This is a genomic window from Rubrobacter taiwanensis (assembly GCF_004337705.1).
Classification (GTDB): domain Bacteria; phylum Actinomycetota; class Rubrobacteria; order Rubrobacterales; family Rubrobacteraceae; genus Rubrobacter_C; species Rubrobacter_C taiwanensis.
This window is the reverse complement of record NZ_SKBU01000015.1, coordinates 194,195-238,675: the sequence shown is the minus strand read 5'-3', so window position 1 is coordinate 238,675 and position 44,481 is coordinate 194,195. Positions and strand designations below refer to the sequence as shown.

Here is a 44,481-nt window from a genome sequence, read left to right as displayed (position 1 = left end):
CGTTCTACTTCAAGAGCCCCATGACTGCTCCTGGGCTCTATCCTGAGCACGATCTCTTCATACAGCTGATGAAGCTCAAGAACACCCTTAGGGAGCTGCGCGGGGAGGAACTCATCACGCACCTTGGCCTCGATTATTACGAATAACCTGTTTGACATGAGGCTGAAAGTGGGATAACTGTTGATCAAGGGCCCTTAAGGAATTCGGTCTAAGGGATGAGGAGGTGAGTCGTTCGGGCGGTCTTCTGACATTTCCGCGGAAGACGTAGAAACCTCGAGAGTATGGGGAAAGTGATGAGGAAGCTGATGATTCTGGGGGCGATGACGGCCATGCTGCTGCTGGCGGCCTCTCCCGCCTTCGCGCACAGCGCGAACGTGCAGAGCAGCCTGGCGGTCTTCGGTGACCAGACGGCCGTGCAGGCGCAGGTTGCGTGTGTCGGCTGCGTGCAGGAAGCCTTCCAGGGACAGATCGCCTGGCAGTCTCAGGCCATCTACAATGCCGGCTGGGGTGCCCTGAACTACCAGTCCGCCGGGGCGTACTTCGGCGATCAGAACCTGGCGCAGGTGCAAATCTTGTCCGTTGCCAGCCAGCAGTCCGCCTTCCAGGGGCAGGCGGCGCTGCAGCAGCAGGCGATCTGGAACTACTAGACCTCCCTCCGGGAGAGGTCGAGAGGGGGGCGGGGCCCGAGGAGGCTCCGCCCTCCTTCCGTTTCTGGAAAAGCTCCCCGGGTAAACTACAATAAGGTTTTACCATGCCGGAGAAGCTAGCGAAGAGGTGAGAAGGATGGTTACCGAGGAGCGCGTTCGGGACCAGCTCAGAAACGTCATAGACCCTGAGATCGGGATGGATCTCGTGGAGTTGGGTCTCATCTACGATGTGGAGGTACACGACGGCGGGAGGCACGTGGACGTCACCTTCTCCCTGACCAGCCCGATGTGTCCGGTCGGGGACATGATTCAGGAGCAGGTGGAGACCGAGGTGCTCTCCATAGAGGGCGTCGAGACGGTGAACGCCCAGCTGACCTTCGATCCGATGTGGAACCCGGACATGATGAGCCCGGCCGCCAAGCTCTTCTTCGGCCGGTAGCGGGGCCGGTCCCCTGCGGCCTCCCCGGTGTCACACCGGGGAGGCCGTGTTATGTACTGCGGTGCATGCGGGGTACGTGGGGGAAGGTCCTGCGCTACCATGATCCCGACCACCATCTCAGGAGGGAGTTATGAAGGTTCAGGAGATACCGGTCCGCACCGGCGAGCGTTACCAGTTCGTCTCCATCACGGAGGAGGTGCGGCGGGCCGTGCGCGAGTCCGGGGTTGAGGAAGGCTTCTGTATCGTCTCCTCTACGCACACGACCGCTGCCATCACCGTCAACGAGGACTACGACCCGGACGTGGGGAGGGATCTCGCAGCCGCCTGCAGGGCGCTCGTGCCGGAGGTAGAGTGGCAACACGCGGAGGGGAACAGCGACTCGCATCTGCTCACCAGCCTCTTCGGGCAGTCGCACTACCTGATAATCCGGGACGGCCGGCCCGACCTCGGGCGCTGGCAGGGCATCTTCCTGGCCGAGTTCGACGGTCCGCGCACCCGCACCGTCCGGGTGGCGGTGTTCGGAGGCTAGCCTCTCTCCAGCATGCGGCGGCCGTCCAGCACGCGCTGGGCGGCCGAGACGAAGACCATCGTCGCGAACACCCACGCTATGAGCGAGACGTGCGCCGGGAAGATGAGGAAGAGCGAGCCGGCCACGATCGTCTCGAACCCCTCGGTCAGCGAGCGTCGGAAGTGCAGGCCGCGCTCCGTTCGCCGCTCGGCCCTCAGGCGCTCCAGGATGCTGGAGAGTGCCAGGAACACGCAGCCGTTCAGGTAGTAGGCCAGGAAGAGCACGAGCAGTGCCAGCCGGGCGTCGGGGTGCTGGATCGCGAGCGCGACCAGAAATCCTCCGTATATCAGGAAATCCGCCACGATATCCATAAACGTCCCGAACTCCCGGCTCTCCTTGCGCAGCCGGGCCACCTCTCCGTCGAGCCCGTCCAGCAGACGGTTCAGGAGCCAGAGAACGAGGGCGGGGAGGTTGTGTCCGGCGGCGATGGCTCCGAGGCAGAGGAGTCCTATCCCCAGGCCCGCTAGGGTCAGGGCGTCGGCCGTTACGCCCCGGTCCGCCAGCGCGCGGGCGAGGGGGCGGTACAGGGGCTTCGCCGCTCGCCGCAGCTCCTCGTCTACCATGCGCCGATGATAGACGCTCTCCGGGGAGCCCGCTATGGACACGGGGCGGCGGGTTCCGTATGCTTTTACGCGGCATAAGGCCAGGCGCGCTCTCTCCTGTGGCGGAAGGCGCGTGGGGAACCTGAGTGTGGAGGGAGGTTAGCTGAGTGGAGGAGTTCTTTACCACCCTGTCAGGCTACGTGTGGGGCGTGCCCATGATCGTGCTGCTCCTGCTCACGGGGCTCTTCTTCACCATCATCCTGAAGGGGTTGCAGTTCCGGCATCTCGGACCCGCGCTGCATCTGGCCCTCATCCAGCGCAAAGACCCCGTAGGCGACGGCGACGTCTCGCACTATCAGGCGCTCACGACGGCACTGGCCGCCACCGTCGGGACGGGGAACATAGTCGGTGTCGCCTCGGCGATCGCGGTCGGCGGTCCGGGGGCGCTCTTCTGGATGTGGATGACGGGCCTTGTGGGCATGGCGACCAAGTATGCCGAGGCGGTGCTCGGCGTGAAGTACCGCCACACGGACGCGGCGGGTGAGAAGAGCGGCGGGCCGGCCTTCTACCTGACCAACGGCGTGGGGGGCACGTTCGGGCGCGTGCTGGGCATCTTCTTCGCCATCGCCACGGCGATAGCGGCCTTCGGCATCGGCAACATGGTCCAGTCCAACGCCACGACCACCAACCTGGAGTTCGCCTTCGGGATTCCGACCATCATCTCTGCCGCGATCCTCACGGTCCTGGCGGGAGTGGTTATCCTCGGCGGGATCCGCTCGATCGGGCTCGTGACCTCGGTCCTCATCCCGGTCATGGCGCTCTTCTACATCGCGTGCGCCACGGTCGTGCTGCTCGTGAACGTGACGGCCATCCCCGGCGCCATAGCCACCATCGTCTCCTCGGCCTTCACCGGAACGGCCGCTACCGGAGGCTTCCTGGGGGCCGGGCTGATGCTGGTCATCCGGCAGGGGGTTGCCCGGGGCATCTTCTCCAACGAGTCCGGGCTCGGCACCGGCGGCATCGCGGCGGCGGCGGCTCAGACCCGGGAGCCGGTGCGGCAGGCGCTGGTCTCCATGACCCAGACCTTCATCGACACGCTGGTCATCTGCACGTTCACCGGGCTCGCCATCGTGGTGACCGGCGTCTGGACCGAGGGCGGCGACGGCGGCAACTTCACCCAGCTCGCCTTCGCCACGGCGCTGGGCAATATCGGGCCGATAGTGGTCGCGGTCGGGCTGGCGCTCTTCGCCTTCTCCACCCTGCTCGGCTGGGCCTACTACGGCGAGCGCAACATGGAGTACCTCTTCGGACGGCGGGTCGTCGTCCCGTACCGGCTGCTGTTTATCGCAGGGATCTTCATCGGTTCGCTCGCGACGCTGGATGCGGTCTTCGCCTTCTCCGACGTGATGAACGGCCTGATGGCCTTCCCGAATCTGGTCGGGCTGCTCCTGCTCTCGGGTGTGGTCCTGAGGGAGACCCGCAGCTACTTCCAGCGGCAGGGAATGGAGCGGGCCGGAATCCGGTAGGCAGCCTACGGCTGCAGGGCGAACGCTGCACCGCAGCGTTCGCCCTGCACCTCGCACACGGCCGCGACCACGGTGCCGGGATCTCCGAGGTCCGCGAGGGAGATCACGGCCCCCGTCTCCCCGGAGATCGCGTAGCTCCGGTAGATGATCTTTTCTCCGGCTCCCCAGATGTGGAGCCGGAGAGGGTACTTCTGAGGCCGGAACTCCAGCGCCCTTCCGGAGTGCCGCACCCAAAGAGCGGCCGGCGCGCTCCCCTCCCCGGTGCTCCGGAGCGTGACCTCTTCTCCCGGCCCCAGCCGGACGCGGTTTGCGGGCGCGAGGTAGAGCTCTGCGCCCTGCGGTGCCTCAAGTGTATAGAGCAGCTCCCGGGAGCCGGCCGAGGCTTCCAGCTCGTCCTCGGGGCCGTACAGGTAGAGATCGGGGGAGGGCTCCAGATCCGCGAGAGCCAGCAGGGTGGAGACGTAGATCGCTGTCCGCTCCGTCGTGCTCGGGACGGGCAGCAGGACCGTTCCCGGGCTCCACTCCTCCAGTCGGCGGCGCAGCTCCGCGACCGGCGGCTGCCGATCCCGCCCGACGGCGAGCTCCTCCAGGGGGTGGTGCGGCAGATTCGCGGCCCGCTCGAAGCGCTCCGGAGCGGCGCTCCGGCCGCCCGGCGTTAGGGCGTAGACCGGTTCCGGAGCGCCGGGGGCCGGGAGCGGGCTGGCCTCGACATCCTGCGGCATCCCGACGGTGACCACGGGGGTCTCGAGCTCTGGGAGGGGGCGCGGGTCTCCGGGCAGGCTCGTCAGGTAGACGGGCAGGGCGGCGACCGTGCAGAGCGCGGCGAGAAAGATCAGGAGCGGCGCCGCGCGCCTGCGGCGGCGGAACCGGCGCATCCCTCTGCCCTCCGTCCTCGGCACGGAGAAGATCATAGCCGATTAAAGAGCCGGCCGACGTGTCGGGGTTGACGCGCCGGGGTATTTGTTCCTTACTACGGTTATTCCGGAGACACTGGAGGAGGCTATGGGCAAGCTGTTAAAGGCAGGGCTGGCCGCGGGCGGCACGGTGGCGGCTGCCAGACTGCTGCGCAGGGCATTCAGGAGCGAACCCCGGTACGCTCCGTGGGAGAAGCCCCCGTACCGGGACTTCCCGAACAAGGTCCTGATAGCGGGGGGAGGCTTCGCCGGCTACACCGTGGCCAGGGATCTCTGCGAGCTCACCCGCGACCGGGAGGATGTGGGTGTCATGGTGATCTCCCGGGAGAACTTCCTGACCTTCTGGCCCATGGTGCCGGAGGTTATAGCCAACGACATAGACGCGCAGAACATCGCCCAGCCCCTGCGCCGGTCGCTTATCCGGGCGGGGGCCAGCTTCCGCCGGGCGGAGGTGGAGAGCGTGGACTTCGACCGGCGGTGCGTGAGGGCCGGGGGACAGGAGTTCCCGTACGACCATCTGGTGCTGGCTCTCGGCGGGCAGCCCAATTTCTTCGGCATCCCGGGCGTCGAGGAGCACAGCCTGACGATGAAGGGGCTCTCGGATGCCATGCGCATCCGCAACCGGATGATCGAGCGTTTCGAGGAGGCCACCCTCGCGCGCGGCGACGTCCCGGACTCCCGGCTGACGTTCGTCATCATCGGGGGTGGTGCGACGGGCGTGGAGACCGCCGCGCAGCTCCACTCGCTCGTGCACCACGCCCTCGCTCCGGACTACCCGAACATCAATCCGCACCGGGTCAGGATCATCCTCATCGAAGCCGCAGACGAGATCCTGCAAGAGCTGGACCCGGCGCTGCGGCGGGTGGCGCGGGCTAAGCTGGTCGAGCGCCGGATAGAGGTGCTGACCAAGACGGCCGCCCAGGAGGTTACCGGAGACCGCGTGATCCTGAACAACGGGGATGTGATCCGCTCGGAGAACGTGATCTGGACGGCCGGCGGGCGGCCCAACGCCAAGCTGCGGGATCTGGACCTGCCGCTCACCAAACTGGACGGCGTGATCGTGGACCGCTACCTCAGGGTGCAGGACCGGGAGAACGTGTGGGCGTTGGGCGACTGCGCCGCCATCCCGGGGAGGGATGGGAAGTACGTCCCGCCCACGGCCCAGGCTGCGACTCAGGAGGGGCACGTGCTGGCCCGCAATATCCTGGCGGCCATAGACGGTGCCGGCGAGCTGGAGGAGTTCGAGTACCGGCCGTTGGGGCAGCTCGTAGAGCTCGGGGCCAATTTCGCCGTCAACGAGGTGATGGGGGTGAAGTTCAGCGGTCTGCTCGCCGCACTCTTCTGGCGGGCCGTCTACCTGACCAAGCTCAAGAGCCCGCAGAACCGGCTGCGGGTCGTGCTGGACTGGGTGCTGCACGCCTTCTACCGCCCGGCGACGACCCAGATCCGGGGCCTCGGGTAGCGGCGGGCGTTGGAGCTGCTGGTCCCTCTGATAGTGGCGGGGTACCTGCTCGGCTCCGTTCCGACCGGGGGTCTGGTGGCCCGCAGGCTCCTGCGCCGGCCTCCGCCGGGCAATCCGGCCCCGCTGGAGCTCTACGAACGCGCCGGCCGGCTGACCGGCGCGCTGGCGGCCCTGCTGGAGGTGGCCAAGGGAGGCGTCCCGGCGCTCGCCGGCTACCTCGCTCTGGGGATGTCCGGAGCGGTGTGGGCCGGATCGGCGGCCGTCTTCGGTCACGCGGTCTCGATCTTCATGCGCGGGGGCGGAGGGAAGGGGGTCTCCCCGGTCGTGGGGGTGCTCCTGATAGTTCACCCGCTGGTCGTTATAATTCTTGCCATGGTGTGGACCGCCGCGCTCTCCGCCTGGCGCTACGCCTCGCTGGCGGCGCTGGTGGCGGCGGCGGTCACGCCGCTCGCTCTGGCGGCGGTCGATGCCGGGAACGAGGACGAAGGCACCGTGCTGGCGGGGGCCGTGTTCTGGGCCCTGCTGGTGTTCTTTGAGCACCGGGAGAACATCCGGCGGCTGATAAACGGGCGGGAGGTCCGGTTCCGGGCCTCGCCGAGAAGGAGATTGAGATGACGTTCGCGAACCAGCTCACCATAGCCCGCCTCGTAGCCGTGGTGCCGGTCATGGCGGCTCTGTACATACAGTTCCCCTACAACCGGACGGTGGCGGTCACGCTGTACGTGGGCGCGATCCTGACGGATTACCTGGACGGCGTGCTCGCCCGCCGCAGCGGGAAGGTCACGAACTTCGGCAAGCTGATGGACTCCATCGCGGATAAGGCCATCATAGTAAGCCTCTTCTTCGCGCTGGTCGGGATGGGGCTGATGCCGTCCTGGATGGCGGCGATCATGGTCGTGCGCGAGTTCGCCGTGACGGGCCTTAGGATGGTGGCTCTGGAGAGCGGGCTCGTGATCGCGGCCAACCGCTGGGGTAAGGCGAAGATGGTCTCTCAGAGCCTCGCCATCCTGCTGCTGCTTCTGGAGCTGGAGACGGTCGGGCTGTGGGCCATGGCGGTGGCCACCGTGCTCACGCTCATCTCCGGCTGGTCGTATCTGAAGGACGCGCCGCGTATCCTCTCCGCCGCGGCGGGCGGGCAGCGTTAAAAGAGCGTTAAGAAAAGTAGTAAAATTCTGCAGATTTCTATGGAGCAGAGGTCCAGAGAGCGACTGACTTCGGCCGAGGTGGATCTGGTACTGCGCCGGGCCGCCGAGCTGAGCGCCCGCCGCAAGGACCAGGAGTACACCGTCTCGGCGGATGTGCTGGTGCAGGTGGCCGCAGCTGCGGGGATCAGGGAGAGCGACGTCCGGCGGGCTCTGGCCGAGCTCCGCTCGGACCGCGCCGAGGAGCCGGAGAGCCTGGCCGGGCGGCTGTACGGCCCCTCCCGCTTCCGGGCGGTGCGCGAGATAGAGCGCCCCGCCGACGCCGTGCGGGAGCATCTGGAGGCGCTCCTGCGCCAGGAGCAGGGACTCAAGCTGCGGCGCAAGACCGCGGCCGGGTCCTTCTGGGACGCGGGGGATCTGCTCGGGATGGTGCGCCGGGCGCTGGACTTCTCCGGCCACCGCCCGCTCCTGAAGGCGCACTCGGTGGAGCTCAGGATCGAGGAGGTCGAGGACGGACGCTGCCGGGCCGGCCTGACCGCCGACGTCTCCAACCTCCGCTCGGAGAACCTGCAGGCCGGGGGCATCCTGGGAGCTACCTTCGCCTCGCTCTTCGCCATCGCGGGCTTTGCCGATGCGCTCTTCTTCCTGGGCGTGCTGCCGGCGCTGGCGGCCCCGGCTGTAGGGTTCAGGTTCGCCTACCACAGGGCGAGCACCGAGATTCGCCGCGCGCTGGACGCGCTGCTGGACGCGGCCGAGGAGGGCCCGCCGCCGGAGGAGGGCGAAGAGCGGCGGGAGAACCGGGGGCCGATCCGGGCGCCAAACCCCATCCCGCGCTTCTCTCCCGGCGACCGCTCGGCGGAATCCTAGAGAGGAAGGAGAAGATGCAGCCATGAGACTCTCCGGCAAGAAGGTGGCCGTTCTGGTCGCCGAGGGCTTCGAGGATCTGGAGTACTGGGTCACCCTGATGCGTCTGCAGGAGGAAGGCGCCGAGGTTGTCAGCGTCGGCCCCACGACCGAGCCCGTCTCCGGCAAGAACGCGCTAACCGCGCGGGCCGATACCACCCCCGGCGGGGTGAACGCCGAGGAACTGGACGGGATCGTGATCCCGGGCGGCTGGGCACCGGACAGGTTGCGGCGCTACCCGGAGATCACGGGCCTCGTAAGGGCCGTCCACGAGCGGGGGAAGGTCGTCGGGATCATCTGCCACGGCGGACTGGTGGGCATCTCGGCCGGCATCGTGGACGGCGTCCGGGCCACGGGCTCGCTCGGGATCAAGGACGATCTGATAAACGCCGGAGCCGAGTGGGTGGACAAGCCCGCCTTCCGCGAGGGAAACCTGGTCTGGGGCCGGGTGGTGGCGGATATCCCGGACTTTTGCCGCGAGCTGGTCGCCGCCCTGGCCGGGTGACCGGCGTGTTACACTCAGGCACGGGATGAAGAGCATCGGAGCCATACTGCTGGGTATGCTGCTCTCCGCGATTATCGGGGTGCTCCTGATCTCCGGGATCTTCGGCCCGGTCTTCGCGACTTTCTTCGAGACCGCCACGGCCCGCCAGCTCTCCTTCCCGGCCGGGCTGTTCATCTTCGGGGTGGCCTTCTATTTCGGCGGCATGCTTGCCAGCTACCGGGCCCCCCACCGGCGCGTGCTGCACGGCACGCTGGTGAGCGTAGCCTCGTTCGGCGTCTCGCTGGTCGTGAACCTGGGGGTGGTGGCCTTCTCTTCTCCGGCCGAGGACCCCCTCGCCGGCTTCCGCTCGGCCGGGATCGCGGCCTTCACCGCGCTGCTGGTGCTCGTCTCGTTCGGGGCTTCGTTCTACGGGGCGCGCCGGGGCGAGGAGCTCTACCACTACAACCGGCAGTTCGCTCGCCGGGGACACTAGCGAGCCTGTACGCCCAGAGAGACGCAGCCGCGGGCATCCATGCGGGCGTTGGGCTCCAGCTCGCGGTTTGAGAGCACAGCCGGGTCGTCTCCGGTCCCGGTGAGGTAGACGCGCGGCTCCTCGATGCCCTCGGTCGGGTCGGCGGTGTAGCGGCGCCAGCTTATCTCGGACCACACGAAGGTGAGCTCGGCCTTCGCCGGGTCGCTGCCGTCGAGGCCCACGTGCACCCGCGGCAGTCCCAGAGCCTTGGAGATGGATGCCACAACCCGGGCGTGCTCGCTCTGATTGAAGAGGCGCAACCCGGCCCGCAGCCGGAGCTCGGGCTCCGCCAGCCGGTCGAGCCGCTCCCAGACCTCCTCCAGCTCGGCGGAGAGCCGGTCGTTCTCCAGCCGCGCACCCTCCAGCTCGCGCCGCAACGCCTCCGAACGCTCCTCGGCGAGCGTTCGCCCGGCGTCCAGCTCCCGGATGCGCTCCTCCAGGTGCTCCCGCTGCCGCTCATGCTCGCGGGTGAGGGTCTCCCGCTCCTCCTGCCGGATTCGCCCGGCGCGGCGGCGCTCCTCTTCCAGATCCTGCTCCAGCTCTCGCCGCCGGGCCTCGAGGCTCTCCAGCGACTCCTGGAGCTCTGAGATCCGGCGCTCCAGCTCCTCCCGCTCCTCCGCCCGCTCCCGCTGCGCGCGCTGCAGCTCCTCCTCCATCGCAGCCTGCTCGCGAAGGCGGGATTCCTGCAGCTCGACCAGCCGCCGCTGGAAGACCCCGGCCTCGGTCTCCAGCTTGACCCGCAGGCCCCGCAGCCTCTCCCGCAGCTCTTCGAGCTCCCTGCGGTGCCGGGCCTCCTGGTCCCGGAGACGGCTTTCCAGCTCGCGCGCGTGCTCCTCGCGCAGGGAGCGGTTGTCCGCCTCCCGCTGGGCCTGCAGGGCCCCAAGCCTCCGGGAAGCCTCCAGCCGCGTCTCCCGCATGAGCCGCTCGTGGGCCTCTGCGGTCTCCCGCCGGCGGGCCTCGTACTCCCGCCGCAAGGCTTCGAGCTCCTGCCGGTGCAGCTCCCGCAGCTCTTCGAGCCTCCGCTGGCCCTCGGCCCGGACGACCTCCACCGCATCCCGGCGGCGCTCCTCCAGCTCCTCCCGCAGCTCCTCCAGCTCCCTGCGGTGCCCCTCCTGCATTCGGGCGCGCTCGGCCGCCCTCGCGGCCCTGAGCTCGCTCAGCTCTGACTCCAGCTCTCCGGCGCGGCTCCTCAACTCCTCCAGAGCGGCGTCGCGGCTCTCGATGGCCCGCTCGCGTGCGCTCACCTCTTGCCGCGCGGCCTGCAGGGCGACACGGGCCCGCTCCAGGTCCTGCCGCAGGCTGGCGACCTCACCCTCCAGCGAGTCCACTAGCGTTCCGGCAGCCTCGAGCTGACCCTCCAGCTCGGAGATGTACTCCCGCAGATGAGCGGGATCGCTCTCGGAGACGACCTGCTTCCAGCCCCGCCGCCGGGCCTCATCGGCCCCCTGAGGAGAGACGTCATGGACCCGGCCCGAGTCCGGGTCCATGAATCTTGGCCACTTCTCCCCGGTGAGCCGCAGCCGACCCGTTATCGGGCAACGTGCCTCCCGCTCCCCTCCAGGGCCCTCGTGCGGCACGCCCGACTCATCCCCCGCTCCGACGATCATATCGGGATCAGGGTAAACCCTCCGGTCTCCCCGGTAAAGGCCCGGAGGAGAGGGATCAGGTCCGGCAGGCGGGGCAGATGCCCTCCACGACGAGCGCGGCCTCCGTGATCTCGTACGGTGTGTTCGGCTGCAGGCGGGAGTGCAGATCGCCAAGGTCCACGTCCGGTATCTCATCTACCCGGCCACAGCGCACGCACCGGATGTCGCAGTGAGGCTCGGTGTTCAGATCGTAGCGGGTGGGCGAATCGGACCAGTGCTTGGTGTCTATGACACCGATCTCCTCCAGCACCGAGAGCGCCTGATAGACGGTCCCCAGCGCCACCCGCGGGTTCTTCTTCTTGACGGCCAGGTAGATCTCCTCAGCCGACGGATGGCCGTCAGAGTCCCTGAGCGCGTCCAGAACCGCCCGGCGCTGCGAGGTCAGCGTGTAGCCCGAGCGCCTGAACTTGTCCCTGATGTCCTGCTCTACCCTGCTCACCGCCGTTCAACTAATAACGATTCCTGTTTTGGCATTCTATCATACCGGGAAAGGGCGGTTGATAGTATGTAGAACGGCGCAAAAGAGGAACCGGAATCGAATTGTTGATAGCGATTCTCAAAAACGTCCTGTTGGTGGTGCGCAACCTCTCCCGGCGGCTGCTGAGGAGGCCGCCGGAGTACGTATTGCTGGAGGTCTCCGGGCGGCTTCCGGAGTTCCGTCTGCGGGAGCCGTTCTTCCGGCGGCTGGTGGCGCGGCCGCGTGCGGGGGTGACGCTGGAGGAGCTGCGGGAGCGGCTGGAGAGGATCGCGGCCGACGGGAGGGTTCGCGGGGTGGTACTCCGGGTGCGGGGTCTGCAGGCGGGTTGGGCGGCGCTGGAGGAGCTGCGGGGGGAGATAGTCCGGTTCCGGGAGCGGGGTGGGCGGGTGATCGCCTATCTAGTGGATGCCGGCACCAGGGACTACTATCTGGCGTGTGCGGCGGATGAGATTCTGGCTCCGCCGGCGGCCACCGTGAGCGTGACCGGGGTGCGGACCCGGGTGAACTTCCTGAAGGATGCTCTGGCGCGGTTCGGGGTGGAGGGCGAGGTGCTTGCGGTCTCGCCGTACAAGTCTGCCGGGGAGGTATTCACGCGGACGGATTTCTCGCCCGAGGCTCGGGAGCAGGCCGAACGCCTGCTGGACCGGCGCTACGCGGAGCTGGAGGAGGCCGTGGTCGAGGGGCGCGGCATGAGTCCCGAGGAGGTGCGTCAGAAGATAGACGGCGCGCCCTACCCGGCGCGCCGGGCGCTTCGGGAGGGGTTGCTGGACGGTCTGGCCTACGAGGACGAGTTGCCGCGGAGGCTGGGCGGGGGGGTGTCGATCGGGGAGTGGGAGCGGGCCGGGAAGGCGCTGCGTCTGCCCTACCTGCCGTTGATCCGGGGCCGGGTGGCGGTCGTCGGGGTGACCGGTGTGATCGTCCGGGGGAGGAGCCGGCGGTTGCCGTTCCCGTTGCCGCTGCTCGGAGATGAGCAGGCCGGGAGCGAGTCGGTTATCGGGGCGCTGCGGCGGGCGGAGCAGAGCGGGAGCGTGCGGGGCGTGCTCCTGCATGTGGATTCGCGGGGCGGGGACGCTCTGGCCTCGGATCTCATCTGGCGGGAGGTGGAGCGCATCCGGCGCAGGAAGCCCGTGGTGGTGCTGATGGGAGAGACGGCGGCCTCGGGCGGTTACTACGTCTCAGCGGGGGCCAGCGGCATCGTGGCGCGGCGGAGCACGGTGACCGGGTCCATCGGGGTGCTCATCTTCCGTCCCACCGCGGTTGGGCTCTACGGGAGGCTCGGGGTGAACCCGGTGGCGCTGGAGCGGGGTGCGCGCTCCGGGATCATGGACCCCGCCCGCAGGCCGGGTCCGGACGAGCTGGCGGCGCTGGAGGGGAGCATGTATGCCATCTACTCGGAGTTCAAGGACCGGGTGCGGCGGGGGCGGGAGATAGAGGAGGGGGAGCTGGAGCCGCTCGCCGGGGGGCGGGTCTGGACCGGAGAGGAGGCGCGGGAGAGGGGGCTGGTAGACGAGACCGGCGGCTTCCGGGCGGCCGTGCGCCGGGTCGCGGAGCTGGCGGGGATTCCCCCGGAGGCTGCGGAGCGCAACCTGTTGCACGTCCCGCCGCAGAAGAAGGGGCACCCTGAGCCCGGACCGGTAGAGGGGCTGCTGGAGGCTGCGGGGGAGGTGCTGAGGGAGCCGCGAGTCTGGCTCCTTGCGCCGTACGAGCTCGGGGAGTGAATCCGTAACTTCCTCTGCCGGGGCAGGGGAGTATGATTGCTCCCGGCACATATTTTCAGAGCTGAGAGGTTTTAGACGTGAGATTCTGGAAAGAGGTGGATGCGCGGTCGATGGCCGCGCTCTCCGGGGGACATCTGTTCACGGACGTGAACCAGGGAGCCGTGGCCGCCCTGCTCCCGTTTCTGGTCGTGGAGAGGGGGCTCTCCTACACGGCCGTTGCCGGGCTCATACTGGCCGCCACGGTGAGCTCCTCGATCGTGCAGCCCGTCTTCGGGCACTTCTCGGATCGGCGGTCGCTGCCGGCGCTCATGCCTGGGGGGCTGCTGCTGGCCGGTGCCGGGATAGCCCTCGTGGGGGTAGCTCCGAGCTACCCGCTCATCTTCCTCTGCGTCGTGTTGAGCGGCATCGGGGTGGCCGCCTTCCACCCGGAGGGGTCGCGCTTCGCCAACTACGTCTCCGGATCGCGCCGGGCTACGGGCATGAGCCTCTTCTCCGTGGGCGGCAACGTCGGCTTCGCGCTCGGGCCGGTGATCACGACCCCGCTGGTACTGATCTTCGGGCTGCCGGGGACGCTCTTCCTGATTCTGCCGGCGGCGGTGATGAGCGCGCTTCTGGCGCTCTCGATACCGAGGCTCGCGGGCTTCCGGCCGCGTTCTGGGCGTCCGGCGGGCGGGGAGCGGGACGGCCGGGACCGGCTCCCGGCCTACTGGGGGCCATTCGCGCGTCTTATCGCCCTCATAACCGCCCGCTCGCTGGTGTACTTCGGGCTGGTGACCTTCGTCCCGCTCTACTATGTGCAGGTCTTCGGGGCCTCGGAGGGGCGGGCGAACGCAGCGCTCTCGGTTATGCTCTTCGCCGGGGCGGTGGGGACCATGATCGGAGGGCCGCTCGCCGACCGCTTCGGGCGCAGGACGGTGGTGATCGCCTCGATGCTCGCGCTGCCCCCGCTCATCCTGGGCATGAGCCTCTCCGGCGAGCTCGCCGGGATGGTGCTGCTCGCGCTCATCGGAGCGTGCACCATCGCCACCTTCGGCGTGACGGTGGTGATGGGACAGGAGTATCTGCCGGGCCGGATCGGCATCGCCAGCGGGTTTACCATCGGGTTCTCCATCGGGCTCGGCGGGCTCGGGGCCCCGGTGCTCGGGGCTGTGGCGGATGGGTTCGGTCTCTTCTCCACGATGCTGGTCGTGGCCGCGCTGCCGCTGGTCGGGCTGGCTATCGCGCTCACGCTCCCGAAGAAGGTGCCGGCCGCTGCGTAGGAGGCGCGGTGTAATCTCGCACGCTTCGCGGAGGGCTGCGCGGGGGTAAGATACGCTGCGGATGCGGAACCTCTTCTACAGGCTCGGCAGCTTCGACTACCGCCACCGCCGGCTCGTGATAGCCGTCTGGGCCTGCGCGCTGGTCGTGGCGGCGTTCTTCGCGCCGCAGCTCTCCGGACAGCTCCGGGGTGGGGGCTTCGAAGGGGCGGATTCCGAGGCCGAACGGGTGCAAGAGATGATGGTCGAAGAGTTCGGCATCTCCCCGGCGGCGCTCACCGTGGTCTTCACGAGCGACGAACTTCCGGCCACAAGCGAGGAGTTCCAGCGGGAGGAGGACCGGATACTGGAGGCTCTGCGCGAGATGCCGGAGGTCCGGAGCGTGACCACCTACCGGGATACGCAGGACCCCAACTTCATCTCCGAGGATGGCCGGAAGAGCTACGCGGTGGTCGGCTTCCGGGTCTCGCTGGACGAGACGCAGGGGCTCGTGGACAGGGTACGGGAGAAGGTCGGCGCCGGTGAGCTGGAGACCTACGTGACCGGCCCGCCCGCGGTCTATCTGGACATCGAGGAGGCCACCAACGAGGACATCCGGCAGGCGGAGAAGTACGCCGCACCGTTCGCGCTCCTGATCCTGCTTATCGCCTTCGGATCGGTGGTCGCGGCCGGGGTCCCGATCATGATGGGTCTCGTCAGCGTGGCGACCACGCTGGCCATCCTGTACTTCGTCTCCGGCGTCTACGACATGTCCATCTTCGTCCTGACCATCGCCACGATGCTCGGTCTGGCGTTGGGGATAGACTACGCTCTCTTCTTCGTGAGCCGGTTCCGGGAGGAACTGGAGATCCATCCCGTCTCCGAGGCGGTACCGCGCTCCGTGGCCACGGCGGGAAGAGCCATCTTCTTCTCTGGCCTGACGGTGCTGATCGGGCTCAGCGGGCTGCTCTTCTTCCCGTTCATGTTCATCCGCTCGATCGGGGTCGGGGGCGTTTTCGTCGTCTTCGTCGCGGTTTCGGCCGCCCTCACGCTGCTCCCGGCCGCCCTCGGTGTGATGGGAGACCGGGTGAACCGGCTCTCCGTCATGCGCCAGCGCACGGGCGGCGGCCCCTTCTGGCGCCGGAGCGCACGGCTGGTGATGCGGCGGCCGGTCGTCATTATCCTGACGGTTGTGGCGGTGCTGCTGGCGCTCCTCTGGCCGGTGACGCACATGAGGATCGGGGTGCCGGAGGCGAGCGTCCTGCCGGCCGAGTACGAGTCGCGTATCGGGGATGACATCCTCAAGGAGGATTTCAACTACCCGGCTTTGAACCCGATGCAGATCCTGGTGAACACCTCGGGAGATCCCCTGAGTGCGGAGAATCTGCGGCACCTGCGGACCCTGACGGACGAGATCGCCACCACCCCCGGCGTGGGCGAAGTGGAGAGCGTCTACACCGTGGGGGAGGAGGCCGCTCGCGCTTACGCCGAACGGGTCGGGGAGGCCCGGGCGCGGGCCGGGGCCGCGGCGGCGGAGAGGGTGGACGATCTCACCCGGCAGCAGCTCGCACAGCTCGGGACCGTGCCGCCGGGGGCCGAGGAACGGGTGCGAGCGGAGGTGGAGCTTCGGGTGCAGCGGGAGCTGGAGGCCGAACTGCCGGACCTGCCGGAAGGCGTCTCCGCGGAGGGGGAGATCTCGCCGGAGGGCGTGGCGAACTTCCTGAGGAGCCCGGAGGCACGCCAGTCGGAAGAGCTACAGGCGGCGCTGGATTCTCTGGTGGCCGGAGACCTCACGCTGGTGCGGGCCGTGCAGGAGGAGAACCCCTACACCGAAGAGGCGCGCGCGATCGTAGAGCGGGTGCGCGCAATAGAGCCGCCGGAGGGGATGAGCATCCTCGTCGGAGGGCTCTCGGCCGGGCAGAAGGATTTCATCTCCGAGCTCTACGGCATGGCCCCCTACGCCGTGGCCTTCGTGCTCGGCGTAACCTACGCCGTGCTGGCCGTGACCTTCCGCTCGTTCTTCCTCCCGATCAAGGCCGTCATCGTGAACATGCTCAGCCTCACCGCCAGCTTCGGCGCGATGGTCTGGGTCTTTCAGGACGGTCATCTCTCGGGTCTCCTGGACTTCACGCCCCTGGGGTTCGTAGACGCCACGGTGCCCATACTCATGTTCTGCACGGTCTTCGGCGTCTCGATGGATTACGAGGTCTTCCTGCTCTCCCGCATCCGGGAAGCGTACGAGTACGGCGAGAGCAACACCGAGAGCGTCGCCAAAGGACTCTCGGCCACGGCCGGGATCATCACCTCCGCGGCCGCGATCATCGTCGTGGTGACCGGTGCGTTCGCCTTTACCGGCATCATCCTAACTAAGGCCGTCGGACTGGGGCTGGCAGTCGCCGTCTTCGTGGACGCCACCATCATCCGGGTGCTGCTCGTCCCGGCGACCATGCGTATCCTGGGCGACTGGAACTGGTGGCCCGGCGGCCGCAAGGGCGTCTTCCTGGGAGGACGTCGGAGGCCCTGAAAGCCCGCTATCGAGAGCAATTCTTGATCTTGAGACGAGGCGCGGATACACTTATCCCGATGACGCTAGGCGATTTCGAGCGGATACTCAAGAGCCGGGGCTACCGGATGACCAACCAGCGGCGCATCATCGCGCGCGAGCTGGAGGAGGCCCGGCATCTCTCGGCGGAGGAGATCTACGACCGGGTCAAGGAGGAGCATCCGGAGATGGGGCTCTCCACCGTCTACCGTACGCTGGATCTTCTGCACGAGCTGGGGGTCGTGCGCAAGGAGGACTTCGGCGACGGCTACGCCCGTTACGAGCTGATGACCGAGAAGCCTCATCACCACGCCCGCTGCCGGAGCTGTGGGACCGTGATCGAGTTCAACGAGGAGCTGGTTGAGTATCTGGCGCTGCAGGTGGAGCGGGAGACCGGGTTCGTGACCGACTGGCACGAGCTCATGCTCTACGGGCGGTGCGCCCGCTGTGCGGAACGGGGGGACCTCTAAGAAATAGATGATATATTCTGGGCGGTATGGCCGTTCGGGACAGGTTCGTCGCTCTCGCGGCCACGCCGCGGGTCTGCCCCCGGTGTGGTTCGCGCGCCGTGCGCTATCCCGTCTCGACGCACCGCCGCGAGGTTCGGGAGGCGGTCAAGGTCAAGATAGCCGAGACCGGGGAGATAACGGGGGTGGAGGTGGATGCCGCGGAGGTTCTGGCCGCGAGCCGGGGCATCGGCCGTCTGCGGCACGGGGGGGAGGTATGCGAGAGGTGTCTGGCGGGCATAGTCTTAGGGCTCAACCCTGTCGTACTGGTGCGCTGGGTTTGGTGGCGGGACAACCGGGGCCGGTTGCCGTTCGTGGTACGTGAGGGAGGGTTTATCCCGGAGGATTTCCCGGACCGGATCCTGGAGGGGGTGCCGAACGACCTTCCCTACCGGCGGGCGTTGCGAATGCTGCGCTGGCTGCTTGCTGCCGTTATCTCGGTCACCGGGCTCGTGTTCGGGCTCGGGCTGCTGGGGGTGCTGTTCGGGTTCCTGGGCGGCTGGACGGCGGCGCTGCTGCTCTCTGGGCTGGTCACCGGCGGGCTGTTGGCGAGCCTGAGGATCGCGCGCGGGATATCGCGCCTGCTCGGCGATCTGCGGGAGTGGAGATACTTCCTGGAGCTGGAGGACCGGAAGGTCTACCCGCACCGGGCTACGGGCTGAACTTCGTGCCGTCTTCGGCCGTGAGGATCTCTCCCTCGTAGCCTGCCGCGCGTACCTCCGCGGCGAGGTCGGTCTGCAGGAAGGCCGGAAAGTGTGTGATGACCACGCGGCGGGCTCCGGACTCGGACGCTATTCGTGCGACGCCTTCGGGGGTGAGGTGTCCCGGGACCTCCCCTCCGGCCGGGGCTCCGCACTCTATGAGCAGCGTATCTGCGTTGCGGGCCAGCGCGACGACGGACTCTCCGTAGGCGGTGTCTCCGGTGTACACGAAGGTCTTCCCGGCGGCCTCCAGACGGTACCCGATGCTCTCCGGGCGGTGCTCGGTCTTGGCCCAGAAGATTTGGCAGTCCGGCGTCTCTACCGGCACCCGGCACGCGAGAGGGAGCTGAACGGTCGGCATGGGGTAGTCTCCCACCATCCATTCGCCCCAGACGTTGGTGAGCGCCGCCCAGAACCTGTGGAAGGGCTCCGGTCCGCTGATAACCAGCTTCCTGTCGCGCGGCTCCCGTGCAGCGTACTTGATGGCGAAGAGCAGGGGAACGACGTCGACCGTGTGATCTGGGTGGAAGTGGGTGAAGAAGATCCTGTCCACCGAGAACGGGTCTATGCCCGCCCGCAGCATCCCGCGCACCGCTCCGGAGCCGAGGTCGAAGACCAGCGTCTCGGAAGCGGTCTCGACCACCACGCAAGATTGCCGGCGCTCCAGCTCCGGCAGGACCGTGCCCGAACCCACCACCGTTATCTCCAAGTCTTGCCTCCTCTCCCGGATAACGCCCAGAGCAGCCCGGCGAGTCCCAGCAGGAGCCCGCCCGCGACATCCGTTGCCCAGTGTACGCCGAGATACACGCGGGTGAGCGCCATGCCCGCCAGAAGCAGCGCCACGGCCAGCCTCATCGTCCGGCCTCCGCCGAGCGCGGCGATGAGCCCCAGAACGAGCACGGCCCGCGCCATGTGCCCGCTCGGATACGGGTAGGGGAAGGGGAGGCTGAGGAGGCCCGAGCTCGCCGGGACGCGTGCGGCATCCTCCGGCAGCTGCATGTACGGCAGGAGGAGCTTGCACACGATCCCCACGAGGCTCACGACCGCGAACGCCGCGAGCCCGCGGACCGCGAGCGTCCGGCGGTTCCGCAGCCAGAGAGCGGCCAGGACGCCGGCGAGCAGGGCTCCCGTCACCTCTATGCTCCCGAGCACCGAGAAGAACCAGCCGAGCCAATCCAAAACCCCGGTGCCCGCGCTCTGGACGGCGTGCAGAGCCCAGAGGTCGAAGCGCTCCGGAATCCCGGCGGCGACGGCCACGGAGAGCAGGATGAAGCCCGCCGCGGATGCTCCGGCTGCGCGATCGAGGCTCATGGCCGGTAAGGTTACTAGATCTTCGCGGAGGTGGCCGGACCGTCCCGCGAGGCGCTCTACGCTACCGCATCGCGAAAGGTCCGGCCGTACTCCCCGGCCTTCAGGATGCGCTCCGCCTCCCGCTGGAGCTGACGCACCCGCTCGCGCGAGATGTTCAGCTCCTCACCCAGCTCGGCGAGCGTGGCGGGCTCGCGGTCGTCGAGACCGTAGCGCCGGATCAGTACGTACTTCGCCCGCTCGGGGAGGCGCTTGATGGCGTCCCGGAGCTGGGTGGTCTCCATCTCCCGCATTACGGTGTCCGGCGTGTCGGAGACCTTCTCGTCCTCGATGAAGTCTCCGAGTTCAGAGGCGGACTCATCCGTGCTCACCGGCTGGTCGAGGCTCGTGGCGTCCGGCGTGGCGCTCATCGTGAGCCGCACGTCATCCACGCTCCAGCCCAGCCGCTCGGCGAGCTCCTCTTCGGTCGGCTCCCGCTCCAGCTCCACCGAGAGCTCGTTGTAGGAGCGGCCCATCTTGCGGATCTTCTCCGTCATGTGCACCGGGACCCTTATGGTGCGGCCCTTGTCGGCCACGGCCCGCTGCACCGCCTGCCTTATCCACCAGGTGGCATACGTGGAGAAGCGGAATCCCCTCTCCGGATCGAACTTCTCAACCGCCTTCATCAGGCCGATGTTGCCCTCCTGGATGAGATCCTCGAACGGCAACCCGTAGCCACGGTACTTCTTGGCCACCGAGACGACCAGCCGCAGATTCTTCTCGATAAGCCTCTTGCGGGCCTGCTCGTCGCCTCGCTTGGCCCGGTTGGAGAGCTCTATCTCCTCCCGGTGCGTCAGGAGCTCCCCCTGACCGATGTGCGCCAGATAGCTGGCCAGAAGCTCCGGCGCCTCGTTCTCCCGATCTACCCTGCCCTGCTCAATCGCTCGGTCTATATCCCTCTTCATCTACAGGTCCCTTCCGAATCTGAACCCGGATATGCGGTTCTGAAATCAGTTTTAAGAACTACTACTAATTTTACCCTTCCGGCCCTCATTTCAAAACAGCCTGCTCTCTGGCGATTGCCTCTCACTCTTCTATACGCAGCCGGCGGCCGGAAAGTTGCCCGGCGGGCGGATTTTTCGGGAACTCGGGTGCGGAGAATAACCGTTATACTGGGGGCATGGCTTTAAACTCCGAGGCTGCAGAGATCATCACGCGGAGGCGGGAGGAGATCCTGGATCTCTGGGAGGCCAAGCTGCGGGAGACGGTTTCGGCCACGGGCTGGGCGGGGCCGCCCGAGGGGAGGCTGCGGGGGTACTTCGGGGAGCTTCTGGACGTCTTCGTGGAGTTTCTGCGCAGTCCTGAGACGGTGGAGACCTTCAGCCGGGAAGGGCGCACGCGGGCGCTGGTGGAGCGGGTCGCCCGGCATCAGGGGGAGCTCGGCCGGGACGCGGTGCAGGTCGTCAGCGACTACATGCTGTTGCGCCGGGCCGTCTGGGAGGTGGTCGGGCGGGAACTGGAGCTCGGTGGCCGGAGCGGGGAGGAGGTGGCGCGGTTCTTCGGCAAGACCATGGCGGCCATGGACTGGGCCATAGGGGCGGGGGCTGAGGCCTTCAACGCCATTCAGCTGGCGGCGTTCGAGGACGAGCTGGGGCAGGCCCGGGCCACCGATCTCATCACTGGGTTGCCGGATCGGGACAGCCTCAACCGCAAGCTGCTACCGCGGGCGATGCGGGAGCACCGGCGGCTCTCGCTGGCCGTCTTCGATCTGGACCGCTTCTCGGAGACCGTGGCGCTCGCCGGGGTGGGTCAGGCCCGGGCGGCTCTGGTACTCTTGGCGGAGACGGTGCGCAAAAGCGCGCCGGAAGGGGCTCTTTGTGCGCGCTTCGGGGACGATGAGATCTGTGTCATCCTGCCCGGCATGGACAGCGAGCAAGCCTACGGGGTGGCGGAGGAGGTGCTCGAGAACATCGCGTCGCTGCCCGAGCGGGAGAAGCCCTGGGAGTTAAACGTGCACGCGGGGATAGCCGAGTATCCGGTGCACGGCCGGGACGTCAACCAGCTGCTCTACGAGGTGACGCGGGCGATGCGGCTGGCCAAGCGTGTGGGCGGCAGTGGCATCATGATCGCCCGCTAGGCGGCGCTCTATAAGGGAGGGAAGATGATAGCGGTCATGAACCGGCTTCCGGTCCGGGAGGGGGCTGCGGGAGAGCTGGTGGACATGTTCGCCACCAGCCGGGGGGCGGTACAGGACTTTCCCGGCTTCGTCTCGATGGAGGTCATGCGCTCTGAGGATGAGCGCGAGGTGGTGGTCATAACCTGGTGGGAGAGCAGAGAGGCGTTCGAGAAGTGGGTTGAGAGCGAATCCTTCCGGCGGGCTCACGGCCGGAGCGGTGCACACCTTCTCACCGGCCACCCGCAGATGACCACCTATGCGGTAGAGGTCAGGCGTGAGCCGGGAGAGAAGGGGGGTGGCCGGCAGCGCCGCTGACCGCCACTTCGTAGGAGACCACCGCGCCGTGCTCGCCGCCCGGCGGTTCGTACTCGCCCCGGCCGAGTATGGCGAACGTCAGGGCGAAGAGCAGGAACATCACTCCGACCAGTATCACGTAGGCTATACGCTCTCTCATTGAGGACCGCCCTTCCGGTCTACTACTCCCGGTACATTCTACCGCAGGCCACTACTCTACAGGTGTTCGCTCTCCCGGACAATGTGCCGGGCCGGATAGGACACGAGGATGGGGTACAATAATCTCGGGCGGGGCCGTTCGCCCTCTGCTGTGTATCCGAGAGAGAAACCGAGCCCCGAGGAGATGAAGACTTCGTTCCCGCCGGCCGAACATATAAAGCTTCAGGAGCAGGAGTGCCGGGAGCTTCTGCGGATCCTGCGCGGCATGGGCATCGTCACGGCCGACCGCGCGTATGCTCCCGGTGACGTGATCTACCGCGAGGGGGAATACGGCGACGCCCTCTACATCGTAGAATCCGGCATCGTGAAGCTCTTCAAGACCTACTCCGGCAGCAAGGAAGCGACGTTGCGGATGCTGCGGGAGTGGGACATCTTCGGGCATCTGGCCTTCACCGGGGAGGCCGTTCAGCGGGCCTACGCCGAGGCCGTGACGGCCTGCAAGGTGATCAAGGTCCCGAAGGTATTCGTGGAGAGGGCCATCCGGCGCGAGCCGGAGGTGGCGCTGAAGCTGCTCACCCTCTCCGAGCTGCGGCTCGTGCAGTACGAGGAGCTGGTCAGGTGCCTGCTGCCGCGGGAGACCGAGGTTCGCCTGGCGAGCTTGCTGCCGCTACTGGCCGAGAAGTTCGGCGCGGTTGAGGATGGGGAGGTGATGATAGACCTCCGGCTCACCCACCAGGACATCGCGGCTATGGTGGCCTCTACCCGGGAGTCGGTGACCAAGGTGCTCAACGAGCTACGGAACCGCGGCATCGTGGACATGGAGGGCGGGCGGCTGAGGCTGCGGGACCGGGCGGAGCTGGAGCGAATCAGCCGCTCGTAGTATTCCCCTTCGGCCGCCGCAGGCTCTCCACCCAGGCTGCGATGCGGAGCGATTCCCGCGCCAGCAGCGAGCCCGCCACGGCCAGGATCAGGATGTAGACGGCCGTGAAAGACCCTATGAGCGGGCTGAGCCCCGCGCTCACCGCCAGGGCTGCCAGAACGATGCTGAACTCGCCACGCGGGATGAGCGTGAGGCCGGCGGTCAGCGAGGCCGGGAAGGAGAGGCCGGCTATTCTGCCCGCCAGCAGGCCGGTGGCCGTCTTGCCCAGGATGGAGATTATGGCCGCAACCGCGGCGGCGGCGAGTACCGCCTGGATGTTCTCCAGCCGGATGGTGAGGCCGAAGTGGAGGAAGAAGACGCCGGCGAAGATATCGTGGACGGGTCTCAGGCGCTGCTCAATGCGCTCCACGTGGCCGGTCTCGGCCAGGATCAGGCCCAGGAGCAGCGCTCCGATCGCGCTTGAGATGTGAACCATCTCCGCCAGCCCGGCCACCAGAACGAGCGCGGCGAAGATCGCCACGACGAACAGCTCGTCGGAGACGATGCGCTCCAGCAGGCGCTGCGCGCCGCGGGAGATGAAGCGGGCCGTCCCGATCGTGGCGGCCACGATTCCCAGCGCCAGAGCCGGCTGCAAGAAAGAGGCGGCTTCCTCGGTGCCGCCGGAGACGGATGAGAGCACGGCCAGATATCCGGCTATGACCAGATCCTCGAAGACCAGGATGGAGAGTATCAGCCCGGTCTCCACACGGGCGGCGCGCTGCAGCTCGAAGATCAGACGCGCTATGAGCCCCGAGGAGGAGATGTACACGATCCCGGCCACGAACAGCGCTCCCAGAGGACTCAGGTCCAGCAGCAGGAGCCCGACCGCCAGTCCCAGGGAGAAGTTGATGGCGAAGTCCAGCAGGCCGTTTAAAACCTTTCGGCGGGCACCGGAGAGCAGGTCCCCGACCGAGAACTCCAGTCCCAGGAAGAAGAGGATCAGCACGATCCCGAAGCCGGCGAAGACCTGCATCAACCGCAGCTCGTCTACGGCGCTCATGACCGCTGGGCCGAGCAGGATGCCGGCCACGATGAGGAGGGGGATGGAGGGGAACCGCAGCTGGGCGGCCACCAGCGAGGCGAGCGCTATCCCGGCGAACGCGATCCCGACCTCTAAGAAAGTCTCCGGCACCGGCTAACTCTCGGAGGCGAAGCGCCGGAACCGCGCGAAGCCCTCCTCGTCCCCGATCACGACCAGCGTGTCGCCCGCGCGCAGAGTTTCATCCGGCCTCGGGTTGATGATCGGCCTGCCGGCGCGCACGATGGCGACGATGGTGACACCGGTGCGCTGCCGGATCTGGAGCTCTCCGATGGTTTTTCCGGCGAGCCGGGATTCGGGCCGGAGTTCGATCCACTCGATCAGGAGCCCTTCCACGGCCAGCTCGACGTCCTGGATCACGCGGGGCTTGAAGTATGCGCCGCTGAGGATCGCGCCCACCTTGCGGGCCTCGGCGTCCGTGAGGGTCGTTACCGCTTTGGGTCCCTCCCGGTTCTCCGGGTCGAAGTGGTGTATCTCGCGCGTGCCGGAGTTGTGGACCACGATGCTCAGCGACTCTCCGGAGCTGCACTCCAGATCGTACTTCTTGCCGATCCCCGGGAGCTTGGATTCGGTTATCTCGCGCATGGAAGCTTCCTCCGTCCGTCCGGTTGAGATATGTTGTGAATTGTACGCCCCCCGGAGAGAGCGGGGGCCGGAGAGGAGAGCTCGAGAGACCTTGATTGAGCTGATTCAGGCGGTGTTGCTGGGCGTGGTGCAGGGGCTTACGGAGTTTCTGCCCATCTCCAGCTCCGGGCACCTGCTGCTCGGACAGTACTTCCTGGGCATGGACCAGGAGAAGTTCGGCCTCTCGTTCGACGTGGCACTGCACCTGGGGACGCTCGTGGCCGTCGTCTCTTTCTTCCGGCGCGAGCTGCTGCGCCTGGCGCTCGGGTTTCTGCGCTCGCTGCGCGCGCCCAGCTTCTCCGACCCGGACCAGCGGCTGGCGTACCTGATCCTCGCGGCCACCTTCCCGGCCGCCGTTATCGGCTTCCTCTTCGAGGACTTCTTCTCGAGCTCCGCGCGCTCGCCGTGGGTGGTGGTGGCCATGCTGGTGGTCGTCGGAATCCTGCTCATCGTGGGGGAGAAGGTGGGGAGGATGGACCGGCAGGCCTCCAAGATGAGCTTCCTCGGAGCGGTAGGGGTCGGGTGCGCGCAGGCAGCGGCGCTTATACCCGGCGTCTCGCGCTCGGGGGCCACGATAACCCTTGGGCTCTTCCTCGGCCTCACGCGCCGGGAGGCGGCCCGGTTCTCGTTTCTGATGAGCGTCCCGATCATCACCGGGGCCGGTTCGCTGGAGATGGCCGGGGTGCTGCGGGAGGGTATGGACGTACCGACCTTCGGCGTCGGGTTCCTCACCTCGGCCGTGGTGGGTTACTTCACGATCAAGTACTTCCTCGTCTACCTCGCCCGGCACAGCCTGCGGGCCTTCGCCTATTACCGATTCGGGCTCGCGGCGGTGGTCGCCGCGGTGCTGCTCCTTACGGGCTTTTGACACGCCGCCGCCGGGACTGGTAGAGTGAAGCCCCAGATGAGCGCTGCGGAGTCACAGAGCAGGTACCGTTCCACTTCCCGTCTAACCCCGGGCGTGCGATTTACCTAGGAGGGGCGGGCCACCCTCCACCACGCTCTCTGGCACGCTCCTCCAGAACCCCGACCCCTTCGGCCGTTTCACGCAGAAGACGGGAGGCAGCCTTGCTGACGAAAGAGAACACGCCCGACGAAGTCGAACATTTGCGCCGCGGCATAGACGAGGTGGACGCGGAGATCGTGCGCCTGCTGGACCGCCGGGCCCGCCTCGCCCGCAAGATAGGGGAGATCAAACGCGAGCGGGGGCTTGAGGCCTACGCCCCGGCGCGCGAACGGGCCGTCTTCGACCGGGTCGCCGGGCTGAGCGAGGGAGACTTCCCGCGCAGGGGTCTGGAGGCCGTCTTCCGCGAGATCATCTCCGCCTCCATCTCTCTGGAGGCGAGGTTGAAGATCGCCTACCTGGGGCCGGAGACCACCTTCACACACGAGGCCGCGCTGAGGGCCTTCGGCTCCAGCGTGGATCTGGAACCGCTGCCGAGCGTGCGGGAGGTCTTCACCAAGGTGGAGCGCGGGGAGGCGCAGCACGGGGTCGTCCCGGTCGAAAACTCGATGGAGGGGGCCGTCACCCACACGCTGGACGAGCTGATGGCGAGCACGCTCAAGATCTGCGGTGAGATCTACCTCCCCATATCCCAAAACCTAATCTCCCGCGAGCTCTCGCTGGAGAGGATACACACCGTCTGCTCGCACCCGATGGCGCTGGCTCAGGTGGCGGGCTGGCTGCGGCGGCACCTGCCGAACGCGAAGGTGGAGGAGGCCGAGTCCACCGCGGAGGCCGCCCGCCGGGCGTCCGCGGAGCCGGGGGTTGCGGCGGTGGGCAGCAACCTCGCAGCCGAAACCTACGGGCTGGTCACGCTGGCCGGGCACATCCAGGAGTCCCGGGCCAACACCACACGCTTCATCGTGCTGGGACGCCAGTGGTCGGAGCCCACAGGCCGGGACAAGACGAGCGTGGTCTTCTCCGTCAAGGACCGTCCCGGTGTGCTGCGGGATGCCCTCTCAGCCTTCGCGGAGGAGGGGATAAACCTCACCCGGATCGAGAGCCGTCCGAGCCGCCGCCGGGCCTGGACCTACGTCTTCTTCGCCGATCTGCAGGGGCATCCGAGCGAGGAGCGCGTGCAGCGGGCGCTGGAGAGCCTGGAGGAGTACTGCCCGTATGTGACCGTGCTCGGAGCATATCCGGAATCGGCGCCGGAGGCGATCTAGCCTGGACTTCAAAGCCGCGGCCCGGGTCGTGCTGGAGGAGGTGGGCCATCCCCTCCACTACACGGATATAGTCGAGCTGGCCATGAAGAGCGGGTACCTCAGAAGCGAGGGAGAAACACCGCACAATACCATGCGCGCCCGCCTCTCCGTGGATGTCCGCGACAACCCCGCCTCGCCGTTCGAGAGAGTGGCTCCCGGCGTCTTCGGGCTCAAGAGCTGGAAGAGATGATGTATATTGTTACGGAGCTGTTGCATGCTGAGACCGGATATGACGAACCTCGGGGGCTGGAATGGTTGATCTGAAGGCGACGGACAGGGACTTTGAGATCGCGGCCTGGAAGATAGAGAACCTGCCCGACTACGACCGGCGGCTGGAGCGGGCCGCTCGGCGCGTGGACGCGATGAACCAGGAGCACGAGCACGCCGCCCTGATCATCTACGAAGCGGCCCTAATGAAGAGCGGCCGCCCGGTGGAAGAGGTGCGGGAGATGGTCCGGCGCTTCCGGGAGATGTGGGAGGACGAGGACGAGCCGCTCTCCATCCCGCGGGTGAGCGCGATACTGAGCGTCGAGGGCGACGAGTGGTTCTTCGACGATCCCGAGATCCGGACGCTCACCGGCAGGCTGCTGGGGCAGTTCCAGCACCGGGTCGCCCAGTACAACTACATAGACGAGCGCGAAGTCTTGCGGCGCTGGGCCGACGGTTACGATACCCGGCTCTTCATCCGGCGCGGGATCTACGACACCGAACCCGTGGTGGGCGTCATCGCCGGGTTCGACCTGCGCCTGATGCAGTACCTGCGGCTGATCGCGGGCGGGAACACCGTCGTGCCGACCCCCGAGCTCGCCCGGGCGCTGGAAGCCCTGGGCCTGGACGGCTCCGGCGGTGAGGAGGCCCTGCTCGCCGCCGCCGAGAGGCTGGCGCTCGGGATGGACCTGCCCGCCCCCGTTGTGGCCGAGCTGCTGGAGGAGATCGCGCGCGAAGGCCGGACCGATTTCCCAGAGCCACCCGAAGCAGGGAAGACAGCAGAGCGGTCCTGAAAGAAGGGGGTGACCCGGCCGGAGGAGAGTGGAGACCTCCGGAGCCATATCATATAATCACGAGCCAGACAAGATGGTAGGATAAGCTAGGTGCTTGTTTACAGAGGAGTAGGGACGCAAGGTACTCTACGCGTTTAAATTGTCGGCATCCTGATCGGGCGGCCCGCATGAACGGGCCTTGCGGGCCGCAGGTAGAGTTCCGGATACATCGCGGAGAAGGAGTTTAAGACCGTGGCACAGGCGAAGCGGCGCATAGCGCTCAAACCTCACATAGACAAGATCCGGCAGTGGGTGGACGAGGGCCGGAGCGACGAGTGGATCGCCGACGCTCTGGGGACGAGCGCCTCTTCCGTGCAGTCCTTCCGCTCCCGCAACAACATCTACCGGCGGGAACCGGCCGCCCGCGAGGCCACCAGCGTCTTTGAGGGTGTGCTCGATCACGGGGAGCAGGAGGGGTGGGGTATGTGGTTCGACCCCTCGGTGGCCGACGATCCCATCTGGAAGGAGCACTGGGCGACGGTCAGCTCGGTGGTGGTGAAGGTCGCCCGGGACTCCATCGTGCTGGAGCCGGCCGGAGAGGAGGGCGAGACCAACGGCGGGGCCGAGGCCGGCGAGGAGGGGAAGCTTCCGGGCATCCCGCTGAGGGAGCGGGGGCGGGTCAAGTGGTTCGACCGGGAGAAGGGCTACGGCTTTCTGGTGCGCTCCAGCGGGGAGGATCTCTTCGTGCATCAGTCCGAGGTCGAGGGGGATACCGCAGAGCTTCAGGCCAACCGGATAGTCGAGTACGAGATCTCCAGGAATGACCGGGGGCTCTTTGCGCGCAAAGTCCGGCTCTTCGAGGGCTGACACCGCCCCGGCCCTCGGGGCGGGGCTGGTGGCCTTCCTGGCCTACCTGAACACCCTCGCCCCGACCGTCATGTCGCATGATGCGGGGCGGTTCCAGATCGCCGCGCCGCTTTTGGGTACGGGGCATCCGACCGGGTACCCGACGTTCATCCTCACCGGCAAGCTCTTCACCCTCATCCCGGTCGGGGACGTGGCATACCGCGTAAACCTGATGGCGGCCGTCTTCGGCGGGGTGGCGGTGGCCCTCTTCTATCTCGTGGCGCGCGAGCTCGGGAGCAAGGCCTGGCCCGCCGCCGGGGCCGCCCTGGTGCTGGGCTTCTCGGCCACCTACTGGAGCGAGGCCACCTTCGCCGAGGTGTACACCATGAACGCCGCCTTCCTGCTGGGGGTTACGTATCTGCTGCTGCTCTGGCGGCGCAGGCGGAGATCCGGCTTCCTGTTCGCCGCGGCGCTCCTGTACGGCCTCTCGCTCGGGAACAACGCCAGCATGGCCCTGCTGGCCCCGCTGATGCTCGTGCTCGCGCTCTGCGGCCGGATGGAGGAGATGAGCCGGCGGCGCTTTCTGGGGGCCGGGGCTCTGAGCCTGCTGGGCTTCTCGGTCTATCTGTACATCCCCATCCGGGGGTTCGCCGGGGCCTGGCACAACTACGGAGATCCGGTCCGGAACTGGGAGGAGGTGTGGCGGCTCATCACCGGGGCCCGTTTCCACGACCAGATGGGACGCCCGCCGCTGGAGACGCTCGCAAGCTTCGGCGGCTACCTACAGGAGCTCTCCCTGCAGGCCGCCTCCCGCCCGCTGGGTCTCCTGCTCGCCGCTCTGCTGCTGGCGGGCGGGGTGCTCGGTATGCGGTCGGTGCTGCTGCGCGACCGGGTGGTAGGAGGTTATCTGGTCCTAGCCTACACCCTCCAGCTCCTCTACGCGCTCAACTACCGCATAGACGACATCGCCGTCTACTACATCCCGACCTATGCCATACTCGCTCTCGGGCTGGCGGTGGCGGTGAGCCGGCTGGCCGAACGCGTGCCCCCGGGGATGCCCCACGCCGCGGTCGTGCTGGCCCCGCTGCTCTTCGCCGGGCTCCTGTTCGCCGCCAACTACGAGGAGGTCGACCAGAGCGACGAGTACACCTACCGGCGGAAGGCCGAGGCATTGCTGGCGGAGCTGCCGCCGGATGCCGTCGTCTACGGCAAGCTGCCCGTCATACCGGCGGCCTATCTGAAGAACGTGGAGGGCGAGAGGCCCGACGTAACGCTCAGGTGGCTGGACCTGGACACCCAGCGGCGCTACATGCCGCGCGACGTCGAGAGCGGCCGGCCGGTCTACATCGTCGCCAGCCCGCGCTACACGCAGGCATATATCCGGGCCGCCGAGGCCTACGCCAAGCCCCGCTACGGAGAGGATCTCATCCGCATGGTTCCCCGGGGGGACGGGTGAGCCCCGCTCAATCGGTCGGCTGCGTGGTCACCCGCTCCAGGTGGCCGGTGGAGGCCAGCTCCAGCAGCTTCGGCCCCGAGGCGTTGTAGAGGATACGGGTGATGGAGGTGTTGGGCACCCGGGGCTCGCCGTTCTCGAAGATCTCCCGCCCGAACGTATCGGAGAGGAAGGCCTTAAGCAGCCCGCCGTGGGTAGTGACGACGACCACCTCTCCGGCGTCGTGGCGGCGCAGGATCTCCTCTATCGCGCCGCGGGCGCGGCGCAGGACCGAGGGGGTGTCCTCCGCGCCCACCAGAGCCCAGCGCTCGCTGTCCGGGGCCGAGAGGAAGCGCTCGGCCAGCTCCGGGTTCGCGGCGGCGTAGTCCGGCCAGTGATGCCCCTGGAGGATGCCGCCGTGGCGCTCTATTAGGCCGGGGAGCTTCACTATCTCTCCCGCGTACCCGGTCTCGCGGGCGATGATCTCGGCCGTCTCCACGGCGCGCCCCAGCGGACTGGAGTAGATGGCCGCAACCGGGAACGAGCGCAGCGCCCTGCCGGCGCTCGCCGCCTGCCGCCGGCCGAGCCCGGAGAGCGGCGACTCCATGTGACCTTGCCAGATCTCGGCCACGTTCGCCTCGGACTCGCCGTGGCGCACCAGCACTATCTCCGTTCCATCAGGCATGCGATACAGGTTAGCAGAGGATACGATTCCGGCAAATGCCCCGGAGTGATAGAATTCTCGCAGCGGTCGAGAAGAGGAGGGAGGCTGAGTGTTCCGGGAAGAGTCCGAGGGAGAGACCTTGCAGGACGCAGATGCCGCCGGGATTGCGGAGGGGATTCGCATAGAACCCGGTGCACCGCGCCCGGCCACCATACTCCGCGTCGCCGGTGAGCTGGAGGAGCGCGGAGAGGAGATCGTCGAGCTCTTCAAGGACGTGGACTCCCCGCACGGCAGCTTCGTCTTCCCGATTCACATGCGCCGGGAGGACGGCGACGTCATGATCGAGGTCGTGACCGGAGAGTGGGACGAGGAGACCCGTGAACAGACCATCCGGGCGGCGTCCATCCTCCGGGAGTCGGACTTCTCGGAGGCCGAGATGCAGGTGCTGAGCGCGCACCCCGTGCCCCGGGACGTGAGCTTCTTCACCCGCCGGACTCCGGCCGCCGTCTTCCAGCTCGGGCTCCTGGGCCGCCATAATCCGGACGACCCGCGCTCCAGCGCCGAGGCCTTCAGGGAGACCGCCGGGCGCTACTGGGGTATAGAGCTAGACTATACTCCGGAGAGCCTGCCGCTGGTGGAGGAGCTCCTCCTCTCGGCGCTGGAGGAAGAGCCGGACCTCCAGACGATCGAGGCTCTCCCCCTCTGTCTCGGCTGCTACGTGGGAGAGACGATCCGCACTCGTGCCGAACCCCCGGGTGAGTGGAGCTCGGACCCCGAATGGGGGGACCGCCACGTGGTGGCGTTTGAGCGGTTCACGGCCGACCCCATAGGCCAGGCCCGGCAGTTCCTCGACTCCGGGCCGGAGGATTCGATCGCCTTCTACGGCCGGTACGTGCTGGAAGAGCTGGAGGGAGAGTAGAGAGAGAATGGGCGAGAGGCCCCTGCAGGGGCCTCTCGCGTACTTCAAGCGGCGTAGCGGGCGCGCAGCTCGCGGATTATGTTGCCGGAGTCCACGAGCACCTCATCCCCGATGGTGAGGATCGGGATGGCCCGCTGGCCGGAGAGCCGGATCACGGTCTCGCGGCCGTCTTCGTCGGCGTTGACCTCTTCATAGTCCAGCTCTAGGCGCTCGAGCTCGCGTTTGACCCTGATGCAGTAGGGGCAGTAGTTGCCGGAGTAGAGCGTTATCTTCTCCGAGCCGTTGCGAACCGGTTGCGTCATCCGCCTCCTTTCGCTCTTAACCGGCCTTACTCTCCAACGCGCGGTCTATCTCCGCGGGATCGTAGCCCACTACGTACTCCTCGTCCACGCGCAGCACCGGTACCTGGTTCTGGTGCGTTTTGCGCTGCAGCTCCGCCAGGGCCTGCGGGTCGCTGCGCACGTCCCGCTCCTCGAACTCCACGCCCCGCTCGCGCAGGTACTGCGCTACCCGGGCGCATACGGCACACTCCCTCACCAGAAAGAGCACCACTCTCTTGACTACCCTTTCCATTCTTCCTCCAGCTACTTTCCGGCTTGCGCCGGACCTTACCCTATCACGTAAGATGTCCGGCGTCCGGCCTCTCCCTTGCCCGACTCTTTTGTACCAGATGACCGGCTGCTTTGTAAGACGCAACACATATATACCGCAAGGAGGGGACTCTCAAACGCCCCGGAGCGGGAAGTTGGAATCGGGCTGCGGGATTGCTATATTGTCGGACGGGAGAGATTCTCTTTTCTGCAATGCAGGAGGCGGGACGACGCGCTGGGGGGTATGGCGACCCCTCCAAGGAGTGAATTTTCCGAGATGGGCAGAAGGAGCAGCACACCGCGATACACGAGGCGGCGCGACCGGAGGGCGTCGCTTGAGGGTTGGGGCCGGGAGGGACGCGAGGGCCGGCGGTCGGGTTTCGGCGCGGTCGGGCTTCTGATCTTCGCCTGCGCCCTGATCGCCGTCGCCGTCGCGGCGGACTACAGGCTCAATCAGGACAGGATCTACCGCGGCATCTACGTCGGCAGCATAGACGTGGGTGGGCTGAGCCCCTCTGAGGCTGAGCGGCTGGTGCGGGAGCGGAGCGCCAGCCGGCTGGATGAGATTACGTTCCGCGGCCCCGGGGATGATGTGACCCTCACGGCCGAACGGCTCGGGATTCAGGTGGACGTGGGACGCACCGTGAGCGAGGCCTATTCGGTCGGAAGGAGCGGCTCCATCCTGGAGCGGCTCGGCGACCGCTTCGAAGCCGCCACGGGCGGTGTGAGGGTGGATCTCGCCGTCACCTACGACGAAGCAGCGGCGGAGGCAGCGGTGCAGGAGCTGGCCGGGAGGCTCGACCGCCCGCCGCGCGACGCCGCCGTCTCCCTCGACGGGGGCACGGTAGAGGTACGGCGCGCCGAGTCGGGGTACCGGATGGACCGGGAGGCCACGCTGGCCAACGTACGGCAGGCCGTCGATGAGATCTCCGGCGAGGTTGAGATCGTGGGCGAGGTGCTCCGGCCCGCCGTTCCCACATCGGCGGCCCGGGAGGCCGAGGCGGAGCTCTCGCTGGCGCTGCAGCGGCCGCTGGTGCTCCGCGCCAGCGAGCAAGATGAGGAGTGGACCTTCGCTCCCGCCCAGGTGGCTCAGGCGATCCAGATCCAGCCCCGGGGCTCCGAGATAGAGGTCTCCCTCAGTCAGGAAGCTTTCAGGAGCCTTGCTGCAGATATGTACGCGACGCTCAACGTTCCGGCGCGGGACGCGGAGTTCGAGGTCGTGGGGAACTCGGTGGAGGTGATCCCGAGTCAGACCGGTCTGAGGCTGCAGGAGGAGCGCTTCTTCACCGCGCTGAGCGAGGGGCTCTTTCAGGGGCAGCACCGCTACGAGCTGCCGGTCGTCGTCGCCGAACCCGAGCTCACCACGGCCCGGGCCGAGCGGCTGAAGCCGACCACGCTCATCGGCCAGTACAGGACCAACTACCTGAGCTACGACGACGACCCGGGCCGGGTTAAGAACCTGCAGATCGCCTCTAACGCCATCAACGACACGCTGCTGGCCCCGGGTGAGGTCTTCTCGTTCAACGCCTTGGCGGCGCCGTTGAGCTACGAGGAGGCGAAGGTGATCGTCGACGGACGCGTCGAGACGGCCGACGGCGGCGGGCTCTGCCAGGTCTCGTCCACGCTGTACATGGCGGCCAACTACGCCGGTCTGGACGTTATCGAGCGCCACCCCCACTATGCCGAGCTGCCCTACATCCGGCCCGGCTTCGATGCCACCGTGTGGTTCGGGGCGCTGGACATGAAGTTCCAGAACACCACCGACGGCTACATACTCATCAAGCAGCAGGTCGACGAGAGCACGGGGGACGTCATCTCCAGGATCTACGGCCGGCCTACCGGGCTTGAGGTGGAGATGCGCTCCGAGAAGGTCTTCGACGGCACCGACGCCGAGGGCAATCCCATGACCCGGTGGGTGACCTACCAGCGGATCGAGCGCGGCGGAGAGGTCGTCTTCGACGGCGTGCTGCATGAGGACACCTACAGGTATCTCAAGCCCGCCGAGACTAACCGGCCGGCCACCTGAAGGAGGTCTTAACCGATCTCGGCTATCACCTCTACCTCGACCGGCGCGCCGAGCGGCAGCTCGAAGACCCCCACGGCGGATCGGGCGTGCGCTCCCCGCTCGCCGAAGATCTCTCCCAGCAGTTCGGAGGCCCCGTTGGCCACCCGGGCCTGATCGTTGAAGCCCTCTGCGGAGGCCACGAAGACCGTCAGCTTCACTATGCGCGCCACACGGTCCAGCGAACCGAGCTCGGCCCGGATCGCGGCCAGAGCGTTCAGGACGCAGGTTCGCGCCGCGGCCCGGGCCTCTTCGAGAGAGACCTCTGCACCCACCTTGCCGGAGGATGCCAGCTCGCCGTCCTCGAAGGGCACCTGTCCGGAGGTATAGACGTGGTTACCGGTGCGGACCGCGGGTATGTAGGCTCCGGCAGGCTCCGGGACAGCCGGGAGCCGGTGCCCGAGCGTCTCCAGCTTCGCCTCTATCTCTCCCACCCTGTACCTCCCGTTACTCGTACTCGCTGGCCTCGTAGATCAGGGGCGATCCCGTCTCGTCCATGATCTCGGCCGCGGTGACTTCGCCGACGAAGACGGTGTAGCTCCCTATGTGTGCGGTGTTCCGCAGGCGGCAGTCCAGGTAGGCGAGGCAGTCCAGCAGCACCGGGGAGCCGTTGGGCGTCCGCTGGTAGGGGATGCCGGCGAACTTCTCGTCGTACTCGCTGCTCGTGGTCCCGAAGTGCGCAGCGACGTTCACCTGGTCTTCGCGCAGGATGCTCAGGGCGAAGGTCTCGCTCTCCAGGATCGCGTCGTGCGTGTAGTTGTCCCGGTTTACGGCGACCGCCACGGCCGGTGGGTGCTCGGAGGCCTGCATCACCCAGGCGGCCGTCATCGCCGAGAGCTGGCGGCCCCGGCGCGTGCTGAGGACGTAGACGCCGTGCAGCAGGCGCGAGAGGGCGCTGGATATGGTGCTGAGATCCGCTACGTCGTTGGACACGGCCTCCCTGCTTTCGATCTCGGAAACGACGGGGCTATTTTAACAAGTGCGGGTATAATGCGGGTCCATGCTGGCCGCTGAGACCAGGTCGCCATGACGCTCGCCGGGATAGCCCTCGTCCAGGCTATCATCTACCTGCTCTTCATCCGGGCGATAGATCTCTACGAGCGGGAGCCGCTGCGGTATATAATCCCGGTCTTCGTCTGGGGGTTTACGGTGGCCGTGGTGATCTCGATCTTCTTCGAGGCCATCTTCGCCGTTGCGGTCAGCGTGGTAGTCGGGGCCGAGGGGGTGGACTTCCTGACCACGGTGGTCGCAGCGCCCGTGATCGAGGAGTGTGCTAAGGGGCTGGCGCTCCTGATCGTGTTCGCCGTCTCTTACCTGTTCGCCCGCCGGCGCGGGAGGCTGCAGTTCTCGGGCGTGATGGACGGGATAGTCTACGGATCGGCGGTGGGATTCGGGTTCTCGCTGGCCGAGGACTACCTCTACCTGCTGCAGTTTGGCGAGGAGGTCTTCGTCATCCGGCGCCTCTTCGGAGGCTTCGCCCACGCCGCGTTCACCTCCCTGATCGGGATCGGGTTCGGGCTCGTGCCCTGGGTGAGGCCCCTCTCCCTGAAGCTGGCTCTGCCGCTCGCGGGGCTGGCCGGAGCCGTAGCGCTGCACGCCGCGTTCAACTTCACGGCCTTCTTCTTCGGCCCGCTGGCCTACGTGTTGCAGGCGGTCGTGATCCTGCTCTACGTGGTCCTCATCACCGTGTGGCTGGCGGTCGAGCGGCGCACCATCCGGGAGGAGCTGCGGGAGGAGGTGGACCTGGGCACCATAACGGCCGCCGAGTACGGGATCTTGCCGACCTACTTCCGCCGCACCCTCTACTACCTGCGGCTCATCCTGACCGGCGAGCTCGGGACCTGGTCCCGGGCGCGCCGGGTGCACGGCGCGGCCGTGGATCTGGCCTTCACCAAGCGGTTGTCCCGCTCCTCGCGCGCCGCTCCGGGGGAGTCCTCCGTGCGGCACCTGCGGCAGCGCATCGGCGAGCTCCGGGGGGAGGCGGTCTGAGGGCTTCAGGCGTCGTGCTCGCCGGCGGAGCGAGCCGCCGGATGGGCCGCGACAAGCTGCGGCTGGAGGTGGGCGGGGAACCGCTGCTCTTGCGGGCCTGCCGCGCCGCCGGGGCGGTCTGCGGGGAGCTGATCGTGGCGGGGCGTGCTGCTGAGGTGCCCGGAGCGCGGGCGGTCGGAGATCTCCGGCCCGGCCGGGAGGGGCCTCTGGCGGGCGTCGAGTCGGGCCTTGCCGCCGCCCGGCACCCGCGCGTGCTGGTCGTAGCCGGGGACATGCCGTTCCTCTCGCCGGAGCTCCTGCGCTACCTGCTGGAGCGTCCGGCTGCCGCGGCGGTCCCGCTCCCCGGGGGGAGGTTGCAACCGCTCTGCGCGGCGTACGACCGGGGCCTGCTGCCGCTCGTGAGGGAGGCTCTGGACCGCGGGGAGCGGAGCATGCGCCGGTTCCTGGAGAGCGTGGAGGATGTAGAGTACGTTGAGGAGGAGGTGTTGAGGGGCTTCGGAGATCCCGGCGTACTCTTGATGAACGTGAATACCCCCGCCGATCTGGAAACGGCCCGGAGGCTCGCCGGTTGAGGTTGCCGGGCGGCATCCTGCGCGAGCTGTGGCTCCTCTTCCGGGTCTGGAGGGGCGACGACGTCTTCGGCAGCCCGCCGGCGGCCGACGCGGCGGTGGTGCTCGGGGCCGAGGTCTGTTCCGGCGGGGTCGCCAGCGGGACGCTGCGGGCTCGCGCCCTGCGGGCTGCGGAGCTCTGGCGCTCCGGGACGGTACGGGCCGTCATCCCCACGGGGGGCGTGGGTGAGAACCCGCCGAGCGAGGCGGCGGTCGCGGCAGAACTCCTGCGCTCCGAGGGGGTGCCGGGGGAGAAGATCCTGCCGGAGGAGCGCGCCCGCAACACCCGCGAGTCGGCCCGGCTCGTAGCGGAGATCGCCCGCCGGGCGGGGTTGGAGAGCGTGCTGGTGGTCACCGACCCGCTGCATTGCGTCAGGACCGTCTCCGTCTTTAAGGTATACGGTATGAAGGCGTCCGCCGCTCCGGTGTACGAGAGCCCGATGTGGCGCAGGGAGGGGCGGCGCCGGGAGCAGTTTGTCCGGGAGGCTGTGGGGATAGTTTGGTACGGGATAAGGTCGCGCTACCGGCCGTAGGCGCCGGGGTTCTGGCGGTCTCCGCGGCGGCCGTCTTCATCCGGCTCGCCGACGCTCCGGCGCTCGCCATAGCGTTCTGGCGCAACGCTCTGGGCGTCGCGATCCTGCTGCCCTTCCTTCTGTACCGCCGCGAACGCCTGCCGCGCGGCCGGGATCTCCGGGTCTGCATAGCCTCCGGGGTGGCGCTGGGCGCTCACTTCGGGTTCTGGATCTCCTCCCTCGACTACACCAGCGTAGCCGCGAGCGTCGTGCTCGTCTCGACGCAGCCGGTCTTCGTGGCGCTTCTGGCCTACCTATTTCTGGGGGAGCGCACCTCCCGCACCACGCTGGCCGGGATAGTAATCGCGCTGGCGGGCACGGCCGTCATCGCGGGCGACACCTCTTTCGGGGAGGCTGCGCCTTTCGGCAACCTGCTCGCCCTGCTCGGAGCCGTCGCCGTTGCGGTGTACGTGCTCATCGGGCGGGCGCTCAGGACGGGCGGGATGGGGATACTCCCCTACGCGGTGGTGGTGTATGCTGCGGCCGCGCTCTCCCTGCTGCCGGTGGTTCTGCTCTCCGGCGCGCCGCTCTGGGGATACTCCGGTGAGACGTGGTTCTGGATCTGGGCCATAGCCTTCGGCCCGCAGATCCTGGGACACACCGTCTTCAACTGGGCTCTCAGATACGTAGAGGCCTCCATAGTCTCCGGTACGATCCTGGCCGAGCCGATCGGCTCCACGTTGCTGGCCTGGCTGATCCTGGGCGAGGTTCCGGGCCTCCGGACGCTGGCGGGTGGGACGGTCGTGCTCGCCGGACTCGCCGTGCTCCTGAGCGGGCGGCGGGTGTCCGCCAAACCGCCCGGGTGAGGGCATCACAGCCCGCCTACGAAAGATGGGGTATCCTCATAGCGGTAGCGAGCTAGCGAGGGAGATCGACCGGCTTGACACCGTTCAGAGCTGGATTCTACTACGGGACGTTCGCGGTCTTGGTCGCGCTTGCGGCCAACTTCTACTTCCTGTTTTTCGATCCCGCACAGACGCGGGACTGGGTGCTGGCCGCCCTGGCCTCTTTCATGCCGGTTGTCGCGCTCTCTGCCTACCTCTTCCTGACGATCCTGGGCGCTCTGCGGGTGCAACCCGACCGGCAGGAGCCGGGGACCACCCGCCGGTCGCAGCTCCTGCGTTCCGGGGCCCTGGTCGGGGTCATGATCGGGGTGCTGGTCGGGCTCGCGGCGCTCTTCTCCACGCTCCTGCAGGCCACGGTCCTCGCCGAGAGCATGCGGAGCTTCGCCGCCGAGGCCGCGCCCAGGATAGCAGCCTACGTGGAGGAGGTGCGCTCCGGGGTGAGCGAGCCGCCGCCGCCCACCACCGTGGAGCAGGTGGAGCGGAGTCTGAACCCGCCGCAGCTGCGCGATCTGGGCCGGGGGATCTTCACCACCGTCTTGCTCGCCGCCGTGCTGGGGATCGTCGGCGGTGTCGTCGGGACCCTGCGCGGCCGGCCGGAGAGTGAGAAAGCCCGGCCGCCGGAGCGGCCGGGACGAGGGACACCCCCTCCTACGGGGTCTTAACGGTGGGATCGAGACCCTGGCCCGGCTCCAGCACGTAGACGTTCAGACCGGAGATATCCGAGGCGGCCTGCCTGTACTCCTCCGGCGTGCCGGGCAGGAACGGGAAGGTGCCGTAGTGCATCGGCACCACGTTCTTCACCCCCAGAAGACGCGTGGCGTGGGCCGCTTCGTAAGGGCTCATAACGACCTGGTTGCCGATCGGCAGCAGGGCGAGATCCGGCGCGTACAGCTCCCCGATCAGGCGCATGTCGCCGAAGATGCCGGTGTCACCGGCGTGGTAGAGCTTGAAGCCGCTCTCGAACTCGAGCACGTACCCGAGCGGCTCGCCGCCGTAGATGATGCTACCGTCCTCTCCGGCGATGCTGGAGGAGTGGAAGGCGTTGACTGCCGTGACCTTGAAATCCCCGAGGTCGGCCGTGCCGCCCTTTTGCACCGGGACCGCGTTCTCCACGCCCTTGCCGGTGATGTAAGAGTAGATCTCGAAGTTCGAGACCGTCGTGGCCCCGGTACGCTGTGCCAGCGGGACGGCGTCGCCGAGGTGATCGAAGTGCCCGTGCGTTATGAGGAGGAAGTCCACGTCCTGCACGTCCTTAAACTCCTCCGGGCAGGCCGGGTTCTCCTGCAGCCACGGGTCTATGATGATGTTCTTCCCGCCGGGGGTGGTGATCTGAAACGTCGCGTGCCCCACATAGACGATCCTTACTCCACCCAGTTCCACTCCTCTAACCTCCTGGACGTAGCCTGCCAGCGTGTATAAGCATACCCGCGCTACGGTCTTCGGGAAACCCGGTCGCTGTTGAGGTGGCGGCCGGACGGGAGATATAATCTCCGCGGCCTCGGGCCGGGGCATAGCCTGTATGCGCCCCCGCTGAAGAGACAAGCACAGGCGAGAGGGATGCCGGGTTGCCTGCGCCGCAGGACCCGGTGAAACATGTCTACGGCACAGGAGGTAGCGGAATGGGAGCTATCCGGCTCGTCACGGAAGTCCCGGGTCCGAAGAGCCGCGAGATCTTGCAGCGGCACGAGCGCTACGTGGCCCGGGCGCTGGCACCCGGCTTCCCGGCCGTTATCCGCGCGGCCCGGGGCGCGCTGCTTGAGGATGTAGACGGCAACACGTTCATAGATCTCGCCGGAGGCGTGGGGGTGATGAACGTCGGTCACTCCGACCCGGACGTACTCGCCGCCGCCCGGAAGCAGCTGGAGTGTTTCGTGCACACGGACTACACCGTCGCTCCCTATGCGGCCTACAGCGAGCTGGCCGGACGGCTGGTCGAACTGGTCCCGGGCGCGGAGAAGGCGGCGTTCTTCAACACCGGAGCCGAAGCGGTGGAGAACGCGGTCAAGATCGCCCGCTCCTACACGGGGCGCAAGGCCGTCATAGCCTTCGAGGGAGCCTTCCACGGCCGCACCTGGATGGCGCTCGCCCTCACGAGCAAGACGCGCCCGTACAAGCAGGGCTTCCTGCCGCTGGCGGGGGAGGTGTACCGCGTCCCGTACGCCAATCCCTACCGCCCGCCGGTGGTGTGGCGGTCCGGACGGAGCTTCGGCGAGGCGTGTGCTGCGCTGCTGGACGGGATCTTCGCCGAGCATGTGGCAGCCGAGGACGTTGCGGCGCTCATCGTCGAGCCGGTGCAGGGCGAGGGCGGGTTCGTGGTGCCGCCGGAGGACTACCTGCCCGCGCTCAAGCGCCGGTGTGAGGAGCACGGGATCGTGTTCATCGCGGATGAGGTGCAGACCGGCTTCGGGCGCACGGGCCGGATGTTCGCCGTGGAGCACTCGGGGGTGGAGCCGGATCTGGTAGTGGTGGCCAAGTCCATCGCTGCCGGTTTCCCGCTCTCGGGTGTGCTCGGGAAGGCGGAGATCATGGACGCGCCGGTGGAGGGCGCGATGGGCGGCACGTATCCGGGCAACCCGGTCGCGCTGGCCGGTGCGCTCGCGGTGCTGGAGAGGTTCGAGAGTGGTGAGCTGCTGGAGCGCTCGGAGAGGATCGGCGAGACGGTCCGCAGGCGCTTCGGCGAACTCGCCGGGGAGGTGGAGATGATCGGGGACGTGCGGGGTCTGGGCGCGATGAGCGCCGTGGAGTTCGTACGCGACCGGGAGACCAAGGAGCCGGCGGGAGAGGAGGTGTCCCGGATGCTCCGGCTGGCCGCAGAACGGGGTGTGCTGGCGCTTCCGGCGGGCCTGAAGGGCAACTGTATCCGCTTCCTCTCACCGCTCGTGATCACCGACGAACAGCTCCACGAGGCGCTGGAGGTGCTGGAGGGCTGCGTCCGGGAGGTGGCCGCGGGAGCGAGTCCAGAAGAGCGGTCCGCTGCGGACTCGTTGGCTAATCCGATCTGATGAACCCGGTCCTGGTACTGGCCGTTCTGGCAGGAGTGGCCATCGCCCTGCAGACGAGTGTGAACGCGGTGGCCCAGAAGGCGCTCGGGCTCCCGGTGCTCGTTGCCATCTCCGGTGCGACGACCGGGGTCGTCGGGCTGCTGGTCGCCCTCCTCACCTCCGCTCCGGCGGAGCTTCCGGGCCGGGCGGCGGGCTACGCCGTGGTCTCGGGTGTGCTGGGGGCGTTCATCGTGGGATCGATCGCGTTCGCCGCCGCTCAGGGCGGGGTGGCGCGTACGCTGGCGCTCGTGATCGGCTCGCAGCTTCTGGTGGGTGTTGTGGCCGACCGGCTCGGGCTCTTCGGGCTGGAGCTGCAGGAGTTCGGGTACGTCCGGCTGCTGGGGATAGCCCTGATCGTGGCCGGCGGGCTTCTGCTGGTCCGGGACTAGACGACGCGCTGGAGGGCGACTATGGCGAGGTCGTCCTCCAGCTTGCCCCGGGCGTAGGAGGTCGCCGCCGTCACGCTCGCGTCCACCAGCCTGCGCGCTGTGGAATGCCCGGACCCTTCGAGCTCGCGGAGCAGCCGCCGCTGTCCGAAGGTCTCAGAGCGGCGGCACGGACGGGCCTCCAGCAGTCCGTCCGTGTAGCACAGGAACGTGTCGCCGGGCGCCAGGTTCAGCACCTCCGTCTCCCAGCGGGCCTCGTCGAAGATGCCGAGCGCCGGGTTTAGCGCCGTGGCCTCCAGAGGAGCCACGGCCCGGCCGGCGACGAGCACCGGCGGGGGGTGACCGGCCAGCGCGTACTCCAGCCGTCCAGTGCTCCGCTCGTAGATCCCGTAGAGCGCCGTCACGAAGCGGTTGCGGTGAAACTCGGCCACGCAGACGCCATTGGTACGGGAGAGAACGCTCTCCGGCCGCGGTTCCTCACGGGCGAAGGCCCGCATCGTGTGCCGTACGAAGGAGGAGTGGTGGATGGCTTCCACACCGTGACCGGAGACGTCCCCGATCGTGAACGCGAGGCTCTCTTCAGAGAGCCGGATGAAGTCGTAGAAATCGCCCCCGACTTCCGATCCCGCGGCGGCCGAGCTGTGGTGTGTGGAGAGCGAGAGGCCCTCTACCTCGGGCAGCCGGGAGGGGACTATGAACTTCTGAAGGATCTCGGAGATGGTAAGGGGCCTCTCTTGAGGCTCCCAGTCGTCAGAGTCGTCCTGCCAGGCAAGGCTTCGCACCGTGCTCCTCCCTTTCCCGTAGTTGTTAACTATAGCGGCGGCCGGCGCTCCGCACAACGCCTTTTTGCGCATCGCCCTCAGGAGGTGCAGAATTACGGGCAGCAGCGATGAGTCCGGGGGTTGCGTGGGATACCTGCCGATAGAGGATCACGGCGTAATAGGGGACCTGCACACGGCGGCGCTCGTCGGGGTGGACGGCACGATAGACTGGCTCTGCCTGCCCCGGTTCGATATGCCGAGCGTCTTCGGCGCGATACTGGATGACGAGAAGGGCGGGCACTTCCGGCTGCGGCCGCCGGAGTACGCCCGCAGCCAGCAGCTCTACCTGCCGGATACCAACGTGCTCCTTACCCGCTTCCTCTCGCCGCGGGGGGTGGCCGAGCTGCTGGACTTCATGCCGGTAGAGCGCGGCCCGCAGAAGCTCCACGACCTCATCCGCAACGTGCGGGTCATCCGGGGCGAGCTGACCTTCGAGGTGGAGTGCCGGCCCGCCTTCGACTACGCCCGCCGGAGCCACAAGGTATATGTCGGCAAGAAGGGAGCCGTCTTCAAGAGCCGGGACATCTCTTTAGGTCTCGCTGCCGGCACGCCGCTGCAAGCGGGGCCGCGCGGGTGCGCCCGAGCGCGGTTTGCCCTGAAGGAAGGCCAGAGCGCCACCTTCGTGCTGCAGCAGCTCGACGGAGCGACCGGGCCGGGGGAGGTGCTCTCCGACGAGGAGTTCCGCCGGCTCTTGCACGGGACACTGGAGTACTGGCGGCGCTGGATCTCCCGGTGCACCTACCGGGGGCGATGGCGCGAGATGGTCTACCGCTCCGCGCTCGCCCTCAAGCTCATGGTCTACGACCCGACCGGAGCCCTGGTCGCCGCCCCGACCATGAGCCTGCCGGAGACCATCGGCGGCGAGCGCAACTGGGACTACCGCTACACCTGGCTCAGGGACGCGGCCTTCACCCTGTACGCCCTCATACGCGTCGGCTTCGAGGAAGAAGCACACAACTTCATGGACTGGTTGCGAAAGCGTTGCGAGGGCACGGAGGGTCATCTCCAGCCGCTCTATTGCATAGACGGTACCGCCGAGGTTCCGGAGGTGGAGCTGGATCACCTCTCCGGCTACCGGGGCTCCCGGCCCGTGAGACTCGGCAACGGGGCGTACCGGCAGCTCCAGCTCGACCTCTACGGGGCGGTCCTGGATGCCGCATACCTGCACAACAAGTACGGCGCGCCGCTGGATCACGACCTGTGGCAGAACCTCCAGCGCATCCTGAACTGGCTCTGCGACAACTGGCGGCGGAATGACGAGGGGATGTGGGAAGTGCGCGGGTACGCCGGCCGTTCGTCTCCTCCCGCGTGATGAGCTGGGTGGCGCTGGAGCGCGCGATCCGCATCTCGCGCCAGCGCGGGCTGCCCGCGGGCGAAGGCCGCTGGCTGCGGGAGCGCGACGTGATCTACGAGGAGGTCATGGATGAGGGGTGGGATGAAGAACTGCAGAGCTTCGTTCAGTACTACGGCAGCAAGGCCATGGACGCGTCGCTGCTTTTGATGCCGCTCATGAAGTTTGTGGGGCCGACCGACCCGCGCTGGCTCTCCACTCTGAAGCGCATCCAGGAAGAGCTCTCCTACGATACGCTCGTCTACCGCTACGATCCAAGGAATGCCGCCGATGACGGCCTGCGCGGCGAGGAGGGCAGCTTCTCCATCTGCTCGTTCTGGATGGTCGAGTGCCTGACCCGCGCCGGCCGGCTGGATGAGGCCCGCCTCGCGTTGGAGAAGATGTTCTCCTACGCCAATCACCTCGGGCTCTACGCCGAGGAGATCGGGCGCTCCGGTGAGGCCCTGGGCAACTTCCCGCAGGCGTTCACCCATCTGGCCCTCATCTCCGCCGCCGTGCACCTCGACCGCGCCCTCGGTTAAGATGCTCTTCGAGGCGGTGCCCAACTTCTCCGAAGGCCGCGACGCCGCGAAGGTGGCCCGCATCGTCGAGGCCGTGCGGGCCGTGCCGGGCGTCCGGGTGCTGGACCTCTCTTCCGACCCGGACCACAATCGCAGCGTCCTCACCCTGGCCGGCGGGTTCGAG

General features: G+C 67.6%; 52 protein-coding genes and 1 pseudogene (1 of these 53 running past the window's edge). 36 read left to right on the top strand and 17 right to left on the bottom strand.

Translation table 11 applies throughout. From position 1 onward, the window contains the following. From E0L93_RS16580 to E0L93_RS08865, 4 genes are all read left to right on the top strand, one after another. On the top strand, positions 1-146 hold a 146-nt coding region (locus E0L93_RS16580), incomplete at its 5' end, for an inositol-3-phosphate synthase (RefSeq protein WP_207890409.1). 144 nt (positions 147-290) lie between these two features. Further along, a complete protein-coding gene (locus E0L93_RS08875; protein WP_132691039.1) occupies positions 291-647 on the top strand; it encodes a hypothetical protein in 357 nt (118 codons plus the stop codon). 136 nt (positions 648-783) lie between these two features. Further along, positions 784-1,086 carry a metal-sulfur cluster assembly factor gene (locus E0L93_RS08870; RefSeq protein ID WP_132691340.1) on the top strand — a complete coding sequence of 101 codons (303 nt, stop codon included), beginning with the start codon at positions 784-786 and terminating at the stop codon, positions 1,084-1,086. Between the two features lie 130 nt (positions 1,087-1,216). Continuing rightward, a complete protein-coding gene (locus E0L93_RS08865) occupies positions 1,217-1,615 on the top strand; it encodes a secondary thiamine-phosphate synthase enzyme YjbQ (RefSeq protein WP_132691037.1) in 399 nt (132 codons plus the stop codon). Here E0L93_RS08865 and E0L93_RS08860 read toward each other — a convergent pair. Beyond that, positions 1,612-2,259, bottom strand: a complete 648-nt coding sequence (locus tag E0L93_RS08860; protein ID WP_132691035.1) for a CDP-alcohol phosphatidyltransferase family protein — start codon at positions 2,257-2,259, stop codon at positions 1,612-1,614. The genes E0L93_RS08865 and E0L93_RS08860 overlap by 4 nt on opposite strands. A gap of 152 nt (positions 2,260-2,411) precedes the next feature. On the opposite strand from E0L93_RS08860, the gene E0L93_RS08855 reads away from it, so the two are divergent. Further along, on the top strand, positions 2,412-3,722 hold the full coding sequence (locus E0L93_RS08855) for an alanine/glycine:cation symporter family protein (protein WP_132691339.1): 1,311 nt from the start codon (positions 2,412-2,414) through the stop codon (positions 3,720-3,722). Positions 3,723-3,727: 5 nt separating this feature from the next. Here E0L93_RS08855 and E0L93_RS08850 read toward each other — a convergent pair whose 3' ends face one another. After that, the gene (locus E0L93_RS08850) at positions 3,728-4,597 is read right to left on the bottom strand and encodes a hypothetical protein (protein ID WP_132691033.1); all 870 of its coding nucleotides are present in this window, start codon (positions 4,595-4,597) and stop codon (positions 3,728-3,730) included. 127 nt (positions 4,598-4,724) lie between these two features. Between E0L93_RS08850 and E0L93_RS08845 the strand changes: the two genes are divergently transcribed. The 6 genes from E0L93_RS08845 to E0L93_RS08820 are packed head-to-tail and all read left to right on the top strand — an operon-like array spanning position 4,725 to position 9,120. Continuing rightward, positions 4,725-6,098 (top strand): NAD(P)/FAD-dependent oxidoreductase, encoded by a 1,374-nt coding sequence (locus E0L93_RS08845; RefSeq protein WP_132691031.1) that lies wholly within the window; start codon positions 4,725-4,727, stop codon positions 6,096-6,098. Between the two features lie 9 nt (positions 6,099-6,107). Continuing rightward, complete coding sequence (locus E0L93_RS08840; protein ID WP_132691029.1) at positions 6,108-6,713, top strand: glycerol-3-phosphate acyltransferase; 606 nt, start codon at positions 6,108-6,110, stop codon at positions 6,711-6,713. Beyond that, a complete protein-coding gene (pgsA, locus tag E0L93_RS08835) occupies positions 6,710-7,243 on the top strand; it encodes a CDP-diacylglycerol--glycerol-3-phosphate 3-phosphatidyltransferase (protein ID WP_132691027.1) in 534 nt (177 codons plus the stop codon). Before E0L93_RS08840 ends, pgsA begins: the two co-directional genes overlap by 4 nt. 39 nt (positions 7,244-7,282) lie before the next feature. After that, positions 7,283-8,107: a hypothetical protein gene (locus E0L93_RS08830; protein ID WP_132691025.1), complete on the top strand. Its 825-nt coding sequence runs from the start codon at positions 7,283-7,285 to the stop codon at positions 8,105-8,107. A 22-nt stretch (positions 8,108-8,129) separates the two neighbouring features. After that, positions 8,130-8,648, top strand: coding sequence for a type 1 glutamine amidotransferase domain-containing protein (locus E0L93_RS08825; protein ID WP_132691024.1), 519 nt, complete (start codon positions 8,130-8,132; stop codon positions 8,646-8,648). Between the two features lie 25 nt (positions 8,649-8,673). Then, positions 8,674-9,120: a hypothetical protein gene (locus E0L93_RS08820; protein WP_132691022.1), complete on the top strand. Its 447-nt coding sequence runs from the start codon at positions 8,674-8,676 to the stop codon at positions 9,118-9,120. Here the strand turns inward: E0L93_RS08820 and E0L93_RS08815 are convergent. After that, on the bottom strand, positions 9,117-10,766 hold the full coding sequence (locus tag E0L93_RS08815; RefSeq protein ID WP_132691020.1) for a coiled-coil domain-containing protein: 1,650 nt from the start codon (positions 10,764-10,766) through the stop codon (positions 9,117-9,119). The genes E0L93_RS08820 and E0L93_RS08815 overlap by 4 nt on opposite strands. A gap of 55 nt (positions 10,767-10,821) precedes the next feature. Then, a complete protein-coding gene (locus E0L93_RS08810; protein ID WP_132691018.1) occupies positions 10,822-11,244 on the bottom strand; it encodes a Fur family transcriptional regulator in 423 nt (140 codons plus the stop codon). 101 nt (positions 11,245-11,345) lie between these two features. Between E0L93_RS08810 and E0L93_RS08805 the strand changes: the two genes are divergently transcribed. The 5 genes from E0L93_RS08805 (at position 11,346) to E0L93_RS08785 (ending at position 17,946) form a co-directional block, all read left to right on the top strand. After that, positions 11,346-13,001, top strand: a complete 1,656-nt coding sequence (locus E0L93_RS08805; protein ID WP_132691016.1) for a S49 family peptidase — start codon at positions 11,346-11,348, stop codon at positions 12,999-13,001. Between the two features lie 77 nt (positions 13,002-13,078). Beyond that, positions 13,079-14,260, top strand: coding sequence for an MFS transporter (locus tag E0L93_RS08800; RefSeq protein ID WP_132691014.1), 1,182 nt, complete (start codon positions 13,079-13,081; stop codon positions 14,258-14,260). Between the two features lie 61 nt (positions 14,261-14,321). After that, on the top strand, positions 14,322-16,760 hold the full coding sequence (locus E0L93_RS08795; RefSeq protein WP_132691012.1) for an MMPL family transporter: 2,439 nt from the start codon (positions 14,322-14,324) through the stop codon (positions 16,758-16,760). 59 nt (positions 16,761-16,819) lie between these two features. Next, entirely contained in the window at positions 16,820-17,248 is a 429-nt protein-coding gene (locus tag E0L93_RS08790) for a Fur family transcriptional regulator (RefSeq protein ID WP_132691010.1), read from the top strand. 26 nt (positions 17,249-17,274) lie between these two features. Next, positions 17,275-17,946: a hypothetical protein gene (locus E0L93_RS08785; protein WP_132691008.1), complete on the top strand. Its 672-nt coding sequence runs from the start codon at positions 17,275-17,277 to the stop codon at positions 17,944-17,946. Here the strand turns inward: E0L93_RS08785 and E0L93_RS08780 are convergent. Genes E0L93_RS08780 through E0L93_RS08770 form a run of 3 tightly spaced genes read right to left on the bottom strand, consistent with a single transcriptional unit; the run spans position 17,936 to position 20,237 of the window. After that, positions 17,936-18,694 (bottom strand): MBL fold metallo-hydrolase, encoded by a 759-nt coding sequence (locus tag E0L93_RS08780; protein ID WP_165874265.1) that lies wholly within the window; start codon positions 18,692-18,694, stop codon positions 17,936-17,938. The two genes, E0L93_RS08785 and E0L93_RS08780, sit on opposite strands and share 11 nt — an antisense overlap. Beyond that, positions 18,685-19,296, bottom strand: a complete 612-nt coding sequence (locus E0L93_RS08775; RefSeq protein WP_132691004.1) for a phosphatase PAP2 family protein — start codon at positions 19,294-19,296, stop codon at positions 18,685-18,687. Before E0L93_RS08775 ends, E0L93_RS08780 begins: the two co-directional genes overlap by 10 nt. Positions 19,297-19,352: 56 nt before the next feature. Then, the gene (locus E0L93_RS08770) at positions 19,353-20,237 is read right to left on the bottom strand and encodes a sigma-70 family RNA polymerase sigma factor (RefSeq protein ID WP_132691002.1); all 885 of its coding nucleotides are present in this window, start codon (positions 20,235-20,237) and stop codon (positions 19,353-19,355) included. A gap of 215 nt (positions 20,238-20,452) precedes the next feature. Here E0L93_RS08770 and E0L93_RS08765 point away from each other — a divergent pair, with 215 nt between their 5' ends. Together E0L93_RS08765 and E0L93_RS08760 are read left to right on the top strand one after the other, a co-directional pair. Then, positions 20,453-21,409: a diguanylate cyclase domain-containing protein gene (locus E0L93_RS08765; RefSeq protein WP_132691000.1), complete on the top strand. Its 957-nt coding sequence runs from the start codon at positions 20,453-20,455 to the stop codon at positions 21,407-21,409. Positions 21,410-21,433: 24 nt separating this feature from the next. After that, positions 21,434-21,763, top strand: coding sequence for an antibiotic biosynthesis monooxygenase family protein (locus E0L93_RS08760; RefSeq protein ID WP_132690998.1), 330 nt, complete (start codon positions 21,434-21,436; stop codon positions 21,761-21,763). On the opposite strand, the gene E0L93_RS08755 is transcribed toward E0L93_RS08760, so the two are convergent. Beyond that, positions 21,717-21,902, bottom strand: coding sequence for a hypothetical protein (locus tag E0L93_RS08755; RefSeq protein WP_132690996.1), 186 nt, complete (start codon positions 21,900-21,902; stop codon positions 21,717-21,719). The genes E0L93_RS08760 and E0L93_RS08755 overlap by 47 nt on opposite strands. Positions 21,903-22,085: 183 nt before the next feature. Between E0L93_RS08755 and E0L93_RS08750 the strand changes: the two genes are divergently transcribed. Beyond that, positions 22,086-22,781 (top strand): Crp/Fnr family transcriptional regulator, encoded by a 696-nt coding sequence (locus tag E0L93_RS08750; protein WP_165874264.1) that lies wholly within the window; start codon positions 22,086-22,088, stop codon positions 22,779-22,781. Here E0L93_RS08750 and E0L93_RS08745 read toward each other — a convergent pair. Together E0L93_RS08745 and E0L93_RS15810 are read right to left on the bottom strand one after the other, a co-directional pair. Then, positions 22,768-23,952, bottom strand: coding sequence for a cation:proton antiporter (locus E0L93_RS08745; RefSeq protein ID WP_132690992.1), 1,185 nt, complete (start codon positions 23,950-23,952; stop codon positions 22,768-22,770). The genes E0L93_RS08750 and E0L93_RS08745 overlap by 14 nt on opposite strands. Before the next feature lie 3 nt (positions 23,953-23,955). Then, positions 23,956-24,444, bottom strand: a complete 489-nt coding sequence (locus E0L93_RS15810) for a cation:proton antiporter regulatory subunit (RefSeq protein ID WP_165874263.1) — start codon at positions 24,442-24,444, stop codon at positions 23,956-23,958. A 91-nt stretch (positions 24,445-24,535) separates the two neighbouring features. On the opposite strand from E0L93_RS15810, the gene uppP reads away from it, so the two are divergent. From uppP to E0L93_RS08715, 6 genes are all read left to right on the top strand, one after another. Then, complete coding sequence (uppP, locus tag E0L93_RS15805; protein WP_165874262.1) at positions 24,536-25,351, top strand: undecaprenyl-diphosphatase UppP; 816 nt, start codon at positions 24,536-24,538, stop codon at positions 25,349-25,351. Positions 25,352-25,551: 200 nt separating this feature from the next. Further along, positions 25,552-26,652: a prephenate dehydratase gene (gene pheA, locus E0L93_RS08735; protein ID WP_132690988.1), complete on the top strand. Its 1,101-nt coding sequence runs from the start codon at positions 25,552-25,554 to the stop codon at positions 26,650-26,652. Beyond that, positions 26,624-26,881 carry a winged helix-turn-helix domain-containing protein gene (locus tag E0L93_RS08730; RefSeq protein WP_132690986.1) on the top strand — a complete coding sequence of 86 codons (258 nt, stop codon included), beginning with the start codon at positions 26,624-26,626 and terminating at the stop codon, positions 26,879-26,881. Before pheA ends, E0L93_RS08730 begins: the two co-directional genes overlap by 29 nt. 61 nt (positions 26,882-26,942) lie before the next feature. Continuing rightward, positions 26,943-27,692 carry a hypothetical protein gene (locus tag E0L93_RS08725; RefSeq protein WP_132690984.1) on the top strand — a complete coding sequence of 250 codons (750 nt, stop codon included), beginning with the start codon at positions 26,943-26,945 and terminating at the stop codon, positions 27,690-27,692. A gap of 231 nt (positions 27,693-27,923) precedes the next feature. Then, the gene (locus E0L93_RS16075) at positions 27,924-28,538 is read left to right on the top strand and encodes a cold shock domain-containing protein (protein ID WP_207890387.1); all 615 of its coding nucleotides are present in this window, start codon (positions 27,924-27,926) and stop codon (positions 28,536-28,538) included. Further along, positions 28,507-29,973 carry a glycosyltransferase family 117 protein gene (locus E0L93_RS08715; protein WP_165874260.1) on the top strand — a complete coding sequence of 489 codons (1,467 nt, stop codon included), beginning with the start codon at positions 28,507-28,509 and terminating at the stop codon, positions 29,971-29,973. The genes E0L93_RS16075 and E0L93_RS08715 overlap by 32 nt, the downstream gene beginning before the upstream one ends. 7 nt (positions 29,974-29,980) lie before the next feature. On the opposite strand, the gene E0L93_RS08710 is transcribed toward E0L93_RS08715, so the two are convergent. Then, on the bottom strand, positions 29,981-30,634 hold the full coding sequence (locus tag E0L93_RS08710) for a histidine phosphatase family protein (protein WP_165874259.1): 654 nt from the start codon (positions 30,632-30,634) through the stop codon (positions 29,981-29,983). Positions 30,635-30,722: 88 nt separating this feature from the next. On the opposite strand from E0L93_RS08710, the gene E0L93_RS08705 reads away from it, so the two are divergent. Beyond that, a complete protein-coding gene (locus E0L93_RS08705) occupies positions 30,723-31,532 on the top strand; it encodes a hypothetical protein (protein WP_165874258.1) in 810 nt (269 codons plus the stop codon). A gap of 44 nt (positions 31,533-31,576) precedes the next feature. Here the strand turns inward: E0L93_RS08705 and E0L93_RS08700 are convergent, their stop codons facing one another. Next, positions 31,577-31,834 carry a glutaredoxin family protein gene (locus E0L93_RS08700; RefSeq protein ID WP_132690976.1) on the bottom strand — a complete coding sequence of 86 codons (258 nt, stop codon included), beginning with the start codon at positions 31,832-31,834 and terminating at the stop codon, positions 31,577-31,579. Between the two features lie 16 nt (positions 31,835-31,850). Further along, the gene (locus tag E0L93_RS08695; RefSeq protein ID WP_132690974.1) at positions 31,851-32,105 is read right to left on the bottom strand and encodes a glutaredoxin family protein; all 255 of its coding nucleotides are present in this window, start codon (positions 32,103-32,105) and stop codon (positions 31,851-31,853) included. Between the two features lie 294 nt (positions 32,106-32,399). Between E0L93_RS08695 and E0L93_RS08690 the strand changes: the two genes are divergently transcribed. Beyond that, positions 32,400-34,148 (top strand): VanW family protein, encoded by a 1,749-nt coding sequence (locus E0L93_RS08690; protein WP_165874257.1) that lies wholly within the window; start codon positions 32,400-32,402, stop codon positions 34,146-34,148. Positions 34,149-34,156: 8 nt separating this feature from the next. Here the strand turns inward: E0L93_RS08690 and E0L93_RS08685 are convergent, their stop codons facing one another. Both E0L93_RS08685 and E0L93_RS08680 read right to left on the bottom strand, forming a co-directional pair. Next, positions 34,157-34,618 carry a RidA family protein gene (locus E0L93_RS08685; RefSeq protein ID WP_132690970.1) on the bottom strand — a complete coding sequence of 154 codons (462 nt, stop codon included), beginning with the start codon at positions 34,616-34,618 and terminating at the stop codon, positions 34,157-34,159. Between the two features lie 13 nt (positions 34,619-34,631). Next, the gene (locus E0L93_RS08680) at positions 34,632-35,117 is read right to left on the bottom strand and encodes a flavin reductase family protein (protein WP_165874256.1); all 486 of its coding nucleotides are present in this window, start codon (positions 35,115-35,117) and stop codon (positions 34,632-34,634) included. Positions 35,118-35,210: 93 nt separating this feature from the next. Here E0L93_RS08680 and E0L93_RS08675 point away from each other — a divergent pair, with 93 nt between their 5' ends. The 5 genes from E0L93_RS08675 to E0L93_RS08655 all read left to right on the top strand — a co-directional run bounded on the left by E0L93_RS08675 (position 35,211) and on the right by E0L93_RS08655 (position 38,860). Further along, on the top strand, positions 35,211-36,173 hold the full coding sequence (locus tag E0L93_RS08675) for a PrsW family intramembrane metalloprotease (RefSeq protein WP_132690966.1): 963 nt from the start codon (positions 35,211-35,213) through the stop codon (positions 36,171-36,173). Between the two features lie 14 nt (positions 36,174-36,187). Then, on the top strand, positions 36,188-36,745 hold the full coding sequence (mobA, locus tag E0L93_RS08670) for a molybdenum cofactor guanylyltransferase (protein ID WP_279387466.1): 558 nt from the start codon (positions 36,188-36,190) through the stop codon (positions 36,743-36,745). Next, a complete protein-coding gene (locus E0L93_RS08665; protein ID WP_132690962.1) occupies positions 36,742-37,314 on the top strand; it encodes a YdcF family protein in 573 nt (190 codons plus the stop codon). The genes mobA and E0L93_RS08665 overlap by 4 nt, the downstream gene beginning before the upstream one ends. After that, positions 37,281-38,159 carry a DMT family transporter gene (locus E0L93_RS08660; RefSeq protein WP_165874255.1) on the top strand — a complete coding sequence of 293 codons (879 nt, stop codon included), beginning with the start codon at positions 37,281-37,283 and terminating at the stop codon, positions 38,157-38,159. The genes E0L93_RS08665 and E0L93_RS08660 overlap by 34 nt, the downstream gene beginning before the upstream one ends. A gap of 74 nt (positions 38,160-38,233) precedes the next feature. After that, positions 38,234-38,860: a hypothetical protein gene (locus E0L93_RS08655; RefSeq protein WP_132690958.1), complete on the top strand. Its 627-nt coding sequence runs from the start codon at positions 38,234-38,236 to the stop codon at positions 38,858-38,860. Here E0L93_RS08655 and E0L93_RS08650 read toward each other — a convergent pair. Beyond that, positions 38,847-39,578, bottom strand: a complete 732-nt coding sequence (locus E0L93_RS08650; RefSeq protein WP_243638165.1) for a metal-dependent hydrolase — start codon at positions 39,576-39,578, stop codon at positions 38,847-38,849. The genes E0L93_RS08655 and E0L93_RS08650 overlap by 14 nt on opposite strands. Positions 39,579-39,817: 239 nt before the next feature. Here E0L93_RS08650 and gabT point away from each other — a divergent pair, with 239 nt between their 5' ends. Together gabT and E0L93_RS08640 are read left to right on the top strand one after the other, a co-directional pair. Beyond that, positions 39,818-41,200 (top strand): 4-aminobutyrate--2-oxoglutarate transaminase, encoded by a 1,383-nt coding sequence (gene gabT / locus E0L93_RS08645; protein WP_132690954.1) that lies wholly within the window; start codon positions 39,818-39,820, stop codon positions 41,198-41,200. Further along, the gene (locus E0L93_RS08640; RefSeq protein ID WP_132690952.1) at positions 41,200-41,628 is read left to right on the top strand and encodes a DMT family transporter; all 429 of its coding nucleotides are present in this window, start codon (positions 41,200-41,202) and stop codon (positions 41,626-41,628) included. Before gabT ends, E0L93_RS08640 begins: the two co-directional genes overlap by 1 nt. Here the strand turns inward: E0L93_RS08640 and E0L93_RS08635 are convergent. Continuing rightward, a complete protein-coding gene (locus E0L93_RS08635; protein ID WP_165874254.1) occupies positions 41,625-42,407 on the bottom strand; it encodes a PP2C family protein-serine/threonine phosphatase in 783 nt (260 codons plus the stop codon). The genes E0L93_RS08640 and E0L93_RS08635 overlap by 4 nt on opposite strands. Before the next feature lie 124 nt (positions 42,408-42,531). Here E0L93_RS08635 and E0L93_RS16450 point away from each other — a divergent pair. Together E0L93_RS16450 and ftcD are read left to right on the top strand one after the other, a co-directional pair. Continuing rightward, positions 42,532-44,318 (top strand): annotated as a pseudogene (locus E0L93_RS16450) (glycoside hydrolase family 15 protein). Position 44,319: 1 nt separating this feature from the next. Beyond that, positions 44,320-44,481, top strand: partial view of a glutamate formimidoyltransferase gene (gene ftcD / locus E0L93_RS08625; protein WP_132690948.1) — the 5' portion only. 777 nt of this gene lie beyond the right edge of the window; 162 of the gene's 939 nt are visible here — the first part of the coding sequence; its start codon is at positions 44,320-44,322; its stop codon lies off the right edge, out of view.

Coding starts and splice junctions, on each gene's coding strand:
- E0L93_RS08870 (WP_132691340.1), top strand. CDS start 784: ATGGTTACCGAGGAGCGCGTTCGGGACCAGCTCAGAAACGTCATAGAC.
- E0L93_RS08865 (WP_132691037.1), top strand. CDS start 1,217: ATGAAGGTTCAGGAGATACCGGTCCGCACCGGCGAGCGTTACCAGTTC.
- E0L93_RS08855 (WP_132691339.1), top strand. CDS start 2,412: ATGATCGTGCTGCTCCTGCTCACGGGGCTCTTCTTCACCATCATCCTG.
- E0L93_RS08850 (WP_132691033.1), bottom strand. CDS start 4,597: ATGCGCCGGTTCCGCCGCCGCAGGCGCGCGGCGCCGCTCCTGATCTTT.
- E0L93_RS08845 (WP_132691031.1), top strand. CDS start 4,725: ATGGGCAAGCTGTTAAAGGCAGGGCTGGCCGCGGGCGGCACGGTGGCG.
- pgsA (WP_132691027.1), top strand. CDS start 6,710: ATGACGTTCGCGAACCAGCTCACCATAGCCCGCCTCGTAGCCGTGGTG.
- E0L93_RS08830 (WP_132691025.1), top strand. CDS start 7,283: ATGGAGCAGAGGTCCAGAGAGCGACTGACTTCGGCCGAGGTGGATCTG.
- E0L93_RS08825 (WP_132691024.1), top strand. CDS start 8,130: ATGAGACTCTCCGGCAAGAAGGTGGCCGTTCTGGTCGCCGAGGGCTTC.
- E0L93_RS08820 (WP_132691022.1), top strand. CDS start 8,674: ATGAAGAGCATCGGAGCCATACTGCTGGGTATGCTGCTCTCCGCGATT.
- E0L93_RS08815 (WP_132691020.1), bottom strand. CDS start 10,766: ATGATCGTCGGAGCGGGGGATGAGTCGGGCGTGCCGCACGAGGGCCCT.
- E0L93_RS08795 (WP_132691012.1), top strand. CDS start 14,322: ATGCGGAACCTCTTCTACAGGCTCGGCAGCTTCGACTACCGCCACCGC.
- E0L93_RS08790 (WP_132691010.1), top strand. CDS start 16,820: ATGACGCTAGGCGATTTCGAGCGGATACTCAAGAGCCGGGGCTACCGG.
- E0L93_RS08785 (WP_132691008.1), top strand. CDS start 17,275: ATGGCCGTTCGGGACAGGTTCGTCGCTCTCGCGGCCACGCCGCGGGTC.
- E0L93_RS08775 (WP_132691004.1), bottom strand. CDS start 19,296: ATGAGCCTCGATCGCGCAGCCGGAGCATCCGCGGCGGGCTTCATCCTG.
- E0L93_RS08770 (WP_132691002.1), bottom strand. CDS start 20,237: ATGAAGAGGGATATAGACCGAGCGATTGAGCAGGGCAGGGTAGATCGG.
- E0L93_RS08765 (WP_132691000.1), top strand. CDS start 20,453: ATGGCTTTAAACTCCGAGGCTGCAGAGATCATCACGCGGAGGCGGGAG.
- E0L93_RS08760 (WP_132690998.1), top strand. CDS start 21,434: ATGATAGCGGTCATGAACCGGCTTCCGGTCCGGGAGGGGGCTGCGGGA.
- E0L93_RS08755 (WP_132690996.1), bottom strand. CDS start 21,902: ATGAGAGAGCGTATAGCCTACGTGATACTGGTCGGAGTGATGTTCCTG.
- E0L93_RS08750 (WP_165874264.1), top strand. CDS start 22,086: ATGAAGACTTCGTTCCCGCCGGCCGAACATATAAAGCTTCAGGAGCAG.
- E0L93_RS15810 (WP_165874263.1), bottom strand. CDS start 24,444: ATGCGCGAGATAACCGAATCCAAGCTCCCGGGGATCGGCAAGAAGTAC.
- E0L93_RS08725 (WP_132690984.1), top strand. CDS start 26,943: ATGGTTGATCTGAAGGCGACGGACAGGGACTTTGAGATCGCGGCCTGG.
- E0L93_RS08710 (WP_165874259.1), bottom strand. CDS start 30,634: ATGCCTGATGGAACGGAGATAGTGCTGGTGCGCCACGGCGAGTCCGAG.
- E0L93_RS08700 (WP_132690976.1), bottom strand. CDS start 31,834: ATGACGCAACCGGTTCGCAACGGCTCGGAGAAGATAACGCTCTACTCC.
- E0L93_RS08695 (WP_132690974.1), bottom strand. CDS start 32,105: ATGGAAAGGGTAGTCAAGAGAGTGGTGCTCTTTCTGGTGAGGGAGTGT.
- E0L93_RS08690 (WP_165874257.1), top strand. CDS start 32,400: ATGGGCAGAAGGAGCAGCACACCGCGATACACGAGGCGGCGCGACCGG.
- E0L93_RS08675 (WP_132690966.1), top strand. CDS start 35,211: ATGACGCTCGCCGGGATAGCCCTCGTCCAGGCTATCATCTACCTGCTC.
- gabT (WP_132690954.1), top strand. CDS start 39,818: ATGGGAGCTATCCGGCTCGTCACGGAAGTCCCGGGTCCGAAGAGCCGC.
- E0L93_RS08640 (WP_132690952.1), top strand. CDS start 41,200: ATGAACCCGGTCCTGGTACTGGCCGTTCTGGCAGGAGTGGCCATCGCC.